At 67.8% G+C, this 56,625-nt stretch carries 57 protein-coding genes (1 of these 57 only partly in view); 30 read left to right on the top strand and 27 right to left on the bottom strand.

The window, feature by feature from the left end:
• From A5650_RS22970 to A5650_RS22955, 4 genes are all read left to right on the top strand, one after another.
• A protein-coding gene (locus tag A5650_RS22970; RefSeq protein ID WP_067297341.1) for an ABC transporter permease crosses the window boundary here: on the top strand, positions 1-694 show its 3' portion. 110 nt of this gene lie to the left of the window's left edge; only the last 694 of its 804 coding nucleotides appear in the window; the start codon falls outside the window, past its left edge; its stop codon occupies positions 692-694.
• Positions 691-1,743, top strand: coding sequence for a sulfate/molybdate ABC transporter ATP-binding protein (locus A5650_RS22965; RefSeq protein WP_067297364.1), 1,053 nt, complete (start codon positions 691-693; stop codon positions 1,741-1,743). Before A5650_RS22970 ends, A5650_RS22965 begins: the two co-directional genes overlap by 4 nt.
• A gap of 210 nt (positions 1,744-1,953) precedes the next feature.
• Positions 1,954-2,994 (top strand): APA family fibronectin-binding glycoprotein, encoded by a 1,041-nt coding sequence (locus tag A5650_RS22960; protein ID WP_067297338.1) that lies wholly within the window; start codon positions 1,954-1,956, stop codon positions 2,992-2,994.
• A 165-nt stretch (positions 2,995-3,159) separates the two neighbouring features.
• The gene (locus A5650_RS22955) at positions 3,160-4,161 is read left to right on the top strand and encodes a zinc-binding alcohol dehydrogenase family protein (RefSeq protein ID WP_067297335.1); all 1,002 of its coding nucleotides are present in this window, start codon (positions 3,160-3,162) and stop codon (positions 4,159-4,161) included.
• A gap of 479 nt (positions 4,162-4,640) precedes the next feature.
• Here A5650_RS22955 and A5650_RS22950 read toward each other — a convergent pair whose 3' ends face one another.
• Positions 4,641-5,120, bottom strand: a complete 480-nt coding sequence (locus A5650_RS22950) for a hypothetical protein (RefSeq protein ID WP_067297332.1) — start codon at positions 5,118-5,120, stop codon at positions 4,641-4,643.
• 107 nt (positions 5,121-5,227) lie between these two features.
• On the opposite strand from A5650_RS22950, the gene A5650_RS22945 reads away from it, so the two are divergent.
• A complete protein-coding gene (locus tag A5650_RS22945; protein WP_067297329.1) occupies positions 5,228-5,803 on the top strand; it encodes a CGNR zinc finger domain-containing protein in 576 nt (191 codons plus the stop codon).
• A 2-nt stretch (positions 5,804-5,805) separates the two neighbouring features.
• Here A5650_RS22945 and A5650_RS22940 read toward each other — a convergent pair whose 3' ends face one another.
• A complete protein-coding gene (locus A5650_RS22940) occupies positions 5,806-6,567 on the bottom strand; it encodes a CPBP family intramembrane glutamic endopeptidase (protein ID WP_067297327.1) in 762 nt (253 codons plus the stop codon).
• A gap of 11 nt (positions 6,568-6,578) precedes the next feature.
• Positions 6,579-8,996 (bottom strand): phosphoketolase family protein, encoded by a 2,418-nt coding sequence (locus A5650_RS22935; protein ID WP_067297324.1) that lies wholly within the window; start codon positions 8,994-8,996, stop codon positions 6,579-6,581.
• Positions 8,997-9,077: 81 nt separating this feature from the next.
• On the opposite strand from A5650_RS22935, the gene A5650_RS22930 reads away from it, so the two are divergent.
• From A5650_RS22930 to A5650_RS22920, 3 genes are read left to right on the top strand one after another with little or no spacing between them, the layout of a single operon-like run.
• The gene (locus A5650_RS22930) at positions 9,078-9,953 is read left to right on the top strand and encodes a TIGR03619 family F420-dependent LLM class oxidoreductase (protein WP_067297320.1); all 876 of its coding nucleotides are present in this window, start codon (positions 9,078-9,080) and stop codon (positions 9,951-9,953) included.
• Positions 9,950-12,253, top strand: a complete 2,304-nt coding sequence (locus tag A5650_RS22925) for a CoA transferase (protein WP_067297317.1) — start codon at positions 9,950-9,952, stop codon at positions 12,251-12,253. Before A5650_RS22930 ends, A5650_RS22925 begins: the two co-directional genes overlap by 4 nt.
• Positions 12,253-13,722, top strand: a complete 1,470-nt coding sequence (locus A5650_RS22920) for an acetyl-CoA acetyltransferase (RefSeq protein ID WP_067297313.1) — start codon at positions 12,253-12,255, stop codon at positions 13,720-13,722. The genes A5650_RS22925 and A5650_RS22920 overlap by 1 nt, the downstream gene beginning before the upstream one ends.
• Positions 13,723-13,768: 46 nt before the next feature.
• On the opposite strand, the gene A5650_RS22915 is transcribed toward A5650_RS22920, so the two are convergent.
• From A5650_RS22915 to A5650_RS22885, 7 genes are all read right to left on the bottom strand, one after another.
• Positions 13,769-14,356, bottom strand: a complete 588-nt coding sequence (locus tag A5650_RS22915) for a hypothetical protein (RefSeq protein WP_067297309.1) — start codon at positions 14,354-14,356, stop codon at positions 13,769-13,771.
• Between the two features lie 55 nt (positions 14,357-14,411).
• On the bottom strand, positions 14,412-15,140 hold the full coding sequence (locus A5650_RS22910) for a DUF72 domain-containing protein (protein ID WP_067297306.1): 729 nt from the start codon (positions 15,138-15,140) through the stop codon (positions 14,412-14,414).
• A 4-nt stretch (positions 15,141-15,144) separates the two neighbouring features.
• Positions 15,145-15,792, bottom strand: coding sequence for an HhH-GDP family DNA glycosylase (locus A5650_RS22905; protein ID WP_067297303.1), 648 nt, complete (start codon positions 15,790-15,792; stop codon positions 15,145-15,147).
• Entirely contained in the window at positions 15,773-16,144 is a 372-nt protein-coding gene (locus A5650_RS22900) for a TfoX/Sxy family protein (protein WP_067297300.1), read from the bottom strand. The genes A5650_RS22905 and A5650_RS22900 overlap by 20 nt, the downstream gene beginning before the upstream one ends.
• Before the next feature lie 107 nt (positions 16,145-16,251).
• Positions 16,252-18,576 carry an endopeptidase La gene (lon, locus tag A5650_RS22895; RefSeq protein ID WP_067297296.1) on the bottom strand — a complete coding sequence of 775 codons (2,325 nt, stop codon included), beginning with the start codon at positions 18,574-18,576 and terminating at the stop codon, positions 16,252-16,254.
• Between the two features lie 234 nt (positions 18,577-18,810).
• Positions 18,811-19,815: an esterase family protein gene (locus A5650_RS22890; RefSeq protein WP_067297293.1), complete on the bottom strand. Its 1,005-nt coding sequence runs from the start codon at positions 19,813-19,815 to the stop codon at positions 18,811-18,813.
• A 172-nt stretch (positions 19,816-19,987) separates the two neighbouring features.
• Positions 19,988-21,265 (bottom strand): alpha-hydroxy acid oxidase, encoded by a 1,278-nt coding sequence (locus A5650_RS22885; RefSeq protein WP_067297361.1) that lies wholly within the window; start codon positions 21,263-21,265, stop codon positions 19,988-19,990.
• Between the two features lie 76 nt (positions 21,266-21,341).
• On the opposite strand from A5650_RS22885, the gene A5650_RS22880 reads away from it, so the two are divergent.
• The gene (locus A5650_RS22880) at positions 21,342-21,794 is read left to right on the top strand and encodes a DUF1810 domain-containing protein (RefSeq protein WP_067297290.1); all 453 of its coding nucleotides are present in this window, start codon (positions 21,342-21,344) and stop codon (positions 21,792-21,794) included.
• Here A5650_RS22880 and A5650_RS22875 read toward each other — a convergent pair.
• Genes A5650_RS22875 through A5650_RS22855 form a run of 5 tightly spaced genes read right to left on the bottom strand, consistent with a single transcriptional unit; the run spans position 21,778 to position 26,838 of the window.
• Positions 21,778-23,082 (bottom strand): alpha-amylase family protein, encoded by a 1,305-nt coding sequence (locus A5650_RS22875; protein WP_067297287.1) that lies wholly within the window; start codon positions 23,080-23,082, stop codon positions 21,778-21,780. The two genes, A5650_RS22880 and A5650_RS22875, sit on opposite strands and share 17 nt — an antisense overlap.
• Positions 23,079-23,558, bottom strand: a complete 480-nt coding sequence (locus A5650_RS22870; protein ID WP_067297284.1) for a nucleoside deaminase — start codon at positions 23,556-23,558, stop codon at positions 23,079-23,081. The genes A5650_RS22875 and A5650_RS22870 overlap by 4 nt, the downstream gene beginning before the upstream one ends.
• Positions 23,559-23,575: 17 nt before the next feature.
• A complete protein-coding gene (locus A5650_RS22865) occupies positions 23,576-25,258 on the bottom strand; it encodes a tetratricopeptide repeat protein (protein WP_067297281.1) in 1,683 nt (560 codons plus the stop codon).
• The gene (locus A5650_RS22860; RefSeq protein WP_067297278.1) at positions 25,197-26,255 is read right to left on the bottom strand and encodes a hypothetical protein; all 1,059 of its coding nucleotides are present in this window, start codon (positions 26,253-26,255) and stop codon (positions 25,197-25,199) included. Before A5650_RS22860 ends, A5650_RS22865 begins: the two co-directional genes overlap by 62 nt.
• Complete coding sequence (locus A5650_RS22855; protein WP_067297276.1) at positions 26,248-26,838, bottom strand: TetR/AcrR family transcriptional regulator; 591 nt, start codon at positions 26,836-26,838, stop codon at positions 26,248-26,250. Before A5650_RS22855 ends, A5650_RS22860 begins: the two co-directional genes overlap by 8 nt.
• Positions 26,839-27,004: 166 nt before the next feature.
• Between A5650_RS22855 and A5650_RS22850 the strand changes: the two genes are divergently transcribed.
• Complete coding sequence (locus A5650_RS22850) at positions 27,005-27,631, top strand: PaaI family thioesterase (protein WP_067297273.1); 627 nt, start codon at positions 27,005-27,007, stop codon at positions 27,629-27,631.
• On the opposite strand, the gene A5650_RS22845 is transcribed toward A5650_RS22850, so the two are convergent.
• Positions 27,603-29,591 (bottom strand): FUSC family protein, encoded by a 1,989-nt coding sequence (locus A5650_RS22845; protein WP_353615200.1) that lies wholly within the window; start codon positions 29,589-29,591, stop codon positions 27,603-27,605. The genes A5650_RS22850 and A5650_RS22845 overlap by 29 nt on opposite strands.
• Positions 29,592-29,972: 381 nt before the next feature.
• Between A5650_RS22845 and A5650_RS22840 the strand changes: the two genes are divergently transcribed.
• From A5650_RS22840 to A5650_RS22815, 6 genes are read left to right on the top strand one after another with little or no spacing between them, the layout of a single operon-like run.
• Positions 29,973-30,809, top strand: coding sequence for an SH3-like domain-containing protein (locus A5650_RS22840; RefSeq protein ID WP_067297270.1), 837 nt, complete (start codon positions 29,973-29,975; stop codon positions 30,807-30,809).
• Positions 30,806-31,513, top strand: coding sequence for a thiocyanate hydrolase subunit gamma (gene scnC, locus A5650_RS22835; RefSeq protein ID WP_067297268.1), 708 nt, complete (start codon positions 30,806-30,808; stop codon positions 31,511-31,513). The genes A5650_RS22840 and scnC overlap by 4 nt, the downstream gene beginning before the upstream one ends.
• On the top strand, positions 31,510-31,878 hold the full coding sequence (locus A5650_RS22830) for a thiocyanate hydrolase (protein ID WP_067297265.1): 369 nt from the start codon (positions 31,510-31,512) through the stop codon (positions 31,876-31,878). The genes scnC and A5650_RS22830 overlap by 4 nt, the downstream gene beginning before the upstream one ends.
• Positions 31,879-31,904: 26 nt before the next feature.
• Positions 31,905-32,639, top strand: a complete 735-nt coding sequence (locus A5650_RS22825) for an EthD domain-containing protein (RefSeq protein WP_067297262.1) — start codon at positions 31,905-31,907, stop codon at positions 32,637-32,639.
• Complete coding sequence (locus A5650_RS22820; RefSeq protein ID WP_067297260.1) at positions 32,639-33,082, top strand: TIGR03618 family F420-dependent PPOX class oxidoreductase; 444 nt, start codon at positions 32,639-32,641, stop codon at positions 33,080-33,082. The genes A5650_RS22825 and A5650_RS22820 overlap by 1 nt, the downstream gene beginning before the upstream one ends.
• 16 nt (positions 33,083-33,098) lie before the next feature.
• On the top strand, positions 33,099-33,869 hold the full coding sequence (locus A5650_RS22815; protein ID WP_067297257.1) for an enoyl-CoA hydratase/isomerase family protein: 771 nt from the start codon (positions 33,099-33,101) through the stop codon (positions 33,867-33,869).
• A gap of 7 nt (positions 33,870-33,876) precedes the next feature.
• Here A5650_RS22815 and A5650_RS22810 read toward each other — a convergent pair whose 3' ends face one another.
• Complete coding sequence (locus A5650_RS22810; protein WP_067297253.1) at positions 33,877-34,074, bottom strand: (2Fe-2S)-binding protein; 198 nt, start codon at positions 34,072-34,074, stop codon at positions 33,877-33,879.
• 9 nt (positions 34,075-34,083) lie between these two features.
• Entirely contained in the window at positions 34,084-34,716 is a 633-nt protein-coding gene (locus tag A5650_RS22805; RefSeq protein WP_067297249.1) for a fatty-acid--CoA ligase, read from the bottom strand.
• A 241-nt stretch (positions 34,717-34,957) separates the two neighbouring features.
• On the opposite strand from A5650_RS22805, the gene bfr reads away from it, so the two are divergent.
• From bfr to A5650_RS22780, 5 genes are all read left to right on the top strand, one after another.
• Positions 34,958-35,443, top strand: coding sequence for a bacterioferritin (gene bfr / locus A5650_RS22800; RefSeq protein ID WP_067297246.1), 486 nt, complete (start codon positions 34,958-34,960; stop codon positions 35,441-35,443).
• A gap of 156 nt (positions 35,444-35,599) precedes the next feature.
• Complete coding sequence (locus tag A5650_RS22795) at positions 35,600-37,648, top strand: MDR family MFS transporter (RefSeq protein WP_067297242.1); 2,049 nt, start codon at positions 35,600-35,602, stop codon at positions 37,646-37,648.
• Between the two features lie 62 nt (positions 37,649-37,710).
• On the top strand, positions 37,711-38,193 hold the full coding sequence (locus tag A5650_RS22790) for a carboxymuconolactone decarboxylase family protein (protein ID WP_067297240.1): 483 nt from the start codon (positions 37,711-37,713) through the stop codon (positions 38,191-38,193).
• 29 nt (positions 38,194-38,222) lie between these two features.
• A complete protein-coding gene (locus A5650_RS22785; RefSeq protein WP_502687095.1) occupies positions 38,223-39,584 on the top strand; it encodes a type I glutamate--ammonia ligase in 1,362 nt (453 codons plus the stop codon).
• An 85-nt stretch (positions 39,585-39,669) separates the two neighbouring features.
• The gene (locus tag A5650_RS22780; RefSeq protein WP_156744287.1) at positions 39,670-40,011 is read left to right on the top strand and encodes a hypothetical protein; all 342 of its coding nucleotides are present in this window, start codon (positions 39,670-39,672) and stop codon (positions 40,009-40,011) included.
• A gap of 22 nt (positions 40,012-40,033) precedes the next feature.
• On the opposite strand, the gene A5650_RS22775 is transcribed toward A5650_RS22780, so the two are convergent.
• Complete coding sequence (locus A5650_RS22775; protein ID WP_067297233.1) at positions 40,034-40,477, bottom strand: nuclear transport factor 2 family protein; 444 nt, start codon at positions 40,475-40,477, stop codon at positions 40,034-40,036.
• Complete coding sequence (locus A5650_RS22770; protein WP_067297230.1) at positions 40,467-42,257, bottom strand: N-acyl-D-amino-acid deacylase family protein; 1,791 nt, start codon at positions 42,255-42,257, stop codon at positions 40,467-40,469. The genes A5650_RS22775 and A5650_RS22770 overlap by 11 nt, the downstream gene beginning before the upstream one ends.
• Before the next feature lie 155 nt (positions 42,258-42,412).
• On the opposite strand from A5650_RS22770, the gene A5650_RS22765 reads away from it, so the two are divergent.
• Together A5650_RS22765 and A5650_RS22760 are read left to right on the top strand one after the other, a co-directional pair.
• Complete coding sequence (locus A5650_RS22765) at positions 42,413-43,324, top strand: dienelactone hydrolase family protein (RefSeq protein ID WP_067297226.1); 912 nt, start codon at positions 42,413-42,415, stop codon at positions 43,322-43,324.
• Positions 43,325-43,384: 60 nt separating this feature from the next.
• Entirely contained in the window at positions 43,385-43,783 is a 399-nt protein-coding gene (locus tag A5650_RS22760; protein WP_067297354.1) for a hypothetical protein, read from the top strand.
• A gap of 2 nt (positions 43,784-43,785) precedes the next feature.
• On the opposite strand, the gene A5650_RS22755 is transcribed toward A5650_RS22760, so the two are convergent.
• Positions 43,786-44,307: a winged helix-turn-helix domain-containing protein gene (locus A5650_RS22755; protein WP_067297221.1), complete on the bottom strand. Its 522-nt coding sequence runs from the start codon at positions 44,305-44,307 to the stop codon at positions 43,786-43,788.
• A gap of 62 nt (positions 44,308-44,369) precedes the next feature.
• Positions 44,370-45,119: a MetQ/NlpA family ABC transporter substrate-binding protein gene (locus A5650_RS22750; protein ID WP_067297218.1), complete on the bottom strand. Its 750-nt coding sequence runs from the start codon at positions 45,117-45,119 to the stop codon at positions 44,370-44,372.
• A 150-nt stretch (positions 45,120-45,269) separates the two neighbouring features.
• On the opposite strand from A5650_RS22750, the gene A5650_RS22745 reads away from it, so the two are divergent.
• The 5 genes from A5650_RS22745 (at position 45,270) to A5650_RS22725 (ending at position 50,513) form a co-directional block, all read left to right on the top strand.
• Complete coding sequence (locus A5650_RS22745; RefSeq protein ID WP_067297215.1) at positions 45,270-46,703, top strand: APC family permease; 1,434 nt, start codon at positions 45,270-45,272, stop codon at positions 46,701-46,703.
• On the top strand, positions 46,700-48,034 hold the full coding sequence (locus tag A5650_RS22740) for a glutamine synthetase family protein (RefSeq protein WP_067297212.1): 1,335 nt from the start codon (positions 46,700-46,702) through the stop codon (positions 48,032-48,034). The genes A5650_RS22745 and A5650_RS22740 overlap by 4 nt, the downstream gene beginning before the upstream one ends.
• Positions 48,031-49,251, top strand: coding sequence for an acyl-CoA dehydrogenase family protein (locus A5650_RS22735; protein WP_082950896.1), 1,221 nt, complete (start codon positions 48,031-48,033; stop codon positions 49,249-49,251). The genes A5650_RS22740 and A5650_RS22735 overlap by 4 nt, the downstream gene beginning before the upstream one ends.
• Positions 49,252-49,341: 90 nt before the next feature.
• Positions 49,342-49,818 (top strand): hypothetical protein, encoded by a 477-nt coding sequence (locus tag A5650_RS22730; protein ID WP_067297209.1) that lies wholly within the window; start codon positions 49,342-49,344, stop codon positions 49,816-49,818.
• Positions 49,815-50,513, top strand: coding sequence for an HAD family hydrolase (locus tag A5650_RS22725; protein ID WP_067297206.1), 699 nt, complete (start codon positions 49,815-49,817; stop codon positions 50,511-50,513). The genes A5650_RS22730 and A5650_RS22725 overlap by 4 nt, the downstream gene beginning before the upstream one ends.
• A gap of 11 nt (positions 50,514-50,524) precedes the next feature.
• Here A5650_RS22725 and A5650_RS22720 read toward each other — a convergent pair whose 3' ends face one another.
• From A5650_RS22720 to A5650_RS22705, 4 genes are all read right to left on the bottom strand, one after another.
• Entirely contained in the window at positions 50,525-51,625 is a 1,101-nt protein-coding gene (locus A5650_RS22720; protein ID WP_067297204.1) for an Rv2629 family ribosome hibernation factor, read from the bottom strand.
• 165 nt (positions 51,626-51,790) lie between these two features.
• Positions 51,791-53,101: a cytochrome P450 gene (locus A5650_RS22715; RefSeq protein ID WP_067297200.1), complete on the bottom strand. Its 1,311-nt coding sequence runs from the start codon at positions 53,099-53,101 to the stop codon at positions 51,791-51,793.
• A gap of 62 nt (positions 53,102-53,163) precedes the next feature.
• Positions 53,164-53,667: a Cif family virulence factor gene (locus A5650_RS22710; RefSeq protein WP_067297197.1), complete on the bottom strand. Its 504-nt coding sequence runs from the start codon at positions 53,665-53,667 to the stop codon at positions 53,164-53,166.
• A 227-nt stretch (positions 53,668-53,894) separates the two neighbouring features.
• On the bottom strand, positions 53,895-54,230 hold the full coding sequence (locus tag A5650_RS22705) for a hypothetical protein (protein ID WP_231992747.1): 336 nt from the start codon (positions 54,228-54,230) through the stop codon (positions 53,895-53,897).
• A gap of 123 nt (positions 54,231-54,353) precedes the next feature.
• Between A5650_RS22705 and A5650_RS22700 the strand changes: the two genes are divergently transcribed.
• A complete protein-coding gene (locus A5650_RS22700; RefSeq protein ID WP_067297190.1) occupies positions 54,354-55,313 on the top strand; it encodes an alpha/beta hydrolase in 960 nt (319 codons plus the stop codon).
• Positions 55,314-55,343: 30 nt separating this feature from the next.
• On the opposite strand, the gene A5650_RS22695 is transcribed toward A5650_RS22700, so the two are convergent.
• Positions 55,344-55,781 carry an SRPBCC family protein gene (locus A5650_RS22695; protein ID WP_502687096.1) on the bottom strand — a complete coding sequence of 146 codons (438 nt, stop codon included), beginning with the start codon at positions 55,779-55,781 and terminating at the stop codon, positions 55,344-55,346.
• Between the two features lie 116 nt (positions 55,782-55,897).
• Here A5650_RS22695 and A5650_RS22690 point away from each other — a divergent pair.
• Positions 55,898-56,625, top strand: a 728-nt coding sequence (locus A5650_RS22690) for a TIGR03854 family LLM class F420-dependent oxidoreductase (RefSeq protein ID WP_067297182.1), incomplete at its 3' end; no start/stop codon positions are given.

The raw sequence follows: 56,625 nt of genomic DNA, 5'->3' as shown, positions 1-56,625 counted from the left end.
CATCGCGGCGCTGATCACCAGCGAGTCCTCGGTCGCCGCGCTGCTGCTGAGCCTGCGCACCGCGACGGCCAGCACCGTGCTGTGCCTTGTGCTCGGCGTGCCGATGGCACTGGTCCTCGCGCGCAGCGCCAGCCGCGTGGTGCGGGCTGCACGACCGTTGATCCTGCTTCCGTTGGTGTTGCCGCCGGTGGTGGGTGGGATCGCCCTGCTGTACGCGTTCGGCCGCCTCGGGCTGATCGGTGAGTATCTGGACGCGGCCGGCATACAGATCGCGTTCACGACGACCGCCGTCGTCCTCGCGCAGACGTTCGTGTCGCTGCCGTTCCTGGTCATCGCGCTCGAAGGGGCCGCGCGCACGGCCGGGACCGGTTACGAAACCGTCGCCGCTACGCTGGGCGCCCGCCCGTCGCGGGTGTGGTGGCGCGTGACGCTTCCGCTACTGACACCGGGTTTGATGTCCGGCGCCGTGCTGGCGTTCGCCCGGGCGCTCGGCGAGTTCGGGGCGACGCTGACGTTTGCGGGGTCCCGTGAGGGCGTCACCCGCACGCTGCCGCTGGAGATCTACCTGCAGCGCGAGAGCGACCCCGGCGCGGCGGTGGCGCTGTCGCTGCTGCTCGTGCTGGTGGCAGCGGTCGTGGTGCTGGGGTTGGGGAGTCGACGGTTGCGGGGCGACAGCGCGTGGAGTGCACCGTGACGGGCATCAGCCTGCGCGCGGTGGTCGATCGCCGCGGGGTCGACGTCGCGTTCGACGTCGACCCCGGCGAGGTGCTGGCCGTGCTCGGCCCCAACGGCGCGGGCAAGTCGACGACCCTGCACGTCATCGCAGGGCTGGTACGGCCTGACGACGGCGTCGTGCGGGTGGGGCAGCGGGTGCTCACCGACACCGCAGCGGGAGTCCACGTCGCGACCCACGACCGTCGCGTGGGGTTGCTTCTGCAGGATCCCCTGCTGTTTCCGCATCTCGACGTCGTCGCCAACGTCGCCTTCCCGCCCGGCAGCACGCGGCCCGAGCACTGGCTCGCCGAGGTCGACGCGGCGGGTCTGGCCGGCCGCAGGCCGCGCGAACTGTCGGGGGGTGAGGCGCAGCGCGTCGCGCTAGCGCGTGCCCTGGCCGCCGAACCCGAGGTGCTGTTGCTCGACGAGCCGTTGGCTGGGCTCGACGTGACGGCCGCCGCCGCGATCCGCAAGGTCTTGCGCAGGGTGCTCGCGCACGACGGACGTTCGGCGGTGCTGGTGACGCACGACCTGCTCGACGTGGTCACGCTCGCCGATCGGGTGGTGGTGATCGAATCCGGCTGCATCGTCGAAAGCGGTTCGGCTGCAATGGTGTTAGCCTCTCCGCGGAGTGGCTTCGGGGCGCGGCTGGCGGGGGTCAACCTCGTACGCGGCACGGCGGACCGCGACGGCGCCCTGGTCACCGAGTGGGGTGTCGCGTGGCATGGGAACGCGGCATCGGACGTGGAGGCGGGGCGGCCCGCGGTGGCGCTGTTCCACCCGGCGGCGGTCGCGGTGTACCGCGAGCGGCCGCACGGCAGCCCTCGCAACACCGTCGAGGTGACCGTCGCCGAACTCGACGGCCGCGGCCCGGCCATCCGGGTGCGGGCCGAGGAGCAGCCCGACGGCGGTCCCGGCATCGCCGCTGACATCACCGCGGACTCCGCGGCCGAACTGCGGCTCGCTCCCGGCGAACGGGTGATCTTCGCGGTCAAGGCCCAAGAGGTCGCGCTGCATCCGGCCCAGTAACAGATACCGGAGCCAGTGCGAAACACAGTCGAATCACCGGCGCCGACAGGGGTTCGGCCACCTCGCGGCACGCGCGGGGATGCCACGGTGCCAGCAAATCGCGTCCAGCGTGGCTATCACGGGCTTTCGGGTTCTCAGCTATTCCAGAATTAAGCACATTCTTAGCAATTCACACTTGCGTCACGGCGGTAACACGGTAGTTTCTTCCCCATGGATCAGCCGGATGCGATTACATCCCCGCGCAAGGGGCTCTCGAGGACGTTCGCGGCCGCGGCGTTGACCGGGGCGACGGCGCTGGCGCTGGCGCTGCCGACGGTGGCACAGGCGCAGCCCGAGCCGACACCCGCCCCGCCGCCTCCTCCGCCGACGGGCAACACCTTCCTGCAGGGACCGCCGCCACCTCCGGCCCCGCCGGGAGCGCCCGCGCCCGCTCCTGCCCCCGGCGCCCCCGCGCCCGCGCCGGCACCTGGCGCCCCCGCACCCGCCGATCCGAATGCGCCGGCCCCGCCGCCGGGCGATCCGAATGCGCCGGCCCCCGCGCCCGGCGACGCCGGCAGGGTGGACTCGGCCGCCGGCGGCATGAGCTATGTCGTGCCGGCGGGCTGGAAGGTCGCGGACTCGACGCAGCTGTCCTACGGCCAGGCCTTGCTGACCAAGATCGCCCCTGAAGGGGCCGAACCGCCCAGCGACACAAGCATTCTGCTCGGACGGCTCGACCTGAAGCTCTTCGCTGGGGCCGAGACGGACAACACCAAGGCCGCCCAGCGGTTGGCTTCCGACATGGGCGAGTTCTTCATGCCGTTCCCCGGCACCCGGATCAACCACGAGACCGTCGAACTCGAGGCCGACGGCATGCCCGGCGTCGCGTCGTACTACGAGGTGAAGTTCACCGACACGAACAAGCCGAACGGTCAGATCTGGGCCGGTGTCGTCGGCAATCCGGTCGAACCCGGCACGCCGCGCGGTCAGCGCACCCCGGAGCGGTGGTTCGTCGTCTGGCTCGGCACTGCGAACAACCCTGTGCCCAAGGAAGAAGCGGTCACGCTGGCCAACTCGATCCGGCCGTACACCCCACCGGCGGCTCCGGCGGCCCCGCCCGCCGATCCGAACGCGCCCGCGGCTCCGCCGGCGGATCCGAACGCACCGCCGCCCCCGCCCGCGGATCCCAACGCGCCTGCGCCGCGGCCCGCTGTCGGTGTGCCCGTCCCGGTCGCGCCGGAGAACGCGCAGGGGATGACGCCTCCGGCCTGACAAAGCTGGGCGCACAATCTGAGGGCCTGCGCGGGAAGTGAGTGTGGCGGCAGCCGCAGGGGCGGGGGTGGCGACCTCGGCGGATGTGCGCTTACGGCGACGGAATCGCGGCTGCTGGTGCGGCCGTCGACCGAGAGCGACCATTGACTGGTGAGCACTTCCACCATGGCCGCCTGGCAGGTCCGCCATCCGGGGCCGATGGACACCCGACCCATGGAACGCGCAGATGTCGAAATCCCGCGACCGGGAGCGGGTGAGCTTCTGGTCGCGGTGCGCGCATGTGGCGTGTGCCGCACCGATCTTCACGTCGCGGAAGGCGATCTGCCGGTGCACCGGCCACAGGTGGTGCCGGGCCACGAGGTGGTCGGAGAGGTCGTCGAAGTGGGGGAAGGCGCGGGTGCGGAGTTCTCCGTCGGCGACCGCGTCGGCATCGCATGGTTGCGCCACACCTGTGGGCGGTGCCGGTACTGCGTCAGGGGAGACGAGAACCTCTGTCCGGAGTCGCGCTACACCGGCTGGGATGCCGACGGCGGATATGCGGAATTCGCCACTGTCCCAGCGGCATACGCGCTTCCACTACCGGACGGCTATTCCGACACCGAACTGGCGCCACTGTTGTGCGCCGGCATCATCGGATATCGCGCGCTGATGCGCGCGGACCTGCCGCCGGGCGGACGGTTGGGAATCTACGGCTTCGGCGGCAGCGCGCACGTGACCGCTCAGGTCGCGATCGCGCAGGGTGCCGAGGTTCACGTCATGACCCGTGGGGAGAGGGCACGAGATCTCGCGCTGGCCCTCGGGTCGGCGTCGGCTCAAGGCGCCTACGAGCGCCCGCCCGTCGCCCTCGACGCCGCGATCCTCTTCGCGCCCGTCGGCGAGCTAGTGCTGCCAGCGCTCGAAGCGCTCGATCGCGGTGGCACGCTCGCAATCGCGGGCATCCACCTCTCAGACATCCCGGTGCTGAACTACCAGCGCCACCTCTTCCAGGAGCGCCAGGTTAGGTCGGTTACCGCCAATACGCGCGCGGATGCACGCCGCTTCCTCGAGTTCGCCGCGCAACACCGACTAGCGGTAGCAAACACGAAATATCCTCTGGGCCGTGCTCACGACGCACTGTTCGACCTCAGTCGGGGCGTCATCGCCGGCGCGGCGGTGCTATCGATGTGAGTATCAGCCGGCGGTGCACCCGTGACAAAGGAACGTAAAGGGGCCGCTCGAGTTTGCTTGCGGACTTCACTGCCGGATTATGCAGGTCCCCGCCCTTTTTACCGCTTCATCAATTTTGTTGTCTTGGTTCGTGGCGCGTCCTAGGATGAGTTCGGGCGGGGATGCACCAGGGAGGCCTGCCATGCGGGGGAAAACCGTTCTTGAGGTCATCGCCGTTCCGGCGCTCTTGGCGCCGCTGACAGCCACTCTTCTGGTATCGCCGGGCAAAGCCAACGCAATCGAATGTGGCGTAGGGACTGTGTACGACCCACCGTCGAATACCTGTATCGCTGCGCCTCTACCGCCACCTCCACCGCCGCCTCCACCGGCATGGAACGGGGATATCACGCCGTATTTCTCAGTAGGCGTCTGCGCACCCATCCCATTTTTCTCGGTGTGCGCAAGCATCTGACGAGTGCACGGGTCCGCGTGCTGGTGGCCTAGAGCTCGGCCAGCGCCGCGCGCAGCCGGCCCTCGAGATCCCCACGGCCATACCGGTATAGGGGGCCGGTACCGTCCGCGAGCAGCACGCGCAGCCGCGCCATACCCCGGGCGCCGACGGGCCGGGGCGAGTGCAGGCGCAGCGTGACCTCGTCGATCAGACCCTCGGCGGCGGCAATGTTCGACGTGTGCAACGGCACCCGCGACGACATCAACGGGCCGCGCCCCCTGGCGTCGCGCACGATGCGCCGCAACGATCTGGCCACCGACTCGCGTTCGCCGGTCGATGTCAGCCGGGCGCAGTGCGCGGCGTACGCACCGCCGGCGGGTGTGCCGCCGCCGACGGCCGCCAGCCGGTCGAACTTGGTCGCCCGCAGCCTCGCCGCCATCCGCGCCCGAAGTGACGGCGCCGGTGCGGTGGTTCCGCCGGAGGCCGTCGAACGAATCGAGAGCCTCTGCGGATTCTGGGTGTCCGACATTTCGATCCTCGGGTTGGAAGCGGGTGGTGTGACCACTAAACAATTTATAACGGTCACGCATGACCAGTGAAGTTGGAATGACGGTCATGAAAAGCTAGGCTGCCTATATGACTACGCAGTGGCTCGGCGATCAGGAGACCAAGCCGGCGCCGCCGCGGTTGGCCCTCATCCAGAGCCTGGTCAACACGGCGGAGCTGCCTTCCGGGCCCGATCGGCTCGCCGATCCCGACGACGCGCACCCGTGGCTGCGCGAGCACAATCTGCTCGATGTCGGGGAGACCGTCGACGCCGCCGACCTCGAGGCGCTGCGCGGCGTGCGCGAGGCCCTGCGCGCGATGCTCGTCCACAATGCGGGCGGCCCGCCACCGACGGCCGAGGCCCTGGCCCCGCTGCGCTCCGCGGCGGGCGGCGCCGCGCGCGCCGATCTCGACGACCTCGGCCGAGTGCGGCTTTCTGCGGTGGGCACGTCGTTGCAGGACCGCATGACCGAACTGCTACTGGCGATCCACGACGCGCAGCGTGACGGCACCTGGTCGCTGCTCAAGGCGTGCGCCAACGAGGACTGCCAGTGGGCGTTCTATGACCGCTCCCGTAACCACGGCGGTACGTGGTGCAGCATGGCGACCTGCGGCAACAAGCTCAAGAACAGGGAGTTCCGCGCTCGCAAGCGCGCGTCGCACTGACGTCAGCTCAGGTGCCACACCAACGCGGCGGCCAGCGCGCCGAGCCCGTTCAGCGACCAGTGCAGGGCGATCGGCGCGATCAGGCTGCCGCTGCGCCGGCGCAGCCAGGTGAAGACGAAGCCCGCCACGCCCGTGGCGATCACCGCAAGCGTCACCCCCGCGACCGTGCCCAGCAGACCGCCGCCGAAGATCCGGGTGAATCCGACGTTGCTACTGGTCAGGCCCAGGGAGGTGGCGATGTGCCAGAGGCCGAACAAGAGCGAGCCGCCCGCGGCGACACCGCGGAAACCCCACGCGCGGTTGAGCGCACCGTGCAGCACACCGCGGAAGGCGAGCTCCTCGGGGATCACGGTCTGCAGCGGGATGATGACCATCGACGCGATGAGCGCGCCCGAGATCGTCGCGTAGTTGTTGTTCATGAACATCGGTCGCGTCCACGGCAGCAGCGCGCCGATCGCGATGACCGCAAGGACCAACCCGACGGCGCCCACCGCGTAACCGGTTCCGGACTTCCAGTGTTCGCGGCCCAGCCCGAGTTCGGCCCACCCGAGGCCGCGCGACCGGACCAGGACGAGCAGACCCAACGCAGCGGCCGGAACCGTCGCCACGCTGGCCCACGGCGTGGTGAAGTGTGCGATCAGGTTCGTCAGCGCCAAGACCACCACGACCACCGCGATGTCGACGTAGGTGCGGAAGTGGTGCAACGCCGAAAGCTGTCCGACCAGCGGATGCGGGCGGTCGGCTAGGACGGCTTGGTCGGACACGAAAATCCAGTCTAGCGATCGTGCTCGCTGAGGGTGTCCTGCGACAGCGACGGCCCCCGGTAGTCCGGATCCCACGTCCACTCCGAGATCGCCGGATCGTCCTCGCCGTGTTCGCGGGTGTAGCGCCGGGCCGCTAGGCGGGCGTCGGCCATCTCCTGGCGCAGCACCGCCGCGCTGCTGCCCAGTCCCTCGACCCGGTCGATGACGTCCATCACCAGGTGGAAGCGGTCGAGGTCGTTGAGCATCACCATGTCGAACGGCGTGGTCGTCGTGCCCCGCTCCTTGAATCCGCGCACGTGCAGCTGCGCGTGGTTGGTGTGGCGGTAGGTCAGGCGATGAATCAGCCAGGGATAGCCGTGATAAGCGAAGATGATCGGCTTGTCCTTGGTGAAGATCGAGTCGAAGTCGCGCTCGGACAGGCCGTGCGGGTGTTCGGACTCGGGCTGCAACCGCATGATGTCGACGACGTTGACCACGCGCACGCCCAGGTCGGGCAGCCGCCTGCGCAGGATGTCGGCGGCCGCCACGGTTTCCAGCGTCGGGATGTCACCGGCGCAGGCGAGCACCACGTCCGGGTCGCCTGCGGAGTTGCTCGCCCAGTCCCAGATACCCAGGCCGCGGGTGCAGTGCGCGATCGCCGACTCCATGTCCAGGTAGGTCAGCGCCGGTTGCTTCCCGGCGACGATCACGTTGACGTAGTGGCGGCTGCGCAGGCAGTGGTCGGCCACCGACAGCAGCGTGTTCGCGTCCGGCGGAAGGTAGACCCGGACGACCTCGGGCCGCTTGTTGGCGACGTGGTCGATGAACCCGGGATCCTGGTGGGATGCGCCGTTGTGGTCCTGGCGCCAGACATGGGACGTCAGAAGGTAATTCAGCGATGCGATCGGCGCGCGCCAGGACAGCTCCCGGCTGCTGTTGAGCCATTTGGCGTGCTGATTGAGCATCGAGTCGACGATGTGGACGAACGCTTCGTAGCAGTTGAACAGCCCGTGCCTGCCGCTCAGCAGGTAACCCTCGAGCCAGCCCTGGCAGAGGTGTTCGGAGAGCACCTCCATCACGCGGCCCTCCGGGCCGAGGTTCTCGTCGTCGGGCGTGAGCTCGGCCATCCAGGCCTTGTCGGTCGCCTCGAGGGTGGCCGCCAGCCGGTTGGACGCGGTCTCGTCGGGACCCATGAGCCGGAACCGGTCCGGGTTACGGGTGATGACGTCACGCAGGAACGTGCCGAGCACCCGCGTCGCCTCGGCCGATTCGGAGGCCGGTTTGTCGACCGGGACGGCGTAGTCGGTGAACGGCGGCAGATCCAGGTCTTTGAGCAGGACCCCACCGTTGGCGTGCGGGTTGGCGCTCATCCGGCGTTGTCCGCGCGGGGCGATCGCGCGCAGTTCAGGCCGCAGCGAACCGTCGTCGTCGAACAACTCCTCGGGGCGGTAGCTGCGCAGCCACGCCTCGAGCTGGGTGCGGTGTTCGGGGTTGGTGTGGGTTCCCGACAGCGGAACCTGGTGCGAGCGCCACGTGCCCTCCACCTTCTTGCCGTCGACCTCACGGGGACCCGTCCAGCCCTTCGGCGTGCGCAGCACGATCATCGGCCACAGCGGGCGGCCGGGTTCGCGGTCCAAGCGTGCGGCGCGCTGGATCGCGGCGATCTGATCAAAGGCCTCATCGAACGCCGTGGCCAGCTGCTGATGCACGTTGGCGGGATCGTCTCCGGCCACCGTGATGGGCCGGTAGCCATAGCCGAACATCAGCGACTCGAGTTCCTCCTGCGGTATCCGCGCAAGCACCGTCGGGTTGGCGATCTTGTAGCTGTTCAGATGCAGGATGGGCAGCACCGCGCCGTCGGTGACCGGGTTGAGGAACTTGTTCGAATGCCAACTGGCCGCCAGCGGTCCGGTCTCGGCCTCGCCGTCGCCGACCACACAGGCGACCACCAGATCGGGGTTGTCGAACGCCGCACCGTACGCGTGCACGAGCGCGTAGCCCAGTTCACCGCCCTCGTGGATCGAGCCAGGGGTTTCGGCGGCGACATGGCTGGGGATGCCACCGGGAAAGGAGAACTGGCGGAACAGTTTTCGCATCCCGTCGGCGTCCTCGGAGATCGCCGAGTACACCTCGCTGTAGGTGCCTTCCAGGTACGCGTTCGCGACCAGCCCGGGACCGCCGTGGCCGGGGCCGGTGATGTAGATGACGTTGGCGTCGCGTTCCCGGATGACGCGGTTCAGGTGCGCGTAGACCAGGTTGAGGCCGGGCGTCGTTCCCCAGTGGCCAAGCAGGCGCGGCTTGACGTGCTCGGGGGCCAGCGGCTCGCGCAGCAGCGGGTTGTCCAGTAGATAAATCTGGCCGACGGACAGGTAGTTCGCGGCGCGCCAGTAGGCGTCGATCAGTTCGAGTTCATCGGCGGACAGCGTGGGGGACAGTGCCTGGGCAGTCATCTGACTCATCATCGTCGGGTGTGAGCGAGGTGCCAATCCTGTACCCGATGCGTGTGAAGCTACCCATTAGCCTGTTCTTCCGTGTTGGGATTCGCGGTGCCGCAGTTCGGGGAGTCCGCCCGGGCTGACCTTGCGCGCTACGCTGCCACCGCCGAGAGCCTCGGCGCGGACAGCCTCTGGGTGGGTGACCGCCTGCTGACGCCGGTGCACCCGAGCGTCGGCTACGCGGGCCAAGACACCATCCCCGAACAGTTCCGCGCCGGCCTCGATCCGTTCGTCGCGCTGGCGGTGGCCGCCACTGCGACGACCCGCGTCCGGTTGGGCAGCAGCGTGTTCGTCGCACCGTGGTACCCGCCGGTGCAGCTGGGCCGCCAGCTCACCGCCATCGACGTGGTCAGCGGGGGCAGGCTCGTCCCCGGCTTCGGCATCGGGTGGTCACCGGAGGAGTTCTCGGCAGCCGGCGCCCCGTTCCGCGGCCGGGGAGCCCAGCTGGACGAGCTGCTCGACGTCCTCGAGGGGCTGTGGACGACGAACCCGGTTCAGCACGACGGCAAGCGATGGTCGATCCCGCCGTCGTGGGTGGACCTCAAACCGGCCCAGCGGCCGCGCCCGCCGATCTATCTCGCCGCGTTCACCCCGGCGAGCCTGCGGCGCATCGGACAGCGCGCCGACGGGTGGCTTCCAGCTGTGCAGGTGCCCGGAGGTGTCGCGCCCGAGATGCTCGCGCTGCTGCGCCGCACCATCGACGACGGCGCCCGCGAGGCGGGTCGGGATCCGTCGGCGATTCACACCTATGTGCGGATCAACGTCGCGGCGGGCACATCGATCGACGCGGTCGCCGAGGCGGTGCGGACGCTGGCCGATGCCGGATATCCCGATGCCTTCGTCGACCTGATGTATGTCGCGACCGACACTGACGACCATCTGCGGTGGGTCGAGGAACTGCTGGCGGCATGAGCGAAGCACTGCTGGCATCCGTGCGGGTGCTCGATCTCGGCGGCGCCGCATCCGACGGGGTGAGCCGGCTGTATGCCGATCTCGGCGCCGACGTGCTGAAGATCGAACCGCCCGGCGGGCGTGCGGGCCGGCGGGCGTTGCCGACTGTGGCCACGACCAGCGTGCCGTTTCTGCTGAACAACGCGAACAAGCGGTGTGCGGTTCTCGACCCCGCCGACCCCGGGGACCGCCAGAAACTGTGGACCCTGGCGAGCACCGCCGACATCGTCGTCGACGACGGGAGATCGGGCGGCGCAGCCGATTTCGGGATGTCGTGTGCTTCGCTGGCGCAGCGGTTCGATCACCTCGTCGTGCTGTCGGTCACCGACTTCGGCACCGACGGGCCCTACGCCCCGTGGCATGCCACCGACCCGGTTTTGTACGCGCTGTCGACGGCGTTGTCACGTACCGGGCCGACGACCGGCGCACCGGTGCTACCGCCGATCGGCCTGGCGTCGGGGACCGCGGCCGTTCAGGCGGCGTGGGCGGCGCTGGCCGCTTACTATCGCCGGTTACGCACCGGCACGGGCGATTACATCGACTTCTCTCGGTTCGAGGCGGTGCTTCAGTCGTTCGATCCGCCGTTCGGATCCGAAGGACAGGCCGCCGTCGGGATCAAGAAGACCACCGAGATCTGGCGCGGCAGGCCGCGCAATCAGAACATCTATCCGATCTTCGCCTGCAAAGACGGCCACGTACGGATCTGCCTGCTGTCGCCGCGCCAGTGGCGGGCCATGCACGCCTGGCTCGGCGAGCCCGCGCAGTTCGCCGATCCGAAGTTCGAGACGATCGCGGCGCGGTACGCGGTATCGCGTGAACTCAACGCGCTGATCGGTGATTTCGTCGCTGCGCAGACGATGGAGACCCTGGTCGCCGAGGGTCAGGCGCGGGGCATCCCGATCGCGGCGGTGCTCACCCCCACGGAGGCGTTGGCCTCCGAGCACTTCCGTGCGGTCGGTGCGCTGACCACCGCGGAGCTCGCGGGCGGCGCGAAGGTCGTCGCGCCCGTCGGGCCGTTCGTCGTCGACGGGCAGCATCGCGGTCTGCAGCGCCCGGCGCCCGATGCCGGAGCCGACGAGCCCGCTTGGGCGACAACGCCATCGGAGGCTCAGCGGCCTGCGACCGCGGTGCAGCGGCCTTTCGAAGGAATGCGCATCCTCGATCTCGGCGTCATCGTCGCCGGGGGTGAGCTCGGCAGGCTGTTCGCCGACCTCGGCGCCGAGGTGATCAAAATCGAGAGCGCCGCCTATCCCGACGGGCTGCGACAGGCTCCGCCCGGTCAGGTGATGAGCAGATCCTGGGCGCTGACCCATCGCAACGAGAAGAGCCTCGGCCTCGATCTGCGGTCGGCCGGCGGCGCCGAGCTTTTCTCCCGTCTGGTCGTCGACGCCGACGCCGTCTTCGCCAACTTCAAGCCCGGAACGCTTGCGTCGCTGGGGTTCTCCTACGACCGGCTGCGGGAACTCAATCCACGCGTCGTGTTGGCGGAGAGCAGCGCATTCGGTGCGGGCGGTCCGTGGAGCGCACGCATGGGATACGGGCCGCTGGTGCGCGCGACCACCGGCGTCACGTCGCTGTGGGCGTCGGCCGACGGCGAGTTCTACGACGCGACGACGATTTTCCCGGACCACGTGTCGGCTCGGCTCACGGCGATCGCGGCACTGGCCGCACTCATCCGGCGCGACCGCGCCGGGCGGCCCGCACACGTCCACGTCTCGCAGGCCGAGGCCGCGGTGAGCCAGCTCGCGGCTCGTTATGTCACCGAAGCGGCGTGCGAAGCGGGCCTGCCCGTCGTCGACGACGCCGCCGAACACCGCGTGTATCCGTGTGCCGGCGATGACGAGTGGTGTGTGATCTCGCTGCGATCGGATGCCGACCGCGCCGCGTTGAACTCGATCACCGGCGGCGTCGACACCGCGGAGTGGACCCGCGTCCGCGACAAGACCACGGTGGCACACGCACTCCAGGAAGCCGGTGTCGCGGCCGCCCCGATGAACCGCGCCGTCGACGTGCCCGACGACCCGCAGGTGTGTTTACGAAAGCTGTACTCCGACATGGAGCATCCGTTGTTCGACGCGCCGATGCTCAGCGAGACACGGCCTGCGCCGTACACGAACATCCCGCCCGCACGACTGCTTCCCGCGCCGATGCCGGGGGAGCACACCCGAGAGATCTGTCAGCAGATCCTCGGCATCTCCGTTGAGGACACCGATCGGCTCATCGCCGACGGCACACTTTTCGCCTATCGAGAAAGGCCGTGATGGAACCCAGGACGCCCGTGTTGGTCGGCTACGGACAGGTCAACCAGCGTGACGAGAACCCCGAGATCTCGCCGATCGACCTGATGGTCGACGCGGCGCGCAACGCGGCGGACCCCAGGGTCCTCGAGGCGGTCGACTCGGTACGAGTGGTCAACCTCCTGTCGTGGCGGTATCGCGATCCGGGATTGCTTCTCGCGCAACGGTTGCACGCCGACAACGCCTCCACCCGTTACACCGGGGTGGGCGGTAACACCCCGCAGTCGCTGGTCAACGAGGCGTGCCGGGACATTCAGAACGGCCGCGCCGAGGTGATCCTGATCGCGGGCGGTGAAACCTGGCGGACGCGAAGCCGGCTGCGCGCCAAGGGCGTCCGGCCGGATTGGCCGCGCCAGGACGAGTCGGTGCCGATGGCCGAGGGCGCCGACGAGGGCGTGCCGATGGCCGGACCCGCCGAGATCAAGATCAACCTCGACCGGCCCGCGTTCGTCTACCCGATGTTCGAGCAGGCTTTGCGCATCGCCGCGGGGGAATCCGACGAGGAACACCGGCGCCGCATCGGCGAGTTGTGGGCGCAGTTCAGTGCGGTCGCCGCGACCAACCCGCACGCGTGGAACCGCGACGTCGTACCCGCCGAGCAGATCTGGCAGCCCGGACCGAGCAACCGGATGATCAGCTGGCCGTACCCGAAGCTGATGAACTCCAACAACATGGTCGACCAGGCGGCGGTCCTCGTGCTCACCTCGGCCGAGAGGGCGGCCGATCTGCAGATCCCCAGGGACCGGTGGGTTTTCCCGTATTCAGGTACCGATTCGCATGACACGTATGCGATCGGCGAGCGGGCGGAGTTCCACACCTCGCCGGCCATTCGCATCGGGGGTCGACGCGCTCTGGAACTGGCCGGGATCGGCGTGGACGACGTCGCGCTGGTCGACGTGTACTCGTGCTTCCCGTCGGCGGTGCAGGTGGCGGCCAACGAACTCGGCCTTCCGCTCGGTGCCCCCGACAGGCCGCTCACGGTGACCGGCGGGCTCACCTTCGCGGGCGGGCCGTGGAACAATTACGTCACCCATTCGATCGCGACCATGGCCGAACGGCTGGTCGCCGCGCCCGGGCAGTACGGGTTGATCACCGCCAACGGCGGCTACCTCACCAAGCACAGTTTCGGTGTCTACGGCACCGAACCGCCGCCGCACGAATTCCGTTGGGAGGACGTCCAATCCGAGGTCGATCGCGAGCCGACCCGGGAGGCGCTCGTCGACTGGTCGGGGGTGGGCACTGTCGAGACGTGGACGACACCGTTCGACCGGGAGGGCGCGCCGGAGAAGGCGTTCCTGGCGGTGCGCACACCGGACGACGCGCGTGTTCTGGCGGTCATCCCTGACGCGGCGGGTGCGGCCGCGACGGTGGAGGAGGACATCGCGGGCGCCAAGGTCCAGGTCAACCCGGACGGAACGGCCGCATTGATATAGCCGGAACGGCCGCCTTGCTCTAGCCGGAACGGCCGCCTTGATCTAGCTACGGCGCGCTGGCGGGCACCTCGGTGTAGCGCGGCTGGAATCCCTCGGGGGCGAAGGTGAATCCGTTGCCCGTCGCCTCGCTCATGCACGAGACCCCGGCCTCCTGCACGTTGCAGCGGAATCCGGCGACGGCCAGGATCCGGTTGAAGTCCAGCACCTTCGCGTCGGCCAAGACGAACTCCGGACGCGTCAGCGCGACGAACCGGGGTTCGCCCTCGCGTTCGACGACGATCGCGTTGGGTGTGGCCTGCTCACCGGCGGAATCACGCACGATGTCCGGTTCGCCGGTGATGTTCATTCCGGACAGCGGGGCGCTCGCCGACTGGCACCCCGCCTTCTCACGCGGGACGATGGCACACGCCCACCGCCCGCTCGGGGTGGTGAAGTGGTATTCGGCCGTTCCCTGCGGATGCGCGACGTAGTCGAACGCGTCGACCAGGTGTGCGCGGTTCGGCGGCGCAGGCGGTGCCGCGGTGGTGGATGTCGGCGGCGACGCGACGAACGGCTCGTCGGTGTTGACGATCCGTTCGGCCGAACATCCCGCGACGAGGACCGCGGCGGCCCAGATCAGAGAGAGAACACGCATGTCGGCTCCTAAGCGTGCCGCAACCGGATTCCGTCCGCTGCGGCGGGGTCCGGGGTCAGCCGGCCAGCATCGCTTTGAGCGTCTGCGCGTTCCACACCGCGTGCCCACCCAGGTCGTTGTTGAAGTAGACCAGCACGCGCCTGCCCTCGCGGTCCCATGCTCGGATCCGGTCCGCCCAGCGGCGCAATTGGTCGTCGGGGTAGGACCCCGCATACAACGAGTCCTGGTCCGGGCCGTGCATCCGGATGTAGACCAGATCGCTGGTGGCCCGCGGTACGCAGCGCAGGTGGGCGCCGCTCATCACCACATACGCCGCGCCGTGGCGCTCGAGCAGGTCGTACACGGCGGGGTCGTCCCAGGACGGGTGCCGCAACTCCATGGCCACCGGGATCCGGTCTGGCATCAGCTTGAGGAAGTACTCCAAGCGGGCGTCGTCGCGCTCCAATTCCGGATGCAGTTGCACGAGCAGGGCTTCGCTACGGTCGCCCAACAGATTCCAGCACCGCTCGAAGCGCTCGACCCATGGCTCCGGCTCCCGCAGCCGCCGGTAGTGCGTCAGCCCTCGCTGGGCTTTGACCGACATCGTGAACCCGTCGGGCAGCCGCTGCCGCCAGCCCGCGAACGCGCTGTCCTTCGGCCAGCGATAGAAGCTCGCGTTGAGTTCCACGGTGTCGAACTCCTCGACGTAGCGGGCCAACCGCTTGGCCACCGGCGTCCCGGCGGGATACAGCACGTCCTTCCAATGGTCGTACGACCATCCGGACGTGCCGATCCGGATCACCACCGCGTCATCCCCCTGCGGCCACGCGGTCGCGCAGTTCGTCGTCGAGCGACGCCTTGACCAGTGCGGCGGCGAGCTTCGCGCATTTACCCGGCGCGAGCGCGGCGAGGTCGTCGGCGTCGGTGGGCAGTCCGAGTTCGCGCGCGGCGGTCGTGGCCCGTGAGTCGAAATACGGCCGGACCCACGACCAGGTGTCCTGCACCTCCCGCAGGAAGATGTCGGCACCGGTGTCACCGATCCCCTTGAACCGCTTGAGTGCTCGCGTCACCGCGGTCACGTCGTGGTCCTCGGCTCCCTCGAGCTTGCGGAGGTCCCCGCCGTACTCGTCGACGACGGACTGCGCGATGTCGGTGAGTCTGGTCGCCGAGCTCTCGTCGTACCGCACGTAGTGGGCGCGGCCGAACGCGCGGATCATGTCCGCGCGGTCGGCGTCGAGAACGGCCTTGGGGGTGCGCAGGCCCGCCCGGGACAACTCCCGCGCGGCTACCCCCGCGATGGCGGCGTCGATCGGCTTGCTCGACAGCATGCACAGGGTGAGCAGTTCGAAGAGCGGCATCGGCTTGTCCGCCAACCGGATACCGGCGTCTTCTGCGTAGGTCGTGCCCGCCTGGTCGAGGAGGCGCTTGGCCAGCTTCTTACGTGCTGCGGCGTCCACGTCGGCTGGCGTACCCGCGCTCTTTCGGGGGCAAACTCTTCGCGAAATCGACCGAGCGGGCAATCCACGGCTGCAGTTGCCGCTTTGTGGAGAGCCCGGCGCTCGAGACCCGCAACCATCCGCGCATCTCCCTGCCCGCCATCACCATCGGTGCGACGTGTTCACGCGACAACAGCTTGGCGGTGTCGTCGTGGGGCACCCGCACCATCAGACCGCCCTGACCGCTGGCGGCCACCGCCATGTTGCCGTTGACCAGGAACGCCAACCCGCCGAACATCGGCTTCTCCTCGACTCCGCGCTCTCCGCTGAGCAGTTCGCGGATGCTGTGGGCGAGGTCCTCGTCGTACGCCATGCACCGACGGTAGCGGCAGCGGACGACATATCACCGGCGAAGGACGGCCCGAACACACTCAGGGCCGCGACCGGAAAGCCGGCCACGACCCTGAATGCGTGTTGTCGTCAGGCTGCGAACGTCACCGCCTCGACGGGTTGCAGCGCCTGCGCGACGATGTCGGCGACGTCAGTCATCGGTTTCACCTCCAACGCTTCGAGCACGTCGGCCGGGACATCGTCCAGGTCCGGCTCGTTGCGTTGCGGTATGAATACCGTTGACAGACCGGCACGTTGCGCTGCCAGCAGCTTCTGCTTGACACCGCCGATGGGCAGCACTCGGCCGTTCAGCGTGACCTCACCGGTCATGCCGACGTCCGCGCGCACCTGCCGACCGGTGGCCATCGAGACCAGCGCGGTCACCATCGTCACGCCCGCCGACGGACCATCCTTCGGCACGGCACCCGCGGGCACGTGCACGTGGATCCGCCGGTCCAGCGCCTTGGGGTCGACGCCCAACTGCTCGGCGTGCGAGCGCACGTAGGACAGCGCGATCTGCGCGGATTCCTTCATGACGTCGCCCAGCTGCCCGGTCAGTTGCAGCCCGGGTTCACCGTCGGTGGCGCCGGCCTCGATGTAGAGCACGTCGCCGCCGAGCCCGGTGACCGCCAGCCCGGTGGCCACGCCCGGCACCGCCGTGCGTTCGGCCGACTCCGGTAGAAACCTCGGACGTCCCAGGTACTCAACGAGATCCGGTTCGTCGACGGTGATGCTGGTGACCTCGTCGGCCGCCAGCTTCGTCGCCACCTTGCGCAGCGCCTTGGCCAGCAGCCGCTCGAACTGACGCACGCCCGGCTCGCGGGTGTAGTCCGCGGCGACCTTGCGCAACGCCGCCTCGGTCACCGTCACCTCGTCCTCCGTCAGCGCCGCCCGCTCGCGCTGCCGCGGCAGCAGGAAGTCGCGGGCGATGGCGACCTTGTCGTCTTCGGTGTAGCCGTCGATCTGCACCAGTTCCATGCGGTCGAGAAGCGCCGACGGGATGTTCTCGATGACGTTGGCCGTCGCCAGGAACACCACGTCCGACAGGTCCAGGTCGAGGTCGAGGTAGTGGTCGCGGAAGGTGTGGTTCTGCGCCGGGTCCAAGACCTCGAGCAGCGCCGCCGCGGGGTCGCCGCGGAAATCGGAGCCGACCTTGTCGATCTCGTCGAGTAGCACGACGGGGTTCATCGAACCCGCCTCGCCGATGGCACGCACGATGCGCCCCGGCAGGGCGCCGACGTAGGTGCGCCGGTGGCCGCGGATCTCGGCCTCGTCGCGCACACCGCCCAAGGCGACGCGAACGAACTTGCGGCCCAACGCCCGAGCCACGCTCTCGCCCAGCGAGGTCTTGCCGACCCCGGGCGGGCCCGCCAGCACCATCACGGCGCCCGAACCGCGGCCGCCGACGACCTGCAACCCGCGCTGGGCACGGCGCGCCCGCACGGCCAGGTACTCGACGATGCGGTCCTTGACGTCCTCGAGGCCGTGGTGGTCGGCATCCAGAATCGCCTTGGCCGCCTGCAGGTCGGTGGAGTCGTCGGTGGTGACGTTCCACGGCAGGTCGAGCACGGTGTCCAGCCAGGTGCGGATCCAGCCGCTCTCCGGGCTCTGATCGCCGGCCCGCTCGAGCTTGCCGACCTCGCGCAGCGCGGCCTCGCGAACCTTCTCGGGAACGTCGGCGGCCTCGATGCGGCTCCGGTAGTCATCAGAAGACCCCGTGCCGTCGTCATCGCCCAACTCCTTGCGGATGGCGTTGAGCTGCTGACGCAGCAGGAATTCCTTCTGCGTCTTCTCCATGCCCTCACGCACGTCTTCGGCGATCTTCTCGTTGACCTCGACCTCGGCCAGCTGGGCACCCGTCCACTCGATCAGCGCGCGTAGGCGCTCAGCGACGTCGGGCGTCTCGAGCAGCTGTCGTTTCTGAACCTGGGTGAGATACGACGCGTAGCCCGCCGTGTCGGCCAGCGCCGACGGATCGGAGAGCTGATTGACGAAGTCGATGATCTGCCACGCCTCGCGCCGCTGCAGCATCGCCAGCAGCAGCTTCTTGTACTCCGCGGCGAGGTCATAGGTCGCCTGAGGCACCGGGTCTTCTTCGCTGACCACGCTCACCTCGACCCACAGCGCCGCACCGGGTCCGGTCGCACCGGCACCGATGTGCGCGCGGCTCTCGCCCCGCACCACCGCGGCCGGCCCGCCGACCATGCGGCCGACCTGCACGATCGAAGCCAGCACACCGTAGGACGGGTACCGGTCCTCGAGGCGCGGAGCGATCAGCAGCTCACCGGACTCGCTGGCACGCGCGGCGTCCACCGCGGCGCGAGCGGCCTCGTCGAGCTCGATCGGCACGACCATCCCCGGCAGCACGATCGATTCGCTCAGGAACAGGACCGGAACTGTCTTGGCTTCAGCCATCAATCCTCCAAAGTTTGAGTCTGTTGCGCTCAACCTTCGGAGGGCCTCGTTTGTTCCCCGTCGCCCCGTGTGACGTACGCCTGCGGCGAAACAGCATCGCGGGTCGCTGCGCTCGTCGATTCACGGGCACGGCCCTCTCGCGCGCGGGCCTCGGCGACGTCCCCGAACGGCAGGAAGCCTGCCGTTCGGGGGAAACGGCAGGCTTCCTGTTGTGGGTGGATCTAGGCGGTGCTGTCAGGCACTGGCCTGCGCTCCCAGCACTCGCTGGATGTCAGGCTTCATCATCTCGAGCTGCTGACCCCAGTAGCCCCAGCTGTGCGTCCCCTGCGGCGGGAAGTTGAACACGCCGTTGGTGCCACCCGCGGCGATGTAGTTGTCCTTGAAGGTGACGTTGGTCCGCAACGTGAACCCTTCGAGGAACTGCGCCGCCATCAGGTTCTGGCCGGCCACACCCCCGTCGAGATCCGACGGCGTACCCGTGCCGCAGTAGATCCAGATGCGGGTGTTGTTGGCCACCAGCTGGTTGATGTTGACCATCGGGTCATTGCGCTTCCACGCCGGATCCGTCGACGGACCCCACATGCTTTCGGCGTTGTAGCCGCCCGCGTCCTGCATCGCCAGCCCGATCAGCATCGGCCACCAACCCTCGGACGGGTTGAGGAAGCCCGACAGGGAGCCCGCGTAGATGAACTTCTGCGGGTGGTAGATGGCGTAGGTCAGCGCGCTGCTGCCCGCCATCGAAATGCCCACCACGGCATTGCCGTTCTGCGACACGCCCCTGTTGGCTTCCAGCCACGCCGGGAGCTCCTGGGTCAGGAACGTCTCCCACTTGTAGGTGTAGTCCTGGCCGTTACCCCGAGACGGCTGGTACCAGTCGGTGTAGAAGCTGGACTGCCCACCGACCGGCATGACAACCGACAGCCCGGACTGGTAGTACCACTCGAAGGCCGGGGTGTTGATGTCCCAGCCGTTGAAGTCGTCCTGGGCGCGCAGGCCGTCGAGCAGATACACCGCATGCGGTCCACCGCCCTGGAACTGAACGCGGATATTGCGATTCATCGCGGGGGAGAACACATCCAGATACTCGACCGGCAGTCCCGGACGCGAGAATGCCCCGGCTGTCGCCGAACCCCCGACAAATCCGATCAGCCCGGGCAACGCAGCCGCAGCAACCGCGGCCACCGCCATTCGGCGCAACATTTTCGTACCGGTACTCCGGCACCTCTCCAAGATTCTCATAACGGCAACCAACCCACCTTTCATCGCTTCCACAAGCAATTGCCGTTTGCTGTGCGTTGGTAATGAAACACGCAGTCGCGCTGCAACTGTCGTCCCGACATGCGGTTGCCACGTCGCGGTTGGCTAACGATTACGACTCAGCACGGACTCATGGACAGGCAGAAATGGGGTGTTACCAGTGTTGTTGGGGTGACTCAGGAGGGTTTCGGCCCGTGTCCGACACGCGGGGCTGCAGCCGGTGCAGCTGAGTGACATGGCCGGGGCCCAGCTCGCTCAGCGACGTCACCCCGAGTAGCCGCATCGTGCGTGCGACCTGCTGCGAGAGGATCTCGATGGCCCGGTCGACGCCGGCCTCGCCGCCGGCCATCAGCCCGTAGAGATAGGCGCGACCCACGAGCACGGAGCGCGCGCCCAACGCGACCGCCGCGACGATGTCGGCGCCGGACATCACGCCGGTGTCCAGCAGAATCTCGGTGGTGTCGCCGAGTTCTTCGGCCACGATGGGCAGCAGGTGAAACGGCACCGGGGCGCGGTCGAGTTGGCGGCCACCGTGATTGGACAGCACAATGCCGTCGACACCGAGTCCGGCGACGGCCCTGGCGTCCTCGAGTGTCTGAATTCCTTTCACCACCAACTTATTCGGCCACTGCTTCTTGATCCAGGCCAGATCGTCGAAGTTGACCGTGGGGTCGAACATGGTGTCGAGGTATTCGGCGACAGTGCCGGGCCAGCGGTCCAGCGAGGCGAACGACAGCGGTTCGGTGGTGAACAGGTCGAACCACCACCGCGGATGCGCGACCGCGTCGAGCACCGTGCGCAGCGTCAGCGTCGGGGGAATGGACATCCCATTGCGGGTGTCGCGGTGACGCGCGCCCGCTACCGGTACGTCGACCGTCACCAGCAGCGTGTCGTAGCCCGCGGCGGCGGCCCGCTCGACCAGCGCCATCGACCGATTCCGGTCCTTCCACATGTACAGCTGAAACCAGTTGCGGCCGTGTGGGTTGGCTGATTTCACGTCTTCGATGGAGCTGGTGCCCAGCGTCGAGAGTGAGAACGGAATGCCTGCCCGCGCGGCCGCGCGCGCCCCCGCGACCTCACCCGCGGTGTGCATGAGCCGGGTGAAGCCGGTGGGCGCGATGCCGAACGGCTGGGCGACGTGGCCGCCGAGCACCGTCGCGCCCGTGTCGACGCGCGATACATCGCGCAGGATGGTCGGATGGAACTCGATGTCGCGGAACGCTTGTCGTGCGCGTGCGAGTGACAGCTCGTCCTCGGCGGCGCCGTCGGTGTAGTCGAACGCCGCCTTCGGGGTCCGGCGTTTGGCGATCCGGCGCAGGTCCTCGATCGTCAGCGCGGCCGCCAGACGGCGCTGGGTCGCGTTCAGTTGTGGCTTCTTGAACTGCAGCAGTGGGGCCAGTTCACGGGGGCGCGGGACACGGCGGCGCGTCACGTTGGCGCCTCCGTCGGCCGGCCGTTGCACGTGGTCATTGAACCGCACAGGTTAGCTTGTCAGACTGGCCGGTGACATGGCTAAAGACAGATCACCTTCGGACGACCCCTTCGACCTGCAGCGCTTCGTCGACGCCCAGGAACGCGTGTACGACACGGTGCTCGACGAACTGCGCGCCGGGCGTAAGCGCAGTCACTGGATCTGGTTCGTCTTCCCCCAGTTACGTGGGCTCGGCCGAAGCCCGACGGCGCAGCGGTACGGGATCGGTTCGCTCGCCGAGGCTCGGGCTTATCTCGCCCACGACGTGCTGGGCCCGCGCCTGCACGAGTGCGCCGACCTGGTCGCTCGCAGTGAGCAGTCGTCAGCCGACGTGTTGTTCGGGTCGCCGGACAATCTGAAGGTGCGGTCGTCGATGACGTTGTTCGGCCGGGCGGCCGACGACCCGGAGATCTTCGACGGCGTGTTGGTGAAGTACTACGACGGCCAACCGGACCCGCTCACCGTCGAACTGCTCAGCGCGGAGCGATGATCAGCCAGCCGTGAGGCCCGACCTCGGTGGTCGAGACGACCTCCGACGGCGGGGCGCCGGACCCGGCGAGCACTTCACCCCTGTCGAAACCGAGGTCGGGTAGCGAGATCGGCAGGGGCTCGTCGTCGATGTTGAGCGCGACGACCAGGGACTCGGAGCCGGCGCGACTCTGATACACGTACTGCCGGTTGGTCAGCTGCAACGGTGAGGTGCGCGCCGCGTGCAGCCAAGCGTGGCGCCGGCGCAGCCCGATCAGGAATTTGTGCAGACGGAACACGTCGGCGCCATGTTGGTCGAGATCGGCTGGGGGAGAGGTGAACTCGGGTCGCACCGCGTCGTCGCCACCGAAGCGCTCCTCCTTGACCCCCGTGTAGGCGAACTCGTCGCCGGCGTACACGCTCGGCGTGCCACCGGTCGTCATCTGCAGCACCAACGCGTGCTCGAGGTGCCGGATGTCGTCGAGCTGGCTGGCGATCCGGGTGACGTCGTGATTTCCGACGAAGGTCATGGGCACGAAGGTTTCGAGAAACTCGTTGTGTCGCAACAGTGCCCAGTCGAGCTCGTGGAAGTTCCCGTCGTTCAGCGCGCTCCACACCGCCTTCCACAGCTCGTACTGGGTGACCGAGTCGAACTCGGATGCCCGGACCCGCTGCGAGTAGTCGCCGTGGATGATCTCGGCCAGGAAGTACGCGTCGGGAAAGGTTCCGCGGACGCGCGGTAGCACCTGGGCCCAGAATCGGTCCGGCACCGCATAGGCCGCGTCCAGGCGCCATCCGTCGGCGCCGCGACCCAACCAATGGGTCATCACCTCGACGACGTGGTCGATCACCGCCGGGTTGTCATGGTCGAGCGCGACGAGATCGCCGTGGCCCTCGAACGTGTCGACTCCATCTCCTCGGGTGCGCAGCCACTCGGTGTTGGCGAAATCGGTTCCGACGTGGTTGAACACACCGTCGAGCAGGACACGCAGGCCGCGGCCGCGGGCCTCGCCGACGAGCGTGTCGAAGTCGTCGTCGTCACCGAGCCGCGCGTCGATGCGGAAGTGGTCGGTGGTGTCGTAACCATGGGTGCGCGAGGAGAAGATCGGCCCCAGGGCCAGCCCGGACGCGCCAAGTTCGATTGCGTGGTCGAGCCAGTCAACGATGCGCCGCAGCCGGTGCTCGGCGGGCCCCGGAGGCGGATTGGCGGGGTGCGCGCCGACGAAGCCGAGCGGATAGACGTGCCACCAGATGGCGTGCTCGACCCAGCGCGGTTCGGCGACGGCTGCGGTGTGCGACGGATCGGTCACGGCCGGAATTTCGCTTCGTAGAGGGTCCTCATCTGATCCCTGTACCCGTCTGCGGGTCCGTCCACCTCCAGCCCCGGTGCGATCGTGGTGATCGGCAGCGGTGCCACGGGCGGCGGTGGCGCGCCCCACTCGGTCAGCCAGCGGGTCAGCTGCTCCGAGGATGCGGCATAGACGATGCGACCGAGCCCGACCCAGGCGTGGGCGGCCGCGCACATCGGGCAGTGCTCACCCGAGGTGTAGACGGTGGCCACGGCCCGCTGTCCGGGCGTCAGGTTGGCCGCCGCCCAGCGGGCGATCGCGAACTCCGGATGGCGGGTGTGGTCGCCGTCCTTGACCCGGTTGCGGTCCTCGAACAGCGTGCGTCCGGCGTCGTCGACGAGAAGCGAGCCGAACGGCTCGTCGCCGTCATCGAGCGCTTCGCGCGCCAGCTCGACGCAGCGGCCGAGGAGGGCGAGGTCGTCGTCGCTGAGCGCCACGTTTCGGAGTCTACGGATCAGTCGCAGCAGGCCGGGGAGACCTCAAGCCGGCAGGCGCACGAGGCGCGGATCGGGACGTCGGCCCGCGCCGCGGCGAGTGTGAGCTGCTGACCGACGATCGCGGCCTCGGCGTCGCGGCCCAGCTGCTGCAGGCATTCGTGGTAACCGTGCAGGCTCCATACGTTGTTCGGATGCTGGCACGGCCGGGGCAGCGTGGGATCGAGCCCGAGATCAGCGGCGTACACCGCGGCGGCCTCTTCGACGCGGCCCTGCTCGAGCAGCAGCGCGCCGTAGGCGTGGCGGGTGGGCTGCATCCATCCCCACGGCTCGTCGTACGGTAACGCGTCGTCCAGCTCGATCGCCCGTCGCAGATGCGCAAAAGCGATGTCGAAATCGCATGCGCGGTAGGCGATCTCGCCGTCGAGCATCGCGCCGGCGATTGCGAGGATGTCGAGCACGGTGTTGTTGAACAGATACCGGCTCTCGGGGATGCGGCCGTAGGCGTCGGCGAAGGCTTCCTGCTCGGCGCGGGCCTGTTCCAGGTTGCCCTTCGCGGCGTGGGCCACTCCGCGCCCGTAGTGGATGGTCGCCACGGTGCTGCAATAGAGTTCCGTGTCGTCGGGCAGCGGTTCGGCGATCAGGTCGTCCCAGCGGCCGAACCGGACCAGCACATGCGTGCGCAACGGTACGAAGGCCTCCAGCCAGTCGGCCATCGGCGGCGACTCGATCCCCAGCAGCTCCGGGGTCAGCTGGGCAGCCAGCTCGTCGGCGGCAGCGAACGCGGCGCGCGAATTGCCCTCGAACATCGCCGAATACACCACGAAGTGCAGGTTGTGCGCTCGGTACAGCGAGTAGAAGTTCAGCGAGCCCTCTCGTTCGACGAACCGCCGATCCACGTGAACCGCTGCCAGATTCGAGACCACCGAGTCGCGGTAGTTGCCGCACAGCACGTCGATGTGGCTCGGCATGTGCTGCAGATGGCCGGCGTCGGGCACCAGGCCGCGCAGTAGATCCGCGGCCGGCAACGCGTCCTGCGGGGTCGCCGACATCTCCATCGTGTGTAGGTAGAGGTGCAGGATGCCGGGGTGGACGCGGCCGGCGTCGGTGGCCAGCGCGTCGTCGAGGAACCGCTTGGCCGCCACAACCCGCGAGCCGGGTGCGGGTTCACCGGTTCTGGTGTCCCACAACGCCCATGCCGTCACGTTCACCAGCGCGTCGGCGGCGAGGGCCTGGATGTCGACGTCATCGGGGTAGGCCTCCGCCAGCGCCGCCATCGCGTCGGCGTAGCGCGCACCCCCGGCTGCCAGCGCTTCGGCGTCGTCCGGATCCTCGGTGGGGAAGCGGTCCTGCAGCGCGGCGATCAGGCCTTGCTCCACCGGCGATGCTCGGTTGCCCACAGCCACTTGGAGTTCCATCCTGGCGCGGGCCAGCGATGCGGCCGCGTCGACGGAATCGAAGGCCTCCCAGCCCTTGTTGTAGTTCGGTCCGATCGCGTACGCGATGCCCCAGCGGGCGATGGCGAGGCCGGAGTCCAGTTCGAGCGCGCGCTCGAAGCAGCGGATGGCCTCCTCGTGATTGAACGCGTAGCACCAGACCATCCCGCGGTCGAACCACACCTGAGCCTGCGGCGACGGTGTCTCAATCGGCCGGTGATAAGACCCGAGGTCGTAGTAGGTCTGGTCGCCGGGCGAGATGCTCATGCACCGCACGATAATTCACCCGGGCAGCGGTTGCGGCGGTTGCGAGCAGACATCCTGCGGCGCCCCACAACAGCAGCGTCATCTGCGGTGTCTGCGCGCCGTTGCCACCGAAGTAGACGGCGCTGCGCAGCAGCGAGACGCCCGCGCCTTGCGGCACGATCGTGCTGAAGGTGGAGTAGAACTCCGATAGCAGCGGGCGGCCGACGGGGCCCGCCGCGGCCGCGTTGCCGACGATCACGAGGAACCCCGTCAACGCCGACGAAGCGGCGGAGCCGAACGCCGCGGCGACACCGGTGATCGCCCCGCCGACGGCCATGGAATAGAGCCACAGCGTGCCGAAGACCTGCCACGTGTGGCCGACCAACGCCCCGAGGATCCCGTCGACGTAGAGCGTGACGCCGCCGGCGAGCAGGGCGGAATACCCGGCCAGGGTCACGGTGCGCAGCGCCAGGGTGGCGGGTGTGCGCACGGTGCCCACAAACCTGCCGAGCACCGTCGCCGCGACCGACGCGCCGATGGACAGGAAGATGACCGCGTAGAACTCGACGGTGCCCGACGGGTCGCCGGCCGACGGGGGTGCGACATCTTCGACGACGGGGCGCAGGCCCGCCTTGGAAGCGACCGCCTGCCCGACGGTTTCGGCCGCGGCGGCCACACTGCGGCCACCGCCGCCCGCGACATAGGTCGTCATCACACCGGCGGGATCGACCGCGAACGCCGCGTCGGCCTCGCGTTCGTACACCTGCTGGCGGGCCGCGGCGGCGTCGCCGACCTCGGTGATCGTCAGTGCGTCGTTGCCTCGGAGGCCGTCGACGAATTCCGGCGGCCCGGCCACGGCGACCGACAGGTCGTGCAACTCCGGTTTGGCGAACGCGCCCGAATAGCTGGCGATCATCGCGATGACGACGAGCGTCATGCCGAGCAGGGCCAGCGCGGTCATGCGCACGGCCGTGCGGTCGCCGACTCCGGAACGCTCGGCGGCGTGATGTTTACCCATGACGTGAACCTCTCGAATGTTCGGGAACGCCCAGCAGGGCGTTGACGGTGTCCAGTGCGGCGCGCACGCGGTCGCCGAGGTCGGTGGCGCTCGGGTCGTCCATCCACGAACGCAGCACCTCGGTGAAGCCGCCGACCAGGAACCGAATCACGGCCTCGGGAGCCACCCCGGCGATCGCGGTCACCGCGGGCATGGCGGCGGAGGCCATCTCCTCGCACGCCGGCGTCAGCTCGGCGCGGAACGCCGCGACGACCCGTTGGGCCACCGTGCTGGAGACGACGTGGCGGTACACCGCGCGGTGTTCGGCGACGAAGTCGAACAGGCGCAGGATGCGGGCGCGGGCGTCGCCGCCGATGTCGGCGGTCGCGGCCGCGAATGCGACGGTGACCGCCGTCGCGACGGCGTCGTCGCGGTCGGTGAAGTGCTGGTAGAACACCTGCCTGCTGACGCCGGCACGCGCCACGACGTCGCCGACGGTCAACCCGTCGACCGCTCGCTCGTGTGCGAGCGCGAACGCCGCATCCCGGAGAAGCGCGCGGACCCGCTCTGCGCGCGGGTCGGCGCTGTGTGCACGCGCTGCCATACGAGCAGCCTAAGGCACTTCGTAGACAGATGACTACGAAAAGATAGGTAATCTCATGCGGCCTTCGCGGTGACTGTGACGCACGCCTCGCCCCGCGACCGCCCGTGCGTCCCACTCACCCGCGGGCGATTCGACAACCCTTACTGGAACGTGTTCTAGTGCTTGCGTGGTAAAGTTCACCGACATCGGGAACGTGTCGGGGGCCGAGATCGACCGGCTGCGCGGCGTTTACGGCCCGCTGGCCGAATCGGTTCGGGGGCTGATCGACGCGACGATCCGCACCGAAGTCGACGGCGACACGGTCGCGGCGGTCCGCGAACAGATCGACAGTGCGACAGCCGCGCTGCGGTCGCGGCAGATCGACGGTGCATTCGGCGTGCGGTTCACCTCCGAGGGTGACCAGCTGCCGTGGGGGAATCCCGTGATCGGGCTTCGCAACCCGGTCGCGCCGCCGCTGACCATCGAGCACGACGACCACGGAGGCGTCTACACCGATTTCGAGCTCGGCGCGGCCTACGAGGGCCCGCCGGGACATGTCCACGGCGGGATTTCGGCGCTGATCCTCGACCACGTCCTCGGCGAGGTCGCCGCCAGCGCGGCGAGCCCCCGGTTCACGGGCACCATCACGTTGCGCTATCTGCGCCCGACGCGACTGGGGCGGCTGCACGCAGAGGCAACGATCACCAGGACCGAGGGCATCAAGTCGTACGCGACGGGTTACCTCTCCGACGACGAAGGCGTCACCGTCGAGGCCGAAGGCGTGTTCATCCAGCCGAAGTGGGCTCGCGGATAGTGGCGATACCCGACAGGCTGCGCGTGATCGCGGCGATCTCGGACACCAGGACGCGTGCGGCCCCGTTGTCGCCGGTGAGTCCTTCGGCCTTCTCGCGCACCTGCTGATTGGCCGCGGTCAACGCCCCGAGGTCCACGGTCCACGGTGTCCCCGGATTCGGCGGCGCTCCCCGCAGCGCGTCGACGAAATCGTCGACGGCGGCAATGAATTCGGGGGTCAACGTCGCCGGTGGACGGTTCGGCAGGTTGGCCTCCAGTGCGGTGCACGAGATGGTGACGGCGTTGAGCGCGGTGCGGTACGAACGCAACCAGCGACGCAGCTCCCGCGACTCCATCCGGGTGGCACCCGACGCGGCCTCGAACCCAGCGCGGGCGCGGTATGCGTGCTGCCACGCCGATGACACCGCGTCGCTCGGATGGTCGAGCGGATGGACATAGGCCCTGACCACCGTTGCGGCGTAATCGATTTCGGTCTTCAGCAGTTCACCGGCGCGGTGGTGCAACCGCGTCAGCGCGTGGTCCGGCAGCGCGACGTGCGCCACGACCGCCAGCCCGCCGCCGACGACGATCGAGAACAGCCGGTCCTCGAGCGTCGCCCCCGAGGTGACCGCGTCGATCTCGAGAAGGAAGACGACCGCCGCGGCCAGGGCGGCGCTGGTGGCGATGTAGCCCGTCCTGGTCGCGGCATACGTCGCGGCGAGGCACAGCGTGGCCACCGCGGCGGCTATCCACCCCGTGGGGTGCACCAGCATCACGATGACCGACGCGACGACAACGCCGGTGGCGATGCCCGCCAGTCGGCCGACGCATCGGGTGTAGGTGTGGGCGGTCTCGGGGCGCAACACCATCAGCACGGTCAGCGCGATCCAGTAGCCGTGCGCGACGGGTGCGAACCGGTCCGCGCACGCGGCGACCGCGACGGCCGCGGACAACCGGATGGCGTGACGCAGCAGCGGCGACGTCAACGTCAGGTGCGAGCGGACGGTGGTCAGTGCCGCACGGGCGGGACTGATCACGTCCGGCCGGAACAGATCCGGAAACCGCAACTCCGCCGCTTCGTGAAGCTGCTGCGAAAGCCGTTTGACATCAGGGTTTTCCGGGTCGTGCAGCGCAGCCACCGCGGCATCCAAGCGAACCAGTCCGTGCTCGGCGTTGCGCCTCGCGACATGGGTGTGGTCGGCGATCGCGGCCATCACCTCGGCCGCGGCGGCCAGCATTCGGGAGACGTCGTCGCGCTGGCCCACCGGCGTGCCGCGCAGCGTGCGCAGCGTCGCCATGATCCGTTCGGGCAGCCGGTGCCCGCCTCGGTACGCCTCGGGTCGACGGCTGGCCTGCGTGTCGATGAAGGCATCGCGCAGCGACGGCAACAGCGGCGTACCCTCAGGCGTCTCGTCGTGCTCGGCGGCCTGGCGCGCATCCGCGGCAAGTGCCCCGTACGCCTCGGCGAGGGCCCCCCGCTGAGCCCGCCACCGCTGCGGCGGCCACACCGCGATCAGCCCGGCCTGCAGGGCACCCGCGGCGATCGTCAAGGCTGTCGGGATGAGGACCGACGACGCGGTTGGCGCGAGCGGAGGAGCGATGGCCAGCAGGGCGCCGCCGGCGGCGGCCACGAGTCCCGCATTGTTGCCGACCGCCCACTGCAGGCCCGCCCCGAAGCACCACACGGCGAGCGCGGCGACGAACGCGACGTCGAACGAGGAGAGCAGGGCCCCGATGAAGACCGCCGCGCTCATCTGCGCGGTCACGATCAGCACGCGGGCGATCCGGCCGCCGGGACTGTCCTGCAGCGCGACAGCGCCCGCCACCGCCGCCGCACCGGCCACCCACACAGCGGTCGCACCCGAATTCCACAGCAGTGTGATCGACGCGACCGCCAGCACGCCGAGCAGGCTCCGGCAGACGGCCCCGGGTTCGGGCATGGCCGGCCGGAGGGCGTCGATGACCCTGCTGCGGGTGCTCACCTACTCATTCTGACCCCTGCACCCAACCGCTGGGGGTACCACACGCGTCAATTTCGCGTTGTTGCCCCGACATAGCCGACGACCAGCCCCGACCCTCCAACCGCGCCGACCCAAACATCATGTGCGACAGTGCAAACCCGTCGCCTCGCGAGATCAAGCGGGAGCCGGCGCCCTGGTTTGCCTGCGGCGACGCGATTTCGGGGTTAAAGTCAGCCGACGGGGTCGGTTCGCAGCAGCGGAGGTGCCGGTGGCGGATATCGCTATCGCGCGCGAATCCCTAGCCGAGGATGACCCGCAGGTCCGAATCACCATCACCCCGTCTCATGAGAACCACCGAGCTGCACCGTGCGCGTCTGCGCCGGGCTTACGAAGGGAATCGTCATGAGCACGGCGGCCGAGCGAGCAGCACAACTCGAACTGGTGGCCCGGCTGAAGTCGGCCTATCCCGAACTGCCGGATGCGCCGACACCGGATCTCCTCGACCACAACCGGATCACCGCATATCTCAAACCCGTCCATGACGTCGGCGGTGAACCGGACGCGCCGATGAAGTACGAGAACAAGCAGTACGAGCTCTGGGAGCACATGACGTACGTCATCTGCGAAGTGCTGGCCTGGCGCGGCATCTGGCTCTCCGAGGAACGCCGCCGCATCGGCAACGTCGACGTGGGCAGGGCCGAGTATCTGGGGCTTCCGTATTACGGCCGCTGGCTGTTGGCCGTCGCTCGGGTCCTCGTCGAGAAGCATCACATCGGCCTGACCGAGTTGAGCGAACGGATGGCCGAGGTCAAGGCGCGCTACGAGGGCGGTTTGGCGGGCAAGAAGTTGGAAGCCAAGCCCAAATTCGAGGGCGACGGGTCGGACGTCAGACGCAACGCCCATCACAAGCACGCGGTGGGCAAGGGCGACCCGCAGGTGTATGCCGGGCAGGCCGGCGATCCGAAGTTCAAGGTCGGCGACGCGGTCATCGTGCGCGAACTGCCGGTCATCTTCTACACCCGGACCCCGGAGTACGTGCGCGGGGCGCGCGGCGAGATCGCGACCGTCGCGTACGAAAGCCCGGCGGCCGAGGACGAGACCTGGGACCGCCCGGCCAAACCGGAATGGTTCTACGTCGTGCGGTTCAACATGTCGGAGTTGTGGCACGGCTACACCGGCACCGGCGACGACGTCATACAGACCGAGATTCCCGAGCACTGGCTGGAGGCCGCCAAATGACACACCACGACCACGACCACGACCGCACCGTCGCGCCGATGGTCGACGAGATCACCGACTTCGAGGTGCTCGAGATCGCCTTGCGTGAACTGTGTATCGAGAAGGGCATCTTCACCGCCGAGGAGCACCGCCGCTTCACCGAGTTCGCCGAACAGATCGGGCCCACTCCCGCCGCGACGCTGGTGGCCAGGGCGTGGCTGGATCCGGAATTCAAGAAGCTTGCGTTGGCCGAACCCATGACCGCCAGCAAGGAGGTCGGCGTCGACTGGATGGAGCCCACGGGGTTCGGAACACCCAGCGACTTCACAGCTTTCGAAATCCTCGAGGACACAACGACACTGCACAACGTGATCGTGTGCGCCCTGTGCTCTTGTTATCCCCGGCCCATCCTGGGCAACTCGCCGGAGTGGTATCGCACGCCCAACTACCGCAGGCGCATGGTCCGCTGGCCGCGTCAGGTACTGGCGGAGTTCGGCCTGTATCTGCCCGACGAGGTCACGGTGCGCGTGCAGGACTCCAATCAGAAACACCGGTTCATGGTGATGCCCATGCGTCCCGCGGGCACCGAGGACTGGACCGAGAAGCAGCTCGCCGAGATCATCACCCGCGACTGCCTGATTGGGGTCGCCCTACCCAAACCGGGCATCACCACCAACGTCATCACCGACACCCGTCCCGCCGTCCACCCCGCCTCGGAAGCATGAGCGGCACACCGGATCCCGGCATCGAGCAGACGACGGTCGCCCCGCTCGAGGAGATCGTCGAGCGCAATCAGGTCTGGTCGCGAATGGCGGCGAAGTACGGGGTGGAAAACCCTGTGCCGCCGTGGAAGACGAGTCTGGACGGGCTGTGCGACGCGCTCGACCGGGCGGCATGCGATGCCGACATCCCCGACTTCAAGGCGCGACGTGACGAAGAGGACGCCCTGACCGCGACGCGCTACGCCCAATTGCCCTATCCTGAGAGCCAACTGGTGTCGTTGGCGCACTCGCTGGTGGCCCGCGGGGTTATCGACGAGAACGAGTTGAGGCAGCGCCTGGCCAGCATCCGCGAGCGGTTGGAAGCCTGACCGGCGCGACACGCTAAGTTCGCCTCGTGGAGAAAGTCATCGTCACGCTGCGGGCTGCCCTGTCCGAAAATGGGGCCGACGACGTGTGGTGTTCGCGCCTACGCGAACAGGTCGTGCCGGATCTGCTGGACCTCGGGATCCCGGGGCTGGCGGTGAACGTGCGCGACGGCGTGGTGCGTGACTCTCTGATGACCCTGACGACCCTTGATCCGCCGGTAGTCGGTTTCGTCAGCCTCTGGACCCAGCAGTCATACGGTGATCAGGTGAACGCCGCGCTCGCGCGGCTACGGCAGGAGGCGGAAGCCGTGGCGGCCTATCTGGTCACCGAATCGGTCCCGATGGCGCCACCGCACACCGCGCCGGGGGAGCGGACCGACGGGTTCGCCAATGTCGCACTGCTGCGCAGGCCCGCCGACCTCGACGAGCCGACGTGGTTGCGGCGCTGGCACATCGATCACACGCCGGTGGCGATAGAGACCCAGTCGACGTTCGGATACACCCAGAACGCGGTGGTGCGTGCGCTGACGCCGGACGCACCGCCGGTCTCGGCGATCGTCGAGGAACTGTTTCCCGTCGCGGCGCTGGCCGACCTGCACGCGTTCTTCGATACGGCCGACGACGACGAGTTACACGAGCGGATGGGCCGGATGGTGGCCAGTACGGCCGCCTTCGGCGCCAACCGCGACGTCGACACGGTTCCCACCAGCCGCTACGTGTACCGCACGCCGTTTACGGAAAGCGCTGTTGCGCAGGAGGTCTGATGACAACACTCGACGAGGCCGTCGCACTGGCTGCCGCCGACAACGGCTTGGCCGTGGTGTCGACGCTGCGCGGCGACGGCACCATTCAGGCCTCATTGGTCAACGTCGGCAAGCTGACGCACCCCGACAGCGGCGCACCGGTGCTCGGGTTCGTCACCTACGGCAAGGTCAAGCTGGCCAACCTTCGCGCCCGCCCACAGCTGGCGGTGACGTTCCGCCAGGGCTGGCAGTGGGCGACCGTCGAGGGTGAGGCCGAGATCGCCGGGCCCGACGATCCGCAACCGTGGCTCACCGACCCCGACCGGTTGCGGCTGCTGCTGCGCGAGGTGTTCGAAGCCGCGGGCGGAACGCACGACGACTGGGCCGAATACGACCGCGTGATGGCCGAGCAGCGCCGTACCGTGGTGCTCATCGCACCCACCCGGGTCTACAGCAATGGGTAACGCTTAATCTGCTGCCGTGGCTGAAACGACCCTGCGGATCGACGACGAGAACCGCGTCCGCACCCTGACCCTCAACCGGCCCGACGTGCTCAACGCGTTCAACGAGGAGCTGTATCTCGCGACCGCGACCGCACTGCGACAGGCCGCCGACGATGAGGGCGTCGCGGTCGTCGTGCTCACCGGTGAGGGACGGGCGTTCAGCGCGGGCAACGATCTCAACGAGATGCAAAGGCGCATTACCGATCCCGCGTTCAACGAACAGGGCTCTCATTTCACCGCGATGATCGACGCGCTCGCCGATTTCCCGAAACCGTTGATCTGTGCGGTCAACGGCGTCGGAGTCGGTATCGGTGCAACGATTCTCGGCTATGCCGACCTGGCCTTCATGTCGACGACGGCCCGGCTCAAGACGCCGTTCACGAGCCTCGGCGTCGCGCCGGAGGCCGCGTCGTCGTACCTGCTGCCGCGCCTGGTCGGCCGGCAGAATGCCGCGTGGCTGCTGATGTCGTCGGAATGGGTGGACGCTCGTGAGGCGCAGCGGATGGGCCTGGTGTGGAAGGTGTGTCCACCCGAGGACCTGCTGGCCGAAACCCGCCGTCACGCCGAGATTCTGGCGTCGCGGCCGATCGCGAGCCTCATGGCGGTCAAGCAGACGATGACGGCGCCGACCCGCGAGGGCATCGCCGCCGCGACGGCGAGGGAGAACGAACAGTTCGCGGTGCTGATGGGTGCCGCAGCGAACGCGAGCGCGCTGGCCGACTTCACCGGCAAGCACGGGCCGCAGTAGCGCAGCTTCAGCGACTCACCGCTTTGGGCGTCGCACCGTCGACCTCGCACTGGGCGGCGATGATGGCCCGCAAAGTGCGCCGGCAGCGTCCGCAGTCACCCCCGGCCCCGCAGGCCTCGGCGATCTGTTTGGACGTCCGCGCGCCGTTGGCGACGCACTCGGTGACGTCGTGGCTGGTGATCCCCATACACAAGCAGACAAACATGGCGCCCCGTCAACCCTGCTCGTCGATGGTCATCAAGTGGGCGAAGCGGCCGATGAAGTGGGTGGGATAAGCACCCATCCCCACGTTCGACATCCACTCCGCCGCGGCATCCGGGTGGTCGATCCAGTGCCTGGCGGCAGTCTCGTCCTCGATTTCCTGCAAGATCATGACTTCGTGCCCGTCGTCGAGCGCGCGGTAGACCCAGATCTTGCGCACGCCGCCGCGCTTGAAGCGTTCGACGCCGTCGTGGATCTTGACCATCAGCGCCGACACGTCCTCCACCGACGACATGACGCCCACGACCACCCGGCCGACGTGGTCGGCGGGGGACGGGGGATAGAGGTCGATCTTCTCGACCACCTCACCGCCGAAGATCGGCGGGATGTCGTCGACGCCGGCGACGTTGAACCACTCGAAGACCGCAGAGGATAGAAGCACCTCGCGAATTGATTTGGCATTGCGGATTCCGATTGTCACGAGGACGCGGTTCGGTTCCCAAATCGATTCGTATACGACGAGATGGTGGGCGCCGATCGACTGCAGATCGTCGCGACGCTTTTTGAGCCATTTCCACATTCGCTCGACGTCGGCGACGCGAAAGTCGCAAGCGAGAATCAATGAGTGCAGATCGTACTGACCCATCGAATCGCCCTGTCTCCCTCGCGGCCTCGGCAACGGTTAGCAGAGTCTAACCTTACTTAGCCTAGGCAGTCCAGACTAGGCCCCCGATCTGCGCCTCGAGGCCCCGGACCGATTGAGAATTCGGTCGAAAACACGCCCCACGCAAGGATTAAAGCGAGCTTGCGGGAGGTAACTGCACTAGCGTGGGAGGCGCATCACCGACAGCGAAGCTTGATCAGCCCTCAAGTGCCTAGGAGCGACCATGCAAGGCGATCCGGACGTGCTCAAACTGCTCAATGAGCAATTGACGAGCGAGCTCACGGCCATTAATCAGTATTTCCTGCATTCAAAGATGCAGGCGAATTGGGGCTTTACCGAACTCGCCGAATACACGCGCAAAGAGTCATTCGAAGAAATGAACCATGCGGAGTCCATCACGAACCGCATTCTGCTTCTCGACGGCCTTCCGAACTATCAGCGGCTGTTCTCGTTGCGGATCGGCCAGACCTTGCGCGAGCAGTTCGAGGCCGACCTCGCCATCGAGTACGAGGTATTGGAGCGCCTGCGTCCGGGCATCATCATGTGCCGCGAGAAGGGCGACGCGACCTCGGCCACGCTGCTCGAGAAGATCCTCGACAACGAGGAAGACCACATCGACTACCTCGAGACACAGCTGCAGCTGATGGACAAGCTGGGCGAGGAGCTCTACTCGGCCCAGTGCGTCTCGCGCCCGCCCACCTCGCTCTAGCTGCACCTCAATCTCCGCGAGCGCGCGTGTCTGCACACAACACGCCGCCGATCGGCAGCGTTTTGCGCACGCTCGCGGGGGCAATTCTCTCCCGGTACGTAACTTTCATAGCCTGACTAACGATATGGCTGTTGAGTTTCGTATCGGAAGGGAAGTATGACGAGTCAGGTCATGTCGGCGGCTGTCGATCCGGAGGTCCGCGGCACGCAAATCGGTTCGCGGCGCCGCAACGCGGTGTTCATCGCGGTGCTGCTCGGAATGCTGCTTGCCGCGCTGGACCAGACGATCGTCGCCACCGCGTTGCCGACGGTCGTCGCCGACCTTGGCGGCGCCGGCCACCAGTCGTGGGTGGTGACGAGCTACCTGCTCGCGTCGACCATCGTCACGGCGATCGTCGGCAAGCTCGGCGACCTGTTCGGTCGAAAGACCGTCTTCGGCGCCGCCGTGCTGTTCTTCCTGACGGGCTCCGTGCTCTGCGGCATCGCGACCTCGATGACCATGCTTGTCGCCTCGCGGGCGCTGCAAGGCATCGGCGGCGGCGCGATCATGGTCACCGCGATGGCATTGATCGGCGAGGTCATCCCGCTGCGCGACCGCGGTCGCTACCAGGGAGCGCTCGGCGCCGTGTTCGGCGTCACGACGGTGATCGGGCCGTTGCTCGGCGGGTTCTTCACCGACCACCTCACCTGGCGGTGGGCATTCTGGATCAACGTGCCCGTCGCCGTGGCTGTGCTCGCCGTCGCCGCAGTGGCGATCCCGCCCCTGACGAAGTCCGGCAAGGCCGTCATCGACTACGCGGGCATCGTGTTCGTCGGGCTGGGCGCGTCGGGCCTGACATTGGCGACGAGCTGGGGCGGCAGCACGTACCCCTGGTCGTCACCCACCATCATCGGGCTGTTCGCCGCCTCGTTCGCGGCCTTGGCGATCTTCGTGTGGGTGGAACTTCATGCCGCCGAGCCGATCCTGCCGATCCGGTTGTTCGCCAGCCCGGTGTTCACCGTGTGTTGCATCCTCGGGTTCATCGTCGGCTTCGCGATGTTGGGCGCGCTGACGTTCCTGCCGACCTTCATGCAGTTCGTCAACGGCGTCTCGGCGACGACGTCGGGTCTGCGCACGCTGCCGATGGTCGCGGGCATGTTGATCACCTCGATCGGCAGCGGCCAGATCGTCGGGCGCACCGGCAGGTACCGGATCTTCCCGATCGCGGGCACCGCGACCATGGCGGTGGCCTTCCTGCTGCTGTCCGGGATGGACGCCGCGACGCCGACCTGGCAGCAGTCGCTGTATCTGTTCATCCTCGGCACGGGGATCGGACTGTGCATGCAGGTGCTCGTGCTCGTCGTGCAGAACACCTCGAGCTTCGCCGACCTCGGGGTGGCCACTTCGGGCGTCACGTTCTTCCGCACCATCGGAAGCTCCTTCGGCGCAGCGATTTTCGGCAGCCTATTCGCCAACTTCCTGGCCAGCCGGATCGGGCCCGCACTGGCCGCGAGCGGCGCCCCGCCGCGCGCAGCGGAGTCGCCGCAGGCACTGCACATGCTGAGTCCGCGCATGGGCGCACCGATCATCGACGCCTACGCCGACTCGCTGGGGCGGGTCTTCCTGTGCGCGGTGCCGGTGGCGGTGGTCGGCTTCGTCGTCTCGCTGTTCCTCAAAGAGGTGCAGCTGCGGGAGGTGGAGACGGTGTCGGCATCCGACCTGGGTGAAGGCTTCGGCATGCCCAGCACCGAATCGCCCGAGAAGATCCTCGAAGTGGCCGTCGGCCGGCTGTTCCGCGATTCGCCGGAGATCCGGCTGCGCAGCCTGGCCCGCGAACCCGGATGCGACCTCGACGTCAGCCAGATGTGGGCACTGCTGCAAATCTACCGGCAGAACCAGGTGTTCGGATCGGCGACGCTGACCGACATCGCCGAACGTCTCCGCGTGCCGTACGAGATCATCGAGCCGACGTTCGACGATCTGGTGCGACGCGGCCTGGCGCTTCGCACGGGCGAGCGGCTCTGGCTGACCCAGAGCGGGATCCGGCAGGTCGATGCCATTTCGACGGCGATCGTGGGTCGCATCGTCGAGAAGCTGGCCACCTCCCCGACCTTTGAGGGGCGCCCGGACCGGTTCCAGGTCGAGGCGGCGCTGGAGCGCATCGCGCACCGAATGCTCCTGCAGCGGGACTGGACCGACGACCGCCAGCTCGTGACCACCAGCTGACCGCGGCGAAGCCGAAACTAGAACGCGTTCCAATTCGACGCGAGCGGGCGTACGATGCCGCCATGAGTCGAATTGGAGACTTCGCCGACAACGACGCTGCCGCTTGGGTGACGAAGTCGCCGGATATCGGTGTGGCGATGGCCGGCTTCACCAATGCGGTCTACACCAAGAACCGGCTGCCGATGCGGGTCCGCGAACTGGCGCGGATGGTCATCGCGTTGGACAACGAATGCGTGGTGTGCCAGAACACCCGTGACTCCGAAGGTTTGGCGGCCGGCGTCGATGAGGACCTCTACGACCACGCGGCCGAGTGGCGGACGTGGCCGGGCTACAGCGAGCAAGAGCGCATCGCCGCCGAGTTCGCCGAACGCTTCGCCAGCGACCACACCGGTCTGCGCGACGACGAGGACTTCTGGCAGCGCTGCAGCGAGCACTTCTCCGATGAGCTGCTGACCGACCTCGCGCTCTCGTGCGCGATGTGGTTGGGCATGGGCCGGATGTTGCGCACGCTCGACATCGGGCAAAGCTGCAAGATCACGCTGTAACTCACTGCGAGGCGCGCAGAATGGCTGTGGTGAAACCAGCAACAGCCAAACCGCTCGCGGCGGCGGCGATCGCCCAACTCGAGGCCGACGGGGTAGCGACCCTGATCGGCACGGTGGTGAACGCGGCGGGCCTCACGCTCGCCAAGACCGTTCCGTTGCGGCGGATGGGCACGTTCGCCGACCCCGGTCTCGGCGCCAGCCCGGTGTGGCACGTCTTCGCGATCGACCAGAGCGGCATCGTCTTCGGTGACGAGATCGGCGTGGTGGGGGACCAGCGGATCCGGATCGACCTGGGCGCCTTGCGCATCCTCGGCGACGGGTTGGCCTGGGCGCCAGGCAATTTCTTCAACCAGGACGGCACCCCGGACCCCTACTGCAGCCGTGGCGTCCTGGGCCGGGTCGAGGATCGATTGGCGGACGCCGGGATCAGCACGGTGGTGGGCCATGAGATGGAGTTCGTGCTCGTCGGACCCGACGGCAGCCGGCTCCCGTCGCACCTGTGGGCCCAGTACGGCCTGGCCGGCATCTTGGAGTACGAGGGATTTGTCCGCGACGTCACCGACGCGGCGACCGCGTCGGGCGTCGCGATCGAACAGTTCCATCCCGAGTACGGCGTCAACCAGTTCGAGATCTCGCTCGCCGCGCTGCCGCCGGTCGCGGCCGCCGACGCCCTGGTGCTGATGCGGATCATCATCGGCCGAGTCGCGCGGCGGTACGGGATGCGGGTGAGCCTGTCGCCGGTGCCGTTCGCCGGGGAGGTCGGATCGGGTTCGCATCAACACTTCTCGATGAAGCGCGGCGACGTCCCGTTGTTCTCCGGCGGCGACGGCGTCAACGGCCTCACCGCCGAGGGGGAGTCAGCGGTGGCAGGGCTGCTCGCCGGACTGCCGGACGCCCAAGGCGTGCTCGCCGGTTCCGTGCTGTCGGGCCAACGCATGCAACCCGGTCACTGGTCCGGGGCAACAGTCTGTTGGGGCACCGAGAACCGCGAAGCCGCAGTTCGATTCCTGATCGGCGGGGTGAGCAACCCCTTGGGAGCCAATGTCGAGGTGAAGGTCATCGATCCGTCGGCCAATCCTTACCTGGCGACGGCGACGATCCTGGGCCTCGCCCTGGAGGGGATCGAGCGGGGGCGGAAGCTCCCGCCGGAGACGACCGTCGATCCCGTCACACTCACCGACGAGCAGCGACAGCGGGCCGGTATCGTGACCATGGCCGACAACCAGGCCGATGCCGTGGATGCGCTGGACCGTTCCGAGTCGATGCGCAACATCCTCGGCGACGCGGTCGTCGACTCCGTTGTCGCCGTGCGCCGCTACGAACAGAAGAACTTCGGCGACCTCAGCGCGCAGGACGCTGCCGATAAGTTCCGATTGGCGTGGAGCGTCTGAGCCCTGCGCTGTTGCATTGCCCGGCGGATAGGAAACCCTTCCGAATTCACGAGTCGAATCTAGCTCTCCGGTGATTTCGGGTGACGTGGCGATCAACGAGTATCGCGGTAGTCGCAATGCATGCGACACGAAAACCCGAAAACGCCGAAAAGGAGAAGGGAAAATGCCTCGTTCACGCACCACCTCACTTGCCGTGGTGACGGCCGCCGTACTCGGCACGCTCATCACCACGATCGCACCCGTCGCTCACGCCGAGAAACTCTCGGAGAACACCATCAAGGGCGAATGTGCTTCCGCCGGTGGCACCTACAGCACCACCTCCAAGGGTGGCACGCGGTTTTCTACGTGTACCTATAAGGACAACGAAGGCAACAAGTTCCGTGATTACTACATGGATGGTGGCTACTATTCGACGCGTCCGCTCTGAGCGCGCGTGAGTAACCGTCGCCTCAGATGAGGCCGGTCGCGTCGAACACCCACGACATATCGGCGTTGGCGAAGTCTTCCATCCAGGTGGGCGGAGCGTTGTTGGCCAGCGCGCCCATGTCCCAGTAGTCTTTCCACAGGGTGATCTTGCCGTTCTCGACGCGATGCACGGTGACGAACTGAAGCACGGCTGATTCGCCTGTGGGCCAATGCCATTCCTCGGAATGCTCGTACATGACGTCTGTGCCGTTGTCGACCATCAGCCCGGTGAAGTTCTCGTAGGAGGCCAGCGGCTCGAGGCCGATCTTGAGGCGCTTGACGATGTCCTCCGGGCCGCGCGCGGCGGCCGCCGGGCCCACGGGCATGTCGAGGTAGATGCAGTCGTCGGACAGGAAGGTCTTGACCTCCTTCCAGTCACGCGCCGACAGCGCCTTCCACATGCCGAGAACCGTATCCTCAACCGACACTGGTCAATTCACCTTCCTGTTGGGCGGGCGCAGGTGACTTGTGCGCTGCGCGCAGGAAACGCCCGGTCCGCCGTTGGCCGACAAGCTCGGTCGGCTTACCGTCCAGGAAGACAGCACGGCCGCCGACGAACACCGCCGCTACCGTCTCGTCGTTGCGGTTGACCATGCGCGACAGCCCGCCGTACTGATCGACGCGCTCCTCGGCGTAACTGTCCAGCGAGTCATCGAGGTGGGCGGGGTCGACGATCACGACGTCGGCCCGGTCGCCGATGCGCAGGTGGCCGGCGTCCAGCCGATACCAGTCGGCCAGCTCGCCGGTGAGCCGGTGCACTGCGTGTTCAATTGTCATGAACGGTTTCCCTGCGCGTTCGGCGCTGTGCACATGGCGAAGCAACCGCAACCCCATGTTGTAGAACGCCATATTGCGCAGGTGCGCGCCCGCGTCGGAGAAGCCCATCTGGATACCCGAGTCCGCCGCGAGCTTTTTGAGCACCTTGGGGCGGTGGTTGGAGATCGTGGTGCGCCAGCGCAACGCCGCGCCGTGTTCGAGCACCAGGTCGAGGAAAGCGTCGACGGGATGCACACCGCCCCGCTCCTGCCCGACCTGGCCGAATGACTTGCCGACGACCGAGGCGTCGGGGCACGCGACGATTTCGGCGTCGAAGAAGTCGCGCTGCCACACCCGAATACCGAGCTTGCTCTCGTACTCCTTGCGGAAGCGCCGACGATAGGCGGCGTCACGCATCAACTCATTTCGCTCGACTTCGTCGCGCAGGTGCAGCGCCGCCGCGCCCGCGCCGAACTCCTCGAAGACAACCAGATCGATGCCGTCGGCGTAGACCTCGAACGGAACGGGCAGATGCTGCCAGCGGAAGTTCCCGCCGAGCTTGTTGACCAGCCGGGCCGCCGGGCCCAGTGCGTGGATGCTGTACGGGTTCGACTTCACATCCGCGGCGGACAGCAGGCTGGTCTTGAGCGGATTGCGGACAATGCCGAGCGACTGCGCCAGCTGCGAGCCGAGGTTGAGCGGGTTCTGAATGTCGGGGCCCGACTGCAGGATTCGGCCGGTGCGTCGCAGCAGCGACTTCAGCCGGCGTAGCTCACGCGGTTTGGCGTACGTCGACGGGAGGGTCCTCGAGCGGCACACGTCACCGTCGAGCTTGTCGAACAGCAGTTGTTGCGAGGACATTCCGACGAATCCGGCCTTGAGCGCGTCGGACAGCCAGCGCTCCATCTGGGCCTGCTCGGCTTTCGTGGGGCGCTGGTCTTTGCGGGTGGCGCGATCGAGTCCCATCGTCGCGGCGCGCATGTCGGAGTGACCGATGAAGGCCGCGATGTTGGGGCCGAGTGGTCGCGACTCCAGCGCCTGGATGTATTCCTCACAGTTCGTCCACGTCTTGTGCTGCTCGATCGCGGAGATCACATGGTCGCGCGGGATCGCCTCTACCCGGCCGAAGATGTCGCCGGCGTCGCCGGCGTCGACGTGCACGGTGGACAGTGAGCAGGACCCGAGCATCACCGTGGTCACGCCGTGGCGCAGCGATTCGGCGAGGGCGGGCCCATTGAGCACTTCGACGTCGTAGTGGGTGTGGATGTCGAGCATGCCGGGCAGGATCCACTTGCCACTGGCGTCGATGACCTGCGGGCAGCCGATGGCGTCGAGTTCGTCGGGGCTGATCGCCACGATGTGCCCATCGCGGATGCCCAGGTTGCGGACCGCCGACGGGGCACCGGTGCCATCGAACCAGCGGCCGTTGCGGATGATCGTGTCGTAGGTCACCCCGTCATAGAACCGTCCGCCAATTAGCCTGTCAATCGAATCCGTGAACAGATCCGAGATTTTGTCTACTCACGCGACTGACATGCACTTATCAGTGCGGTTACCTGCCGCTGAGTGGGTTCCGGTGGCGTCGGCGCCGGGGCATACTCGCGGAGGTGACCCCTGTGCAGCGGTACATCGCCGAAGAAATTGCCACTGACCACGTCGATGGGTTGCTGTCCCGACGCGAAGCGCTGCGCCGGCTCGCGCTGCTGGGTATCGGCACCGCGGGGGCCACGGCGTTGTTCGCCGCATGCAGCCAGAACCGGGAGCCGACGACCGACGCCCCCGCCACGTCGACCGGCGCCGCCACCGCGAGCGCCCCGCCGCCCGGCAGCGAGAACACGGTGCCCACCACCCCGATCACCTGGGCCGGGCCGCGCGGCGAGCTGCAGGCCGCGTGGGCCGAAGCGCAGGAGCCACGCGGCGCCGTTCTCGTGATCCACGAGAACAAGGGCCTCAACGACCACATCCGCTCGGTCGCGGGCCGGTTCGCCGGAACCGGATACTCGGCGTTGGCGATCGACCTGCTCTCCGCTCAGGGCGGTACGGCGACCTTCGCCGACCCCGCCGAGGCGACGGCCGCGCTGGGCACGATCCCGCCGGAGGACGCCATCGCTGACCTGAAATCGGGAGTGGACGAACTGCAGCGGCGCGTACCCGGCAAGAAGGTCGCCGCCGTCGGCTTCTGTATGGGCGGTGGTTACGTGTGGCGGCTGCTGGCCGCCGGTGAACCCAGGCTGTCGGCCGCTGTGCCGTTCTACGGCCCGACGCCGGACAACCCCGACTTCTCTGGCTCTAAAGATGTTGCCGTGCTTGGCATTTACGCGGCGCAGGATCAGCGGGTCAACGCCACCGAGCCCGTCGCGCGGGCCGCGCTCGAGAAGGCGGGCCTGGTCTTCGAGTTGGTCACCGAACCCGACGCCAACCACGCGTTCTTCAACAACACAGGGGAGCGGTACAACGCGTCGGCCGCGGCCGACGCGTGGCGCCGCGTGCAGGACTGGCTAAGCCGCTACCTGGCCTGATGTCGTGATCACGCCAAAAAGGCGGCACATGAGGACGCGGTGGTGGCCTACGATCCGAAGATGATCAGGTCGCTGATGGTCGCGGTCTTCACCCTCGCCTGGAGCTGTCTGTCGGTGACCGCGCTGGCGGACGCCGACCCGGCCGATCCGCCGTGCACCTTCACGCTCTCGGCACCCCACGTCGTCCAGGTGTCGGGTACCGACATGGTCGCGGTGACGATGACGCCTGCGGACTGCAACGGCGGCACGCCGTATCAGTCGGTCGCTTGCGTCGAACTCCAGGGCAGCCCGGGGCCGCAACGATGCGAGCAGAACAACGGGCTACTGACTGCGCTGGCGTATTACTCGCCGTACCAACCGGGCGCCACCTATGTGGCCACCGGCCGAGGCTGCGCGACGGCGGGCAATCCTCCCGAACCGGTCTGCCGGCCGTGGGGACCGTTAACCGCCACGCTCTAGCCTCACGCCGCGACGTACACCTCGGGTCCGGGATCGAAGCGGTACCCGCGGCCGCGGATCGTCGTCAGAACGCCGGCGAACCGGCCGAGTTTGGCTCGTATCCGACGGATGTGGGTGTCGACGGTCCGCCGTGAATCACCTGGCGCCCAGTCGTGCCAGACCTGGGCGATCAGCTCGTCGCGCGAAACGACGGCGCCCGGCCGGCTTGCGAAGTGGCACAGCAATTCGAACTCGCGGTAGGTCATCCTCACACACTGCCCGTCGACACGTACCTCCCGCGCGGTCCGGTCGATCGACAATCCGGTGGCCGGTCGGGGCCGGTGACGCGACGTAGAGGCGCGGGTGATAACCGCCTCGCGCACGCGGACACCGGGAATCGACGTGGCGATGAGGCGTCCGTACTCATCCGCGAGATACGCTGTGCGGTCCGCTGATACGGGCGAGTCGTCGGGGATATCAAAAACCAGCACCACATGAAGCTCGGCGGCGGGCGGGCCCTGCCGTTGCGAGGCGGACTGGTACACCCCATCACTGTCATCGCCCCCGATCGCGCGGCACAGCTTTTCGCTCGCCCTGAGCACAAGGCCTAGAACGCCGCCAGCACCTGACCCGCGTACGTGGTGGTGATGAATTCGCGGGTCGATTCGCAGTTCAGCGCGTGGGCCAGCGTGCGCACCGCGGCGCTGTCATGGTTGTCGGGTCTGGCCACCAGATATTCGGAGTACGCGAGATTTCCGCGGTCGCAGTGCAGGGCACTGCCGATGTCGACGCCCCATTCCATCGCCTGGTTGCCGAACAGAAAGACCACGTCGAAGTCCTTGCGCAGTCCGCCCAGCGTCCAACTGGTCAGCTTCTTGAAAATCAGCCGGCGCGGGTTGGCCCGGATGTCGGTCAAATCCACGAGGCCCTTGCGCGCACGAACACACTCGATCAGCCCCAGGTCGTCGAGCATCACCAGCGACCGGTCGATGTTGACCGGGTCCGACGGCAGCGCCACTTCGGCGTACTCGGGAATGGCAGCCAGGTCGGCGATCTCGGTGGAGTACAACCCAAACGGTTCGATGTGCACCGGCACGACCGGCACCAGGAGGTTTCCCGTGCGACGGTTGAAATCGTCCAGGAACGGCAGGTACTGGAAGAAGTTCGCGTGCAGGCGCCCCGCGGCGAGCAGCTCGTTGGGTTCGTCGAAGCTCTCGAATATCTCGATCTGCAGGTCGATGTCGTGCCGCGCCAGCAGATCCCGCGCATGATCGAGGATCTCGGCGTGCGGCACCGGTGTGGCGCCCACCCGCAGCGGGCACCCCCTGGCCCGCACCGCTCGCACAGAGCTGCTCACCGCCCGAAGACTACAGAGGCGGCCGAGGTGTGCAAGTCAGCCCGAATGTGTCCAATTGTTACGACCTAGGACTCACGGTGACTCCAGATGTGGTGCCACGCAGCGCGTTATCCCTATCGTGCCCGTAACTACCACCGAAGGACGCAGTACATGTCTGAAATCGTCGCTCCACCAGAGGCTTTGAGCGAGAAGGTCGGAGCTCCCGCACGCAAGCTGCGGGGCAATCTCGGAGTGCCGGCAATCGTGTTCATGGTCGTTGCCGCGGCGGCACCGCTCGGCGTGATCGGCGGGGTCGTCCCGCTGGGGCTGGCGTCGGGCAACGGCGCCGGCTTCCCCGCGACCTTCGTCGCCGCCACAATCGTGCTGCTGTTCTTCGCGGTCGGTTTCACCGCCCTGACTCCCTACGTCGAGGAGGCCGGGGCGTTCTTCTCCTATGTCCGCAAGGCTCTGGGTTTTCCGGTCGGCATCGGCATCGCGTTCGTCGCACTCCTGAGCTACGTCGCGCTGGAGGCCGGCGTCTACGGCCTGCTCGGCCCGGCAGGCGTGAGCGTCGTCGAATTGTTCGGCGGCCCCACCGTTCCGTGGTGGTTGTTCGCCGCGGTCGCCTTCGTGGTCACCACCTATCTCGGTTACCGCAACATCGAGCTGTCCAGCCGGGTGCTCGCCGTGCTCCTGACCGCGGAGATCGCGATCGTGTTGGTCCTCGACCTGGTGATCGTCGTGCGGGGCGGCGATCACGGGCTGTCCAGCGGCATCGTCAACCCGAACGCCATCTTCTCCGGCTCGTTGGGCATCGGATTGTTGTTCGCACTGATCAGTTACGTCGGGTTCGAAGCCACCGCGATTTTCCGGGATGAGGCTCGCACCCCGGAACGCACCATCCCGCGAGCCACCTACGCCGCCTTGATCCTCATCGGCGTGTTCTATGCGGTCACCTCCTGGGCGCTGATCTCGGGCTGGGGCGACGAGCAGGCCATCACCCAGGCCACCGAGGCCGGCGGAACATTTTTGGCCGACACCGCCCAGCGCTACATCGGCCTCGTCGGCAGCGACATCATCACCGTGCTGTATTTCACCAGCCTGTTCGCCTGCATCCTGGCTTTCCACAACGTCGCGTCGCGTTACGTGTTCGCACTGTCGCAGCGCGACGTGCTTCCCGCGTCGTTGAGCTATCCGCACACCAAACACGGCTCGCCGCACCAGGCTTCGCTGTGGATCTCCGGTGTCGTCGCGGTGAGTATCGCGCTGGCGGTGGTCTTCAAGCTCGACCCGGCCGCGCAGTTCTACACCTGGTTCGCCGGCACGACGACCGTCGGATTCGTGGTGCTGCTGATCGCCACGTCGGTTTCGGTTCTGGTGTTCTTCGCTCGCGATCGGCGGGGCCATTCACAGTGGCGGGTGCGTATCGCACCGGCGCTGGGGCTTGTCGGGCTGACCGCGGCGCTGGTGCTGATCCTCGCCAACCTGAGGGATCTGGTGGGTGGTTCGAGCATCCTCGCCTGGATCGTCATCGGGCTGCTGGTCGGCTCCTTCGCCGTCGGCACAGTCGTCGGCACCCGCGTCGGGGAGCGGGCCCACACATGACGCAGACGATCGAATCCGCTTCGGCGGCCGAGCGAGAACTGCTGGCCCGCCTCGACGACGGCTCCCTGACCGAGATCGAGGTGGCGTGGAGCGATCCGTTCGGCCACGCGCAGGGCAAGCGCATCCCGGCGGCTCAGTTCCTCGAACGCGCGCGCGGCGCCGGGTTCGCGTTCTGCGAGGCGTCGCTGGGCTGGAACACCGACGGAACCGTGATCGACTCGTTGCGGCTCACGAACTGGGACGGCGGCTATCCCGACGTGTACGCCGTACCCGACCTGACCACCTTCCGCGCACTGCCGTGGCGGCCCGGCGTCGGCCATGTCATCGCCGATATCGTTGCGCACGACCGCAACCCGTCGCTACTGGATCCGCGCGCCATCCTGCGGCGGGTGCTGGCGCGGCTCGCCACCCACGGCTACACGGCCAAGGTGGGCGTGGAACTGGAGTTCTACCTGCTCGACCCCGACGGGTCGCCGTTTCAACACGACATCCACGCCTACTCGCTGGAGAACGCCAACGCGCTCGACCCGCTGATCACCGACCTATACGAAACCCTCGGCGCTTTCACCCGATTGGAGGGCATCCAGACCGAGTACGGCCCGGGGCAGGTCGAAACGAACCTCGTCTACACCGACGCGCTCGAGGCGGCCGATGACGCCGCGCGGCTCAAGTACGCCGCCAAGGAGGTGGCCCGCAAACACGGCAAACTGGCGTCCTTCATGCCCAAGCCGTTCACCGAGCACTCCGGCAGTTCCGCCCATCTGCACATCTCGTTGTGGCGCGACGGCGCACCGGCTTTCGCGCCGGTCGACGGCGGCGAGAACGACCTGGCGCTGCGGGCGATCGCGGGACTGCTCGAGCATCTACCGTCGATCACATTGTTCGGTGCCCACTCGGTGAACGCCTACCGTCGCTTCGCACCCGATTCGTTCGCCCCCACGACGGTGACGTGGAGCCGCGACAATCGCAGTGCCGCGGTGCGCTCCCTGGTCGAGTCCGATCCGAACGCCACCCGGATCGAATTGCGTAGCGGTGCCTCTGATTCGAATCCCTACTGGCTGGTCGCCTCGGCGCTAGCCGCGGTGGTCGCCGGTATCGAGGCGGGCCGCACACCGGCCGAGCGCGGCGACGGCAATCTCTACGGCAGCGGAGCACCGCTGCCGGAGTCCCTCGGGGTGGCGCTGGCGTTGGCCACACAGGACGACACGATCACGGAGATCCTCGGTGCGGATTCCGTGCACGACTTCGCCGCGATCGCCCGCAGCGAGTGGGAGCAGTACATCGGCCATGTCAGCGACTGGGAACGCCGACGCTATCTGGCCAGTTCATGACGCACGCACCGCGGCCCGCGTTCGTCGACGATATGTTGGGTGGCTCCACGGAAGACAGGTTGGCAAGGTTGCCGCCGATCGTCGACGACCTCAGCAAGGCCGACGCGGAGGCCGAACGTGAGCGGGTGCTGCAGTACGACGCCGTCGAGCGCCTGCGTCACGCCGGCCTTCTCGGCCTGCGGGTTCCCGTCCGCTACGGCGGGCCCGGAGCGAGCGCGCGCCAAGTGCTCTCCACTGTCATCGCGATCGCCCGCGGTAGTTCCAATGTGGCACAGGCCCTTCGGCCGCACTTCGGGTTCGCCGAGCGGCTTCTGAGCAACCGGGCCACCGAGGCCGACCGGGAACACTGGTTTCCGCGGATCAACGACGGCGCGGTCTTCGGCAACGCCATCACCGACGGCAACGGCAAATCGCCGTCGAGTTCGGAAACCCGCCTCGTTGCCGACGCCGACGGTGTCCTGCGACTCAACGGCTACAAATTCTATTCCACCGGAACGCTTTTTGCCGACCTCATCGCGGTTTCCGCCGTTGACGCCGACGGCAGGGACCTGCAGGCGATCATCCCGGCCGATCGTGACGGCGTCGAACTCTACGACGATTGGGACGGTTTCGGTCAGCGCGCCACGGCCAGTGGCGGCACCCGGTTCACCGACGTGATCGTGCACCCGGTGGAGGTGACCACCGTGTCCGACGGCAAGCGCCTCGGACACGGCACGGCGTTTCTGCAGTTGTATCTGGCTGCCGTGACGGCGGGTATCGCACATGCCGTCACCGACGACGCGGTCACATACGTGCGGACGAAGGCGCGTCCGGCGTCGCACTCATTGGCCGACTCGGCATCCGGAGATCCGTTCGTGTTGGAGGCGGTCGGCAGCATCGCCGCCGACGCCGCCGCCGTCGAAGCGCTCGTTCTTGCCGCCGCCGATGAGATCGACGAGGTGGTCGACCGCGGCAGGCAGAATGATCCCGACTCCCTGGCCGAACTGGCGATCGCGGTGGCCAAAACGCAGTTGGTCACGGAACGTCTGGCCTTGGGGGCCGCCGTGCGGTTGTTCGACACCGGAGGAGCGTCGGCCACCGCACGATCGCGCAACCTCGACCGGCATTGGCGCAACGTCCGAACGATCGCCAGCCACAGTCCATTGGCCTACAAGGCTCACGCCGCCGGCAATTACGCGGTCAACGGCGTCTGGCCACCCGCCAACGGCTACTTCTGAGCGCACGCCGTTTAGGCACGGTCCCGCCCGGGCACACGCAGAATTAGCGGGTTCGTCAATGAGCCGGCTCGACAAATCAGAGGAGCCGACATGGATAGCAACGTCATCGTGTGGATCATCGTCGCCATCGCTGTCATCGCCGCCATCGTGCTGGTGGCGGTCCTGGCACGCAATGCACGCAACAAGCGCCGTCGCCTCGAGGCCGAGCGGCTCCGCACCGAGGTCGACCAGAAGTCGCAGCATCTCCAGAAGCGCGAGACCGTGGCTCAGGAAACCGAGGCACGCGCCCGCGCCGCGCAGGCCGAGGCGGAGGCGAAAGCGGCTGAGGCGGCGCGACTGCAGGATGCGGCGCGTACGCACCGCGACGCGGTGAACACCAAGCGCGACGAACTCGACGAACAGCGCGCCCGCGCCGATGCCCTGGACCCGAAGACCCGCGCGTCCGAACCGGTCGCGGATGTGACGCATGCCAAGACCGACGGTGTACGAGACGATTTCACAGCGCGGCCCGATCACACCCGGGCCCCCGATCACACCCGGGCTCCCGAGCAGCAGCACCGGCCGTGACCGGCGAAGCCAAGACCGCCTCGGCCGTCCTGTTCGACATCGACGGCACGCTGGTCGACTCGAACTACCTGCACGTGCACGCGTGGTACCGGGCGTTCGAGGAGGCCGGCCACCCGGTCGAGGCCTGGCGCATCCACCGCTCCATCGGAATGGACGGTACGACGCTCGTCGAGACACTGGCGGCGAACGCCGATGCGGAGGCTCGCAGCCAGGCCAAGGACCTGCACTCGCGTTACTACAAGGAACTGGCGCCGCACCTCAAACGGTTGCCGGGCGCCCGCGAGTTGCTTGAGGCGGTGCACAAACTCGACATCCGGGTCGTGTTGGCAACCTCGGCGCCCGAGGAGGAGCTGTCGATACTGCGCGAGGTGCTCGACAGCGATCACCTGGTGTACGCGGTGACCTCGTCGGAGGATGTCGACACCGCCAAACCCGAACCCGACATCGTCGAGATCGCGCTTCAACGCGCCGGTGTCCCTGCTGCACACGCCGTATTCGTCGGTGACACCGTCTGGGACGTGGAGGCCTGTAGGCGCGCAGGCGTGGACAGCATCGGGGTGCTCAGCGGGGGAGTTTCCCGCGGAGAGCTCGAAAAGGCCGGAGCGCAACGCGTTTTCGAGCATCCGCTGGATCTCTGCCAGCATCTCGACGACACCTCGATCGCCGCGTTGGCCAACATCGTCGGAGCCCGCTGACCGTAAGGGCGTCAGCGGGGCAGCGCGTAACGCAGGATCGCTGCGACGCCGTCGGCCGGATCGATGCGCTCGTCGGTGCGGATCAGTGCGGCGCCGGTGGCGATCGCGGCCATCGGCAGCGCCTCGTCGGCCCGCAGGGTCTGGCTGGGAGCGGTTCCAAGCTCGGACAGCACATCGGCGTTCGGCGCGACCGTGGTGAGGTCGTCGCCCGCGACGACAGTCGCATCCCCGACGTCGCCGATGATCAGGGTCTCCACCGCACCCGCACGCAACGCGGCCGTGACGCCGTCCAGACCCTCGGTCGCCATGCCCTCCCCGCGCCCGAGTTCGGCTGTCAGGCGTTTCGCGGCGTCGTCGATCTCGGCCACCCGGCGCCGCTGGAACTCCTGGTCGATTTCGTGTCGCAAATTCGCGTCGTCGAATCCGCTGTGGCGTGCGCCGACGTTCACGTCGACGACCCGCGAGGCCACCCGCTCGGGTAGTTGGGCGGTGAGGTCGGTGCGGGACTGCACCTCGCCGACGACGAAAACGACCGCGGGATTCGCGTCGTCGACCAGCGAGGTCAGCTGGCTTGCGACCGCGCGGATGTTCTGTTGTCGCGCGCCCTCACTGGCCCGTTGCGGATCGCCGTATCCCGGCGATTCGGCACCCGACGCCTTGTGCACCGGATACGCGTCGCCGTCTACGGTGTCCGACACGGCGGTGCCCTCGCGAAACAGCGTGATGTCGCCACCTTCGTGGTCGACGATGACGACCGCGTACGTCGGCCGGTCGAGTCCGTGTTCGACGACGGGGACGATGTAGGGCAGCGCCGAGACGCGGACGACGGGATCGATGGGGCGGATCAGGTGTTCGTCGACGAGCACACCGTCGGCGCTGGCCACGACGGCGCGGCCGCTCGGCCCCACCGGGGGAGCCGCATCCGAGACGGCCTGCTCGATGCTCTCCGTCACCGCCGGATCGGCGCCTTGGCGCTCCAGCTGTTCGCGCAGCGAGCGCCACTTCAGTTCCATCTGGGCGGCCGCGTCGGCGGTGTTGTGGGAGTCGTCGAAGTACACCGACGCGTAGGGGCCGTTCGAGGTCAACAGGGTACGAAAGTGATCGGGATGCATGGCCGTCGGTTACCCGTGCAGGAGCTGACAACACAAGCTTTCGGAGTCTCCGTCGAGCGCGCCCGAGCCTCGGGCGCTCCCAGGGCTGCTCAACGGGTTGATTGCCCTCACCTGGCCCGTGGGATCAACCCGATAACGGTAGATACCGCCCAGTTGAGCGTGGACTCAGCGCGGCGGCGTCCAGGACACCGGTAAGCGCTTGATCCCGTGAATGAACGGCGACAGCAACCGCGCCGGTTCCTCGGTGGCGGCGATGTCGGGTATCTGCCGGTGCAACTCCTCGAACACGACGCTGATCTCGCGCCGAGCGAGGTTGGCGCCCAGGCAGAAATGCGCCCCTCCGCCGCCGAAACCGGCGTGGGGGTTCGGGTTGCGTGTCACGTCGAACCTCCAGGGGTCGGCGAACTTGCCCTCGTCCCGGTTCGCCGAGCAGTACCAGAGGGTCGCCTTGTCGCCCGCGGCCATCTTGACCCCGCTGAGTTCGCAGTCCTCGGTGAGCGTGCGGCGCATGTAGTTCACCGGGAACGCCCACCGGACGATCTCCTCCACCGCGGTCGGGGCGACGGCCTCGTAATCGGCCCACCAACGCTCACGCTCACCGGGATAGCGTGTCAGCGCCAGCACGCCGTGGCTGATCGCATTGCGGGTCGTCTCGTTGCCCGCCACCACCAACAAGATGAAGAACGACGCGATCTCGGCCGACGTCAAGCGCTCACCGTCGACCTCGGCCTCCACCAGCGCAGTGGTGAGGTCCTCATGGGGGTGAGTGCGACGGTCCTCGGCGTGCGCTGTCGCATACGCGCCGATGTCGATCGCGACCTTGACGAACTCCTCGTAATCCTGGGCGATGTCCTTGTCCCCGAACCCGAGGATGACGTTGGTCCAGTGAAAGACCTGCTGATGGTCGTCCTCCGGGATGCCCATCATGTCGCAGATGACCTGCAGCGGCAGCGGTCCGGCCAGCTCCGCGACGACTTCACCGTGGCCGTCCGGATGTTCGGCGATCATCGTCTCGACCAGGCGGCGCGCCCGGTCGCGGACCGAGGCCTCGGTGCGCGCCACCACCCGCGGGGTGAACGCCCGGCTGACGATGTTGCGCAGCCGGAGGTGTCGCGGGTCGTCGGTGACGATCATCGAGCCGAAGTACTCGCTCAACTCCGGATTCGCGTCGTTGATCGTGATGCTCGGGCTCGAGCTGAAGATGTGCGGATGCCTGCTGGCGTACCAGACGTCGTCGAACCTGGTCAGCGCCCAGTGGCCCGGGCCTTCCTCCACCCCCGGTGTGTCCAACGGCTTGTGGAACGACACCGGCGCCTCGCGGCGCAGCGTGGCGAAGGCGCCGTCGCGGAAGTCGTCGGGCTTGACCCAGAAGCTCCACGAGCCGAGATCGACCTCGGACAGCGGCACCTCGGGCGGAGGGGCGCCGTTGTCCCGGACCAGATGCGCGCCGAACGTGGGCGGTGTAGCGGTGTCCACCCGTCCGAGGGTAGGCCGATATCCGCACGGGGACGGCGATTCGGAAGCAGTGGTCAAATTGACTACGGCAACTGCCAGTTCATGTTCTTGGCGAATACGCGGGCGTCGTCGGAGAGGGTGCCGAGTTCGTGACAGCGCTGGATGTAGCCCTGCACCATCACCAGGAAATTCATCGGGTTGTAGGCGTCCTCTTCGTAGCTCCACTTACCGTCACCGGCGTACCGCAGCACGGTGATCACCGGGGTGCCGTGCACGCTGCCGTCGCCGGGATCCTTCATCGTGTTGACGTTGCGGTTGATCACCCAGCCCTTGTCAACGTCGATCGAATACCACTCGACCGGGTAGAAGGGCATCTCGCTGCCGGGGAACATGTTCATCGTCGAGACGATCCAGTCACGGATGGTCTCCCGGCCCGACATGTTGCCGAGGGCATGTTCGACGTAGGTCGCGTCCTCGGTGAAGTGATCGGCATAGCTCGACCAGTCCCACGTCGTACCGATGTCGACCACCGCGTCCTGATAGGCGTGAAACGCCTCGTCGATCTCATCACGTGACCACTGACCCATCGGAGGCTCCCTCGGCTCGCGGCTGAACAGGCACCGTTCTATCAAAGGTGTCGGCGTCGCCGCGGCGGATTCACGAGACAGTCAAAGTCCGCGTCTGCGACCAGATCCGGTCCCAGGGCTCCCGGCGCTCGGTCATCAAGTACGCCCGCATTTCGTCGCCGAAGTCGCCGACGACCCGCACGTCGGCGAAGAAGGGGCGTAGGACGTCCGGCTCCCGGCCGAGAGCATCAGCGTGGTACCGGCGACGCCCGCGAAATCGATGATCTGCACCGCGATACTGCGGCCAGTGCGGTCCGGATCGCGGTGGCTTGCGCGGCGGCGGTCAAACCTTGTGCGCGACGGTCACATCCGAGTTCGCGCGCGATCAGGCCGGCGAGCACCACGGTGCCTGCGGTAGCGAGCACCACGGGAATGCGCAGGGCGATGAGCGATCCCGGCGCGAGGGTGTCCACCGCCGCGGCGAGCGCCGCGGCGATAGGCGGTTGATCTGCCGAGCCCCAGTCGAGATGGTTGCGGCCGATGGCCAGCATGTACACCTCGTCGAACCAGTAATCCTTTCCCAAAACCCCTGCAACACAGTGCACTACAGCGGTCACCGCCGCGATCGGCCCCACAACAGCGGAGGCAAAGGGGTAGATGGGTCGAAGTCGCGTCGCAACCACGCCCGGCCACGATAGTGTGCCCGCATGGCCCTCGGCATCGACGCCCAGATACTCGAGGAGATGGCGCCGCTGCTTGCCGCGGTCGGCGACGTCGACCCGGCCCCGGTCGGTGATGTGGAGACGCGGCGCGTCAACGGTCACCGCATGTTCGACACCGTCGCGGGGCAACGAGCCGCCGCCGCCGGTGTGGAGGTCACACAGCACTCGTTGACCACCGACGACGGCGCGACGCTGGCGCTCGGTTGGTATCACCGCAGCGGGGAACAGCCGGGCAGCGCGGCGCTGTACCTGCACGGCGGAGGAATGATCTTCGGGCTCGAACACATCGGGCGCATCTACGACCTCGCTGTGCGCGACTACGTCGCGGCGTCCGGGGTGCCGATGCTGGTCGTCGACTACCGCGTGGCGCCCGAGCATCCGCACCCCACACCGGTCGAGGACTGCTACGCCGCGCTGCGCTGGCTGGCCGCGAACGCCGCCACGCTGGGCGTCGGCCCCGACCGGATCGCGGTGATGGGCGACAGCGCGGGAGGGGGCCTGGCCGCGGCGGTGTGCCTTCTGACCCGCGACCGCGGCGGGCCGGCGGTCGCACAACAGATCCTGATCTACCCGATGCTCGACGACCGCGCCGCGACACCCGATTCCAGCCTGCTGCCGTACCTGACGTGGACCTACGACGACAACGTCACCGGGTGGGGCGCGCTTCTGGGTGCCGACGCGGGGTCGGACTCGGTATCGCCGTACGCGGCGCCCGCACGCGCCACGGACCTCAGCGGACTGCCCGACACCTACCTCGACGTCGGCGATCTCGACATTTTCCGCAACGAGGACATCTCCTATGCCACCCGCCTCGCCGACGCCGGGGTTCCCACCGAACTGCACGTCTATCCGGGCTGCCCGCACGCATTCGAAGCGGTGGCGCGTTCCGCAGGCGTGTCGAAGCGCGCGCTCAGCGATCGCGTGCGGCGCCTGCGCAGTCTCTGATCCTGTTGGAGGACAACGGTTCCGTCGCGCCTAATCGTCGGGCGACTCGACCACGGCCTTGATGCGCTCGAGTGTCTTGCGCATATCGCGAATATTGCGCCGCCGGCGCAGCTGACCACCGAAGACCGAGAACAACTTCATCAACATCGAGTCGTTGAGCCGGAACGACTCGGTGACGTCGGTTCCGCCCTCGACTGGGGTGAGCCGGTAGTGCCAGTTGTTCACCGGCTTGTCGCCGAGCAGAACCGCGAAACCGAACTCTCGACCGGGTCCGCAGGCCGTCACCTCGCACGTGGTCCAGTAGACGGGCCCGATTTCGTTGCGCTTCACGTGACCGCGGAACCGCGCGCCCAGCGCCGGGCCGGTCGCGCCGCCGAGCCACTCGGCCTCCATCACCTCGGGGGAGAACTTGCCGGTATTGCGCACATCGGCGATCAGGTCCCAGATCCGCTCCGCCGGTGCCGCCATCGACACCGTCACCGCTCCGTCCACCGCTTCCTCGCTCTCTCGCAAGCGTTTTCGCAACCCTAGCGCCCGGTCGGCCGAATGCGTCGCGAATGTCTGATAAGTAGGATGGCGAGAACGTGAAAATTCGATTCGGGATCGGACTCGGCGCCGACGTCGGCCCGCACCAGCTGCCGGACATCGTCGACCACCTGGAAGACACCGGCGTGGACTCACTGTGGTTCTCCGAGCTCGTGTACTCCGAGGCCGTCGACCCGTTCGTCGGGATGTCCTTCGCCCTGGCCCGCACCGGCAGCCTGAAGGTCGGTACGTCGGTCGCGGTGCTGCCGGGGCGGCATCCGGTCCTCGTCGCCAAGCAGTTGGCCTCGCTCGCGGCGCTGGCACCCAAAAGGGTGCTGCCGGTCTTCGGACTGCGCTCGGCCATCGCCGCGGAACGGCAGATCTTCGTGGTGCCCGACGGGGCGCGGGCCGCGGTGTTCGACGAGGCACTGCGGCTGCTCCGTGCGGTGCTCGAACACGAAGACGTCTCGTTCGACGGCGATTACTACTCGGTTCGCTCGGCTGCGGTGGCGCCGCGCTCCGCCAAGCCGCTCGACATCTGGCTGGGCGGATCGGCACCGGCAGCGTTCCGGCGCATCGGCCGCCTGGGCGACGGCTGGCTGGGCAGCTTCGTCACACCAGCCGAGGCGCATCGGGCCAGGGAGGCGATCCAACGAGCGGCCGACGAAGCGGGGCGTGAGGTCGAGGCAGACCACTTCGGCATCAACCTGGCCGTCGCCGACGGCGAGCCGGCGCCGGAACTGCTGGCCGCGGTCAGACAGCGTAGGCCGGACGTCGATCCCTCCGA

This window comes from Mycobacterium sp. 1164985.4 (assembly GCF_001668575.1).
Lineage (GTDB): Bacteria > Actinomycetota > Actinomycetes > Mycobacteriales > Mycobacteriaceae > Mycobacterium.
Note: the sequence above shows the minus strand (reverse complement) of the source record. Positions and strands in the feature narration are given on the sequence as shown.

Excerpts from the sequence above, each read along its gene's own strand:
- A5650_RS22960 (WP_067297338.1), top strand. The coding sequence starts at position 1,954 with ATGGATCAGCCGGATGCGATTACATCCCCGCGCAAGGGGCTCTCGAGG.
- A5650_RS22955 (WP_067297335.1), top strand. The coding sequence starts at position 3,160 with ATGGCCGCCTGGCAGGTCCGCCATCCGGGGCCGATGGACACCCGACCC.
- A5650_RS22950 (WP_067297332.1), bottom strand. The coding sequence starts at position 5,120 with ATGTCGGACACCCAGAATCCGCAGAGGCTCTCGATTCGTTCGACGGCC.
- A5650_RS22945 (WP_067297329.1), top strand. The coding sequence starts at position 5,228 with ATGACTACGCAGTGGCTCGGCGATCAGGAGACCAAGCCGGCGCCGCCG.
- A5650_RS22935 (WP_067297324.1), bottom strand. The coding sequence starts at position 8,996 with ATGACTGCCCAGGCACTGTCCCCCACGCTGTCCGCCGATGAACTCGAA.
- A5650_RS22925 (WP_067297317.1), top strand. The coding sequence starts at position 9,950 with ATGAGCGAAGCACTGCTGGCATCCGTGCGGGTGCTCGATCTCGGCGGC.
- A5650_RS22920 (WP_067297313.1), top strand. The coding sequence starts at position 12,253 with ATGGAACCCAGGACGCCCGTGTTGGTCGGCTACGGACAGGTCAACCAG.
- A5650_RS22915 (WP_067297309.1), bottom strand. The coding sequence starts at position 14,356 with ATGCGTGTTCTCTCTCTGATCTGGGCCGCCGCGGTCCTCGTCGCGGGA.
- A5650_RS22900 (WP_067297300.1), bottom strand. The coding sequence starts at position 16,144 with ATGGCGTACGACGAGGACCTCGCCCACAGCATCCGCGAACTGCTCAGC.
- lon (WP_067297296.1), bottom strand. The coding sequence starts at position 18,576 with ATGGCTGAAGCCAAGACAGTTCCGGTCCTGTTCCTGAGCGAATCGATC.
- A5650_RS22890 (WP_067297293.1), bottom strand. The coding sequence starts at position 19,815 with ATGAGAATCTTGGAGAGGTGCCGGAGTACCGGTACGAAAATGTTGCGC.
- A5650_RS22880 (WP_067297290.1), top strand. The coding sequence starts at position 21,342 with ATGGCTAAAGACAGATCACCTTCGGACGACCCCTTCGACCTGCAGCGC.
- A5650_RS22865 (WP_067297281.1), bottom strand. The coding sequence starts at position 25,258 with ATGAGCATCTCGCCCGGCGACCAGACCTACTACGACCTCGGGTCTTAT.
- A5650_RS22860 (WP_067297278.1), bottom strand. The coding sequence starts at position 26,255 with ATGGGTAAACATCACGCCGCCGAGCGTTCCGGAGTCGGCGACCGCACG.
- A5650_RS22855 (WP_067297276.1), bottom strand. The coding sequence starts at position 26,838 with ATGGCAGCGCGTGCACACAGCGCCGACCCGCGCGCAGAGCGGGTCCGC.
- A5650_RS22840 (WP_067297270.1), top strand. The coding sequence starts at position 29,973 with ATGAGCACGGCGGCCGAGCGAGCAGCACAACTCGAACTGGTGGCCCGG.
- scnC (WP_067297268.1), top strand. The coding sequence starts at position 30,806 with ATGACACACCACGACCACGACCACGACCGCACCGTCGCGCCGATGGTC.
- A5650_RS22830 (WP_067297265.1), top strand. The coding sequence starts at position 31,510 with ATGAGCGGCACACCGGATCCCGGCATCGAGCAGACGACGGTCGCCCCG.
- A5650_RS22820 (WP_067297260.1), top strand. The coding sequence starts at position 32,639 with ATGACAACACTCGACGAGGCCGTCGCACTGGCTGCCGCCGACAACGGC.
- A5650_RS22810 (WP_067297253.1), bottom strand. The coding sequence starts at position 34,074 with ATGTTTGTCTGCTTGTGTATGGGGATCACCAGCCACGACGTCACCGAG.
- A5650_RS22805 (WP_067297249.1), bottom strand. The coding sequence starts at position 34,716 with ATGGGTCAGTACGATCTGCACTCATTGATTCTCGCTTGCGACTTTCGC.
- bfr (WP_067297246.1), top strand. The coding sequence starts at position 34,958 with ATGCAAGGCGATCCGGACGTGCTCAAACTGCTCAATGAGCAATTGACG.
- A5650_RS22795 (WP_067297242.1), top strand. The coding sequence starts at position 35,600 with ATGACGAGTCAGGTCATGTCGGCGGCTGTCGATCCGGAGGTCCGCGGC.
- A5650_RS22790 (WP_067297240.1), top strand. The coding sequence starts at position 37,711 with ATGAGTCGAATTGGAGACTTCGCCGACAACGACGCTGCCGCTTGGGTG.
- A5650_RS22760 (WP_067297354.1), top strand. The coding sequence starts at position 43,385 with ATGATCAGGTCGCTGATGGTCGCGGTCTTCACCCTCGCCTGGAGCTGT.
- A5650_RS22745 (WP_067297215.1), top strand. The coding sequence starts at position 45,270 with ATGTCTGAAATCGTCGCTCCACCAGAGGCTTTGAGCGAGAAGGTCGGA.
- A5650_RS22740 (WP_067297212.1), top strand. The coding sequence starts at position 46,700 with ATGACGCAGACGATCGAATCCGCTTCGGCGGCCGAGCGAGAACTGCTG.
- A5650_RS22735 (WP_082950896.1), top strand. The coding sequence starts at position 48,031 with ATGACGCACGCACCGCGGCCCGCGTTCGTCGACGATATGTTGGGTGGC.
- A5650_RS22730 (WP_067297209.1), top strand. The coding sequence starts at position 49,342 with ATGGATAGCAACGTCATCGTGTGGATCATCGTCGCCATCGCTGTCATC.
- A5650_RS22720 (WP_067297204.1), bottom strand. The coding sequence starts at position 51,625 with ATGCATCCCGATCACTTTCGTACCCTGTTGACCTCGAACGGCCCCTAC.
- A5650_RS22710 (WP_067297197.1), bottom strand. The coding sequence starts at position 53,667 with ATGGGTCAGTGGTCACGTGATGAGATCGACGAGGCGTTTCACGCCTAT.
- A5650_RS22700 (WP_067297190.1), top strand. The coding sequence starts at position 54,354 with ATGGCCCTCGGCATCGACGCCCAGATACTCGAGGAGATGGCGCCGCTG.
- A5650_RS22695 (WP_502687096.1), bottom strand. The coding sequence starts at position 55,781 with ATGGCGGCACCGGCGGAGCGGATCTGGGACCTGATCGCCGATGTGCGC.